Source organism: Mesorhizobium denitrificans (assembly GCF_003403035.1).
Classification (GTDB): domain Bacteria; phylum Pseudomonadota; class Alphaproteobacteria; order Rhizobiales; family Rhizobiaceae; genus Mesorhizobium_G; species Mesorhizobium_G denitrificans.
This window is the reverse complement of record NZ_QURN01000001.1, coordinates 56,630-113,082: the sequence shown is the minus strand read 5'-3', so window position 1 is coordinate 113,082 and position 56,453 is coordinate 56,630. Positions and strand designations below refer to the sequence as shown.

General features: G+C 59.4%; 55 protein-coding genes and 1 tRNA gene (2 of these 56 running past the window's edge). 35 read left to right on the top strand and 21 right to left on the bottom strand.

Features of this window, described 5'->3' with window-relative positions; all coding sequences use genetic code 11:
• The 4 genes from DY251_RS00560 to DY251_RS00545 all read right to left on the bottom strand — a co-directional run.
• Nucleotides 1-294, bottom strand: the beginning of a protein-coding gene (locus DY251_RS00560; protein WP_116621896.1) for a carbohydrate ABC transporter permease. The gene continues 546 nt to the left of window position 1, outside the view; only the first 294 of its 840 coding nucleotides appear in the window; its start codon is at nt 292-294; the stop codon falls past the left edge of the window.
• Nucleotides 295-304: 10 nt separating this feature from the next.
• Nucleotides 305-1,237, bottom strand: a complete 933-nt coding sequence (locus DY251_RS00555; protein ID WP_116621895.1) for a carbohydrate ABC transporter permease — start codon at nt 1,235-1,237, stop codon at nt 305-307.
• A gap of 304 nt (nt 1,238-1,541) precedes the next feature.
• A complete protein-coding gene (locus DY251_RS00550) occupies nt 1,542-2,801 on the bottom strand; it encodes an ABC transporter substrate-binding protein (protein WP_116622263.1) in 1,260 nt (419 codons plus the stop codon).
• Complete coding sequence (locus DY251_RS00545) at nt 2,798-3,748, bottom strand: N-acetylmuramic acid 6-phosphate etherase (RefSeq protein WP_116621894.1); 951 nt, start codon at nt 3,746-3,748, stop codon at nt 2,798-2,800. The genes DY251_RS00550 and DY251_RS00545 overlap by 4 nt, the downstream gene beginning before the upstream one ends.
• A 174-nt stretch (nt 3,749-3,922) precedes the next feature.
• Between DY251_RS00545 and DY251_RS00540 the strand changes: the two genes are divergently transcribed.
• Genes DY251_RS00540 through nagA form a run of 4 tightly spaced genes read left to right on the top strand, consistent with a single transcriptional unit; the run spans nt 3,923 to nt 7,802 of the window.
• A complete protein-coding gene (locus DY251_RS00540; RefSeq protein ID WP_116622262.1) occupies nt 3,923-4,795 on the top strand; it encodes a glucosamine kinase nucleotide-binding domain-containing protein in 873 nt (290 codons plus the stop codon).
• 54 nt (nt 4,796-4,849) lie between these two features.
• A complete protein-coding gene (locus tag DY251_RS00535) occupies nt 4,850-5,623 on the top strand; it encodes a GntR family transcriptional regulator (RefSeq protein WP_116622260.1) in 774 nt (257 codons plus the stop codon).
• On the top strand, nt 5,620-6,645 hold the full coding sequence (locus DY251_RS00530; RefSeq protein ID WP_245415801.1) for an SIS domain-containing protein: 1,026 nt from the start codon (nt 5,620-5,622) through the stop codon (nt 6,643-6,645). The genes DY251_RS00535 and DY251_RS00530 overlap by 4 nt, the downstream gene beginning before the upstream one ends.
• Complete coding sequence (gene nagA / locus DY251_RS00525; protein ID WP_116621893.1) at nt 6,642-7,802, top strand: N-acetylglucosamine-6-phosphate deacetylase; 1,161 nt, start codon at nt 6,642-6,644, stop codon at nt 7,800-7,802. The genes DY251_RS00530 and nagA overlap by 4 nt, the downstream gene beginning before the upstream one ends.
• A gap of 4 nt (nt 7,803-7,806) precedes the next feature.
• Here nagA and DY251_RS00520 read toward each other — a convergent pair whose 3' ends face one another.
• From DY251_RS00520 to infC, 9 genes are all read right to left on the bottom strand, one after another.
• Nucleotides 7,807-8,385: a YceI family protein gene (locus tag DY251_RS00520; protein ID WP_116621892.1), complete on the bottom strand. Its 579-nt coding sequence runs from the start codon at nt 8,383-8,385 to the stop codon at nt 7,807-7,809.
• Between the two features lie 29 nt (nt 8,386-8,414).
• On the bottom strand, nt 8,415-8,993 hold the full coding sequence (locus DY251_RS00515; protein WP_116621891.1) for a cytochrome b: 579 nt from the start codon (nt 8,991-8,993) through the stop codon (nt 8,415-8,417).
• Nucleotides 8,994-9,040: 47 nt separating this feature from the next.
• A complete protein-coding gene (gene pheT, locus DY251_RS00510) occupies nt 9,041-11,455 on the bottom strand; it encodes a phenylalanine--tRNA ligase subunit beta (protein WP_116621890.1) in 2,415 nt (804 codons plus the stop codon).
• A 29-nt stretch (nt 11,456-11,484) separates the two neighbouring features.
• Complete coding sequence (gene pheS / locus DY251_RS00505; protein ID WP_116621889.1) at nt 11,485-12,570, bottom strand: phenylalanine--tRNA ligase subunit alpha; 1,086 nt, start codon at nt 12,568-12,570, stop codon at nt 11,485-11,487.
• Complete coding sequence (locus tag DY251_RS00500; protein WP_199498749.1) at nt 12,567-13,457, bottom strand: BUD32 family EKC/KEOPS complex subunit; 891 nt, start codon at nt 13,455-13,457, stop codon at nt 12,567-12,569. Before DY251_RS00500 ends, pheS begins: the two co-directional genes overlap by 4 nt.
• Before the next feature lie 78 nt (nt 13,458-13,535).
• Complete coding sequence (gene rplT / locus DY251_RS00495) at nt 13,536-13,937, bottom strand: 50S ribosomal protein L20 (RefSeq protein ID WP_116621888.1); 402 nt, start codon at nt 13,935-13,937, stop codon at nt 13,536-13,538.
• Between the two features lie 42 nt (nt 13,938-13,979).
• The gene (gene rpmI / locus DY251_RS00490; RefSeq protein ID WP_116622259.1) at nt 13,980-14,189 is read right to left on the bottom strand and encodes a 50S ribosomal protein L35; all 210 of its coding nucleotides are present in this window, start codon (nt 14,187-14,189) and stop codon (nt 13,980-13,982) included.
• A gap of 415 nt (nt 14,190-14,604) precedes the next feature.
• A complete protein-coding gene (locus tag DY251_RS00485) occupies nt 14,605-15,225 on the bottom strand; it encodes a methyltransferase family protein (RefSeq protein ID WP_116621887.1) in 621 nt (206 codons plus the stop codon).
• Between the two features lie 47 nt (nt 15,226-15,272).
• Nucleotides 15,273-15,809 carry a translation initiation factor IF-3 gene (gene infC, locus DY251_RS00480; protein ID WP_116621886.1) on the bottom strand — a complete coding sequence of 179 codons (537 nt, stop codon included), beginning with the start codon at nt 15,807-15,809 and terminating at the stop codon, nt 15,273-15,275.
• A gap of 248 nt (nt 15,810-16,057) precedes the next feature.
• On the opposite strand from infC, the gene DY251_RS00475 reads away from it, so the two are divergent.
• The 12 genes from DY251_RS00475 to DY251_RS00420 all read left to right on the top strand — a co-directional run bounded on the left by DY251_RS00475 (nt 16,058) and on the right by DY251_RS00420 (nt 27,606).
• A complete protein-coding gene (locus DY251_RS00475) occupies nt 16,058-16,831 on the top strand; it encodes an alpha/beta hydrolase (protein WP_116621885.1) in 774 nt (257 codons plus the stop codon).
• Nucleotides 16,831-17,970 (top strand): benzoate/H(+) symporter BenE family transporter, encoded by a 1,140-nt coding sequence (locus DY251_RS00470; protein WP_116621884.1) that lies wholly within the window; start codon nt 16,831-16,833, stop codon nt 17,968-17,970. Before DY251_RS00475 ends, DY251_RS00470 begins: the two co-directional genes overlap by 1 nt.
• Before the next feature lie 120 nt (nt 17,971-18,090).
• Nucleotides 18,091-18,522: a DUF2852 domain-containing protein gene (locus DY251_RS00465; protein WP_116622258.1), complete on the top strand. Its 432-nt coding sequence runs from the start codon at nt 18,091-18,093 to the stop codon at nt 18,520-18,522.
• Nucleotides 18,523-18,790: 268 nt separating this feature from the next.
• Complete coding sequence (gene dnaK, locus DY251_RS00460; RefSeq protein ID WP_116621883.1) at nt 18,791-20,704, top strand: molecular chaperone DnaK; 1,914 nt, start codon at nt 18,791-18,793, stop codon at nt 20,702-20,704.
• A gap of 107 nt (nt 20,705-20,811) precedes the next feature.
• The gene (gene dnaJ, locus DY251_RS00455) at nt 20,812-21,948 is read left to right on the top strand and encodes a molecular chaperone DnaJ (RefSeq protein ID WP_116621882.1); all 1,137 of its coding nucleotides are present in this window, start codon (nt 20,812-20,814) and stop codon (nt 21,946-21,948) included.
• A gap of 116 nt (nt 21,949-22,064) precedes the next feature.
• Nucleotides 22,065-22,667 (top strand): phospholipid N-methyltransferase PmtA, encoded by a 603-nt coding sequence (gene pmtA / locus DY251_RS00450; protein WP_116621881.1) that lies wholly within the window; start codon nt 22,065-22,067, stop codon nt 22,665-22,667.
• Entirely contained in the window at nt 22,664-23,254 is a 591-nt protein-coding gene (locus DY251_RS00445; protein ID WP_116621880.1) for an NADPH-dependent FMN reductase, read from the top strand. The genes pmtA and DY251_RS00445 overlap by 4 nt, the downstream gene beginning before the upstream one ends.
• A gap of 3 nt (nt 23,255-23,257) precedes the next feature.
• Entirely contained in the window at nt 23,258-23,959 is a 702-nt protein-coding gene (gene pyrF / locus DY251_RS00440) for an orotidine-5'-phosphate decarboxylase (RefSeq protein ID WP_116621879.1), read from the top strand.
• A gap of 9 nt (nt 23,960-23,968) precedes the next feature.
• Nucleotides 23,969-24,262: a DUF1330 domain-containing protein gene (locus tag DY251_RS00435; protein WP_116621878.1), complete on the top strand. Its 294-nt coding sequence runs from the start codon at nt 23,969-23,971 to the stop codon at nt 24,260-24,262.
• A 166-nt stretch (nt 24,263-24,428) separates the two neighbouring features.
• On the top strand, nt 24,429-25,700 hold the full coding sequence (locus DY251_RS00430) for a polyhydroxyalkanoate depolymerase (protein WP_116621877.1): 1,272 nt from the start codon (nt 24,429-24,431) through the stop codon (nt 25,698-25,700).
• A gap of 267 nt (nt 25,701-25,967) precedes the next feature.
• Nucleotides 25,968-26,600 (top strand): transglutaminase-like cysteine peptidase, encoded by a 633-nt coding sequence (locus DY251_RS00425; protein WP_116621876.1) that lies wholly within the window; start codon nt 25,968-25,970, stop codon nt 26,598-26,600.
• A 160-nt stretch (nt 26,601-26,760) separates the two neighbouring features.
• Nucleotides 26,761-27,606 carry an EamA family transporter gene (locus DY251_RS00420; RefSeq protein ID WP_116621875.1) on the top strand — a complete coding sequence of 282 codons (846 nt, stop codon included), beginning with the start codon at nt 26,761-26,763 and terminating at the stop codon, nt 27,604-27,606.
• Between the two features lie 48 nt (nt 27,607-27,654).
• Here DY251_RS00420 and fba read toward each other — a convergent pair whose 3' ends face one another.
• Nucleotides 27,655-28,719, bottom strand: coding sequence for a class II fructose-bisphosphate aldolase (gene fba / locus DY251_RS00415; RefSeq protein WP_116621874.1), 1,065 nt, complete (start codon nt 28,717-28,719; stop codon nt 27,655-27,657).
• A gap of 126 nt (nt 28,720-28,845) precedes the next feature.
• Between fba and mgrA the strand changes: the two genes are divergently transcribed.
• The 3 genes from mgrA to DY251_RS00400 all read left to right on the top strand — a co-directional run bounded on the left by mgrA (nt 28,846) and on the right by DY251_RS00400 (nt 32,364).
• The gene (gene mgrA / locus DY251_RS00410) at nt 28,846-29,925 is read left to right on the top strand and encodes an L-glyceraldehyde 3-phosphate reductase (RefSeq protein WP_137113421.1); all 1,080 of its coding nucleotides are present in this window, start codon (nt 28,846-28,848) and stop codon (nt 29,923-29,925) included.
• A 171-nt stretch (nt 29,926-30,096) separates the two neighbouring features.
• Nucleotides 30,097-31,152, top strand: a complete 1,056-nt coding sequence (locus DY251_RS00405; RefSeq protein WP_116622256.1) for a sugar phosphate isomerase/epimerase family protein — start codon at nt 30,097-30,099, stop codon at nt 31,150-31,152.
• Between the two features lie 27 nt (nt 31,153-31,179).
• Nucleotides 31,180-32,364, top strand: coding sequence for a Gfo/Idh/MocA family protein (locus tag DY251_RS00400; RefSeq protein ID WP_116621873.1), 1,185 nt, complete (start codon nt 31,180-31,182; stop codon nt 32,362-32,364).
• Nucleotides 32,365-32,418: 54 nt separating this feature from the next.
• On the opposite strand, the gene polA is transcribed toward DY251_RS00400, so the two are convergent.
• Entirely contained in the window at nt 32,419-35,331 is a 2,913-nt protein-coding gene (gene polA / locus DY251_RS00395) for a DNA polymerase I (RefSeq protein WP_116621872.1), read from the bottom strand.
• Nucleotides 35,332-35,724: 393 nt separating this feature from the next.
• Between polA and DY251_RS00385 the strand changes: the two genes are divergently transcribed.
• The 6 genes from DY251_RS00385 to lepA all read left to right on the top strand — a co-directional run bounded on the left by DY251_RS00385 (nt 35,725) and on the right by lepA (nt 42,733).
• A complete protein-coding gene (locus DY251_RS00385) occupies nt 35,725-37,113 on the top strand; it encodes a M20/M25/M40 family metallo-hydrolase (protein ID WP_116621870.1) in 1,389 nt (462 codons plus the stop codon).
• Between the two features lie 7 nt (nt 37,114-37,120).
• Nucleotides 37,121-37,741, top strand: a complete 621-nt coding sequence (locus DY251_RS00380) for a ribonuclease D (protein WP_116621869.1) — start codon at nt 37,121-37,123, stop codon at nt 37,739-37,741.
• Nucleotides 37,742-37,860: 119 nt separating this feature from the next.
• Nucleotides 37,861-38,106: a hypothetical protein gene (locus tag DY251_RS00375; protein ID WP_116621868.1), complete on the top strand. Its 246-nt coding sequence runs from the start codon at nt 37,861-37,863 to the stop codon at nt 38,104-38,106.
• Nucleotides 38,107-38,126: 20 nt separating this feature from the next.
• Nucleotides 38,127-38,561 carry a hypothetical protein gene (locus tag DY251_RS00370; protein ID WP_116621867.1) on the top strand — a complete coding sequence of 145 codons (435 nt, stop codon included), beginning with the start codon at nt 38,127-38,129 and terminating at the stop codon, nt 38,559-38,561.
• 115 nt (nt 38,562-38,676) lie between these two features.
• Nucleotides 38,677-40,821: a transglycosylase domain-containing protein gene (locus DY251_RS00365; RefSeq protein ID WP_116621866.1), complete on the top strand. Its 2,145-nt coding sequence runs from the start codon at nt 38,677-38,679 to the stop codon at nt 40,819-40,821.
• Nucleotides 40,822-40,918: 97 nt separating this feature from the next.
• Nucleotides 40,919-42,733 (top strand): translation elongation factor 4, encoded by a 1,815-nt coding sequence (gene lepA / locus DY251_RS00360; protein ID WP_116622255.1) that lies wholly within the window; start codon nt 40,919-40,921, stop codon nt 42,731-42,733.
• A gap of 6 nt (nt 42,734-42,739) precedes the next feature.
• On the opposite strand, the gene DY251_RS00355 is transcribed toward lepA, so the two are convergent.
• Nucleotides 42,740-43,645, bottom strand: a complete 906-nt coding sequence (locus DY251_RS00355) for a class I SAM-dependent methyltransferase (protein WP_116621865.1) — start codon at nt 43,643-43,645, stop codon at nt 42,740-42,742.
• Nucleotides 43,646-43,720: 75 nt separating this feature from the next.
• Between DY251_RS00355 and DY251_RS00350 the strand changes: the two genes are divergently transcribed.
• Together DY251_RS00350 and DY251_RS00345 are read left to right on the top strand one after the other, a co-directional pair.
• Complete coding sequence (locus DY251_RS00350; protein ID WP_116621864.1) at nt 43,721-44,731, top strand: ligase-associated DNA damage response exonuclease; 1,011 nt, start codon at nt 43,721-43,723, stop codon at nt 44,729-44,731.
• Complete coding sequence (locus DY251_RS00345) at nt 44,731-46,329, top strand: cisplatin damage response ATP-dependent DNA ligase (protein ID WP_116621863.1); 1,599 nt, start codon at nt 44,731-44,733, stop codon at nt 46,327-46,329. The genes DY251_RS00350 and DY251_RS00345 overlap by 1 nt, the downstream gene beginning before the upstream one ends.
• Before the next feature lie 3 nt (nt 46,330-46,332).
• Here the strand turns inward: DY251_RS00345 and DY251_RS00340 are convergent, their stop codons facing one another.
• On the bottom strand, nt 46,333-47,610 hold the full coding sequence (locus tag DY251_RS00340) for a hypothetical protein (protein WP_116621862.1): 1,278 nt from the start codon (nt 47,608-47,610) through the stop codon (nt 46,333-46,335).
• 266 nt (nt 47,611-47,876) lie between these two features.
• Here DY251_RS00340 and DY251_RS00335 point away from each other — a divergent pair.
• Nucleotides 47,877-47,952: transfer RNA gene (locus tag DY251_RS00335), tRNA-Thr, on the top strand.
• 446 nt (nt 47,953-48,398) lie between these two features.
• Nucleotides 48,399-49,661 (top strand): site-2 protease family protein, encoded by a 1,263-nt coding sequence (locus DY251_RS00330; protein WP_116621861.1) that lies wholly within the window; start codon nt 48,399-48,401, stop codon nt 49,659-49,661.
• A gap of 6 nt (nt 49,662-49,667) precedes the next feature.
• Here the strand turns inward: DY251_RS00330 and DY251_RS00325 are convergent, their stop codons facing one another.
• From DY251_RS00325 to DY251_RS00315, 3 genes are read right to left on the bottom strand one after another with little or no spacing between them, the layout of a single operon-like run.
• Nucleotides 49,668-50,705, bottom strand: a complete 1,038-nt coding sequence (locus DY251_RS00325) for a histidine kinase dimerization/phosphoacceptor domain -containing protein (protein ID WP_116621860.1) — start codon at nt 50,703-50,705, stop codon at nt 49,668-49,670.
• Entirely contained in the window at nt 50,705-51,151 is a 447-nt protein-coding gene (locus DY251_RS00320) for a response regulator (protein WP_116621859.1), read from the bottom strand. Before DY251_RS00320 ends, DY251_RS00325 begins: the two co-directional genes overlap by 1 nt.
• Nucleotides 51,148-52,638: a sensor histidine kinase gene (locus DY251_RS00315; RefSeq protein WP_245415800.1), complete on the bottom strand. Its 1,491-nt coding sequence runs from the start codon at nt 52,636-52,638 to the stop codon at nt 51,148-51,150. The genes DY251_RS00320 and DY251_RS00315 overlap by 4 nt, the downstream gene beginning before the upstream one ends.
• Before the next feature lie 323 nt (nt 52,639-52,961).
• On the opposite strand from DY251_RS00315, the gene DY251_RS21390 reads away from it, so the two are divergent.
• The 6 genes from DY251_RS21390 (at nt 52,962) to DY251_RS00290 (ending at nt 56,218) form a co-directional block, all read left to right on the top strand.
• Nucleotides 52,962-53,114, top strand: coding sequence for a hypothetical protein (locus tag DY251_RS21390; RefSeq protein WP_158553199.1), 153 nt, complete (start codon nt 52,962-52,964; stop codon nt 53,112-53,114).
• A 127-nt stretch (nt 53,115-53,241) separates the two neighbouring features.
• Complete coding sequence (locus DY251_RS00310; RefSeq protein WP_116621858.1) at nt 53,242-54,450, top strand: MFS transporter; 1,209 nt, start codon at nt 53,242-53,244, stop codon at nt 54,448-54,450.
• A gap of 80 nt (nt 54,451-54,530) precedes the next feature.
• Entirely contained in the window at nt 54,531-54,893 is a 363-nt protein-coding gene (locus tag DY251_RS00305) for an ArsR/SmtB family transcription factor (protein WP_116621857.1), read from the top strand.
• Nucleotides 54,890-55,423, top strand: coding sequence for an SRPBCC family protein (locus DY251_RS00300; protein WP_116621856.1), 534 nt, complete (start codon nt 54,890-54,892; stop codon nt 55,421-55,423). The genes DY251_RS00305 and DY251_RS00300 overlap by 4 nt, the downstream gene beginning before the upstream one ends.
• Nucleotides 55,424-55,485: 62 nt before the next feature.
• Nucleotides 55,486-55,782, top strand: a complete 297-nt coding sequence (locus DY251_RS00295) for an alkylphosphonate utilization protein (RefSeq protein ID WP_116621855.1) — start codon at nt 55,486-55,488, stop codon at nt 55,780-55,782.
• Between the two features lie 169 nt (nt 55,783-55,951).
• Nucleotides 55,952-56,218 carry a hypothetical protein gene (locus DY251_RS00290; RefSeq protein ID WP_116621854.1) on the top strand — a complete coding sequence of 89 codons (267 nt, stop codon included), beginning with the start codon at nt 55,952-55,954 and terminating at the stop codon, nt 56,216-56,218.
• 52 nt (nt 56,219-56,270) lie between these two features.
• On the opposite strand, the gene DY251_RS00285 is transcribed toward DY251_RS00290, so the two are convergent.
• On the bottom strand, nt 56,271-56,453 hold the 3' portion of the coding sequence (locus tag DY251_RS00285) for a sunset domain-containing protein (protein WP_137113302.1). 129 nt of this gene lie beyond the right edge of the window; the window shows 183 of its 312 coding nt (coding positions 130-312); the start codon falls outside the window, past its right edge — the gene reads right to left on this strand; the stop codon is at nt 56,271-56,273.

The following is a 56,453-nucleotide window of genomic DNA, read 5'->3' as shown; positions in this document are numbered from 1 at the left end:
CGCAAACGCGGCCATCGCACCGAACAACAGCACAAGGAACAGGGAGACAACCGTGACGATCAGGCTGTTCTGGAAATAGAGGAAGAAATCGCCCTGCTTCAAAACAGTGGTGTAGCCGATGGGATCGAAAGTTTCCGGCCCCGGCAGCGAGAGCGGCGAACGGAAGATCGAGTTTCTCGACTTGAACGAGTTGATGACGATCAGGAACACCGGAAACAGCGCAATCACAGTGTAGGTGATCAGCACCGCATGTGCAGCGACGGAACGAACCGGGGAGGAGGTGGCTTTGCTCATGTCTCCGCCCTCAGAACTGGTAGCGCCGCAGGCGCGTCTGGATTGCAAACAGATAGACGCACACGCCCGCCAGAATGATGAAGAACATCATGGAGGCAATCGTCGCGCCCATATTCGGGTCGCCAAGCTGAAGCTGGAAACCGAAGAACGTCCGATAAAGGAACGTGCCCAGAATATCCGTCGAATAGTTTGGCCCGGCCATTGCGCCTTGCGCCGAATAGATCAGGTCGAAGGCGTTGAAATTGCCGACAAATGTGAGGATGGAAATGATGCCGATTGAAGGCAGGATCAGCGGCAGCTTGATTTTCCAGAACTGCGACGCGCCTGTGATGCCATCGATTTCAGCAGCTTCGATCACCTCATCAGGGATCGACAGGAGTGCTGCGTAAATCAGCATCATGGGAATGCCGACGAATTGCCAGACCGAAATCAGGCCGAGCGCCGTCAGCGCATATTCCTCCTTGCCGAGCCACGGCGTGAACCAGCTCTTGAGGCCGACAAGCCCCATCATCCACGGGGCAACACCCCAGAGCGGCGAAAGGATGAGCTTCCAGATGAAGCCGACAACGACGAACGACAGCACCGTGGGCACGAAAATCGCCGTCCGGTAAAAGGCGGCAAAGCGCAGCCTGGGGTGCGAGAGAATAGCAGCCAGCGCAATGCCGATCGGGTTCTGCACCAGCATGTGAATGACAAAGAACCACAGATTGTTGCCGAGTGCATTCCAGAAGCTGGCCGACCAGCGCGGATCGCCAAATAGTGTGCGGAAATTATCCAGCCCTACGAATTGGCGAACGCCGTCGATGGTCTTGTAGAGCGAAAGCTGAAGCGTGCCGAACAAAGGCAGGATCATCACAGCCGTGTAAATCAGCACCGCGGGCGCGAGGAACACGGCAATGTGCCAGCGTATCGGACGTTTGGATTGTGCGGTCTCTGTCACCATGCGGCGATGCTTTCGGTTGTTGAGTTGGCGCCGCGCTACCTTGACGGCATTACGCCAACGCCATTGTCGCCCTCTCCCCGTTTATGGAAAAGGGTAGAGATGAGGGGCAGCGTAAGCCTTGTAATGTCGGCGCTTTCACCCTGCCCGCCCCTTCGGGCCACCTACCCATTGAGGGGAGGGAGAGAGTTACACTTGTTCAACGCGGAGTATGTCGCACACGTTTGAGAGTTTGCACCCTCCCTCCCCTCTGTGGGGAGGGTGGCCCGAAGGGCCGGGTGGGGCGCATCTCCCTACATAAGCGACATTACTTCGCTGGCTTGTACCAGCTATCCAGGCCCTTCTGGAGTTCCTCGGCGGCCTGCTGCGACGTCTGCGTGCCGTTGATGACGTTGGCAGACTTCACCCAGGTTTCGTTTTCGAGGTTCGGCGTGCCGCGCGACAGGATCTGATAGGTCGAGCGAATGGTCGACTTGCACTTGTCGCGCCAGGAGACGAATTCCTGAGCCAGCGGGTCTTCCATCTTCACCGGGGTTGACGACAGGCTGAAGAAACCGGGCAGCGCGTTTGCATAGATCGTCGCGAATTCCGGCGAAGCCACCCATGACAGGAATTTCTTCGCTGCATCCGGGTTCTTGGTCTTGGCGTTCATGCCAATGCCGATGTCGTTATGGTCGGAGATGTAGCAGGTGTCGCCTGCCTTCTTCACCGGCGGAGGGAACGCGCCCATCTTGAACTGGGCCTGCGTGTTGAAGCCGGAGATTTCCCACGAACCAGCCGGGTAAATCGCCGCGCGACCGAGCGTGAACAGGTTCTGGCTGTCCGGGTAGGTCTGGGCTTCAAAGCCGTCGCCAAGATAAGGCTTCCACTTGGCCAGCGCCTCGAACGGCCCGACCCACTGTGGGTCGGTCAGCTTCTGCTCGCCCTTGATCAGCGCCAGACGGCCCTCTTCACCGTGCCAATAGTTCGGGCCGATGTTCTGGTAGCCCATGGTTGCGGCTTCCCAGAGATCCTTGGTGCCCATCGCCATCGGAATGTAGGTGCCGTCTGCCTTGATCTTCTCGAGCGCGGCGAAGAACTCGTCCTCAGTCGCAGGCGGCGTGATGCCCAGCTTTTCGAAGGCTTCCTTGTTGTAGATGAAGCCGTGAATGACGGATGCCATCGGCACGCAGAAGGTCGCCTTGCCATCGTCGGTCGTCCAGGCGGACTTCGCAACGTCGGTGAAGTTTTCCATGCCCGGCACGCCGGTCAGGTCGGCCAGATGGCCCTTGTTGTAAAGCTCCAGAGAAGCGTCGAACGGACGGCAGGTGATCAGGTCGCCAGCCGAGCCTGCATCAAGCTTGGCATTCAGCGCGGCGTTATATTCCGTCGGAGCGGATGGCGCGAACGTCACCTTGATACCCGGATTTGCAGCCTCGAAAGCCGGGATCAGCTTTTCCTGCCAGATCGACAGATCGTCATTGCGCCAGCTTTCGATGGTCAGCGCAGCGTCTTGCGCAAATGCGCCGCCTGCCGTGCCGAGTACACTCGTGCCCATCAAAAGGGCGACGAAAACTTTGGTTCTCATTTGCATTCTCCCTGTTTGGGCGGTTTCGCCCCGCCATGATTGGAGCTTTTGCTCCCCTCGATCATTGCCAAGGCCGGTCGCAACCGTTGACCGGCACTTTGCAGCAAGCGTTCGGCATCCGCAGCATCCTGAGCGCCCGAGGCCATCAGGATTGCAGCTTTCACCGAGCCGCCGCTTCTCGCAAGAAGCTCTGCCGCCGCATCAGGCGCGCAACCGGCAATCGCAGCGACGATGCGCGCGGCGCGGTCCTTGAGCTTCACATTGTCTGGACGAAGATTGATCATGTAGCCGTCATGCACATGACCGAGATGGATGGCCATGAGCGTGGACATCATGTTGAGCGCGATCTTCTGCGCCGTGGCCGCGCCCATGCGCGTTGAACCCGCAATCACTTCCGCTGGCGTTTCGATCAGCACCGGCACATCCGCAATATCCAGCAGCGGCGCGCCCGGATTGTTGGCGATGCCCACCGTGACCGCACCGCGCCTGGCAGCCTCACGCACCGCGCCAAGCGCGTATGGCGTCGTGCCGCTGGCCGAAAGCGCAATCAGGCAATCCCCCGCGCCGATCTGCGCGCCCGCCACATCGGCGCGGGCGAGGTCCGTATCATCTTCCGCGCCATTGGCGAGTTCGTGAAAATTAGCCGCGCCGCCGGCGATCAATATGACGATGCGCTCGGGCGGAATGCCGAAAGTGCCGGGCAGTTCGAGCCCATCGGCAAGCGCCATAAGACCCGAACTGCCCGCAGCCGCGTAAGCGATCCTGCCGCCGCCCGCCAGCGAGCGAGCAGCCGTTTCTGCAGCTTTTGCAATCGAAGGAATGGCCGCGACAACGGCGTTTGCGGCTTCCGCCTGCCCTTGCGCCAGAACGCGAAGCACAGCCTCCGGCGCACGAAGGTCAATGCCTTGCGCCTCTGTGTGCAGCGTCTCGGTACGACGTTCCGCCATTCGCATCCTCCTTTTTCGAGTAATACCAAAAAAATACCACTTGTCCAGTCCCTGTTAACGAATTGAAACAATCATGCGCATATTTGCTAGGTTTTTCTCAAATTGTACCGAGTTGAAAGTTAACGCTTGGCAATTGGTATTTTATTGGTATTATTGCCGCAGAGGGAGGCGCGCTTGGCATTTGTAATTGGCATAGATGGTGGCGGAACAAGCTGCCGTGCGGCATTGGCTGGCCTTGATGGCAAGGTCATTGGGCGCGGTGCCAGCGGTTCGGCGAATATCCGCACCGACCTTTCCGGCGCACGCGCCAGCATCGTGAAAGCTGCGGAACTCGCGCTTGCCGATGCGGGGCTTGGTCCCGAACTGCTGCCGCAAACATCGGGGGTGCTTGGGCTGGCGGGCGCGAATGTTGGCACCTATGCGCAGCAGGTCGAGGCGATATTGCCGTTCGCCGCGAGCCGCGTGGTTACGGACGCGCTGATCGCGCTGGAAGGTGCGGTTGGTTCGGGCGATGGCGCAATCGCCATTCTTGGAACCGGCACCGCCTATATGTCGCGCAAGGGGACTGAAGTGCGGTCCATTGGCGGCTGGGGCTTTATTATCGGCGATCAGGGCAGCGGGGCGCGCATCGGCCGCGACCTGCTTGAGGAAACACTGCTTGCGCATGATGGCGTTGTTGCCGCAACTCCGCTGACCGATGCCGTGCTAGCGATCTATCGCAACGATCCACGCGATGTCGTGGAGTTCACCACATCCGCCAAGCCGGGCGATTATGGCGGGTTCGCGCCGATGGTTTTCGACCACGTCGGCAAGGGGGACGAAACCGCGCTGCGCATCATCGAGCGCGCGCGGCAAGCGATAGAGGCCTCACTCGCCGCGCTGGACCCTGCTCCCGGCACGCCGCTGTGCCTGCTTGGCGGCATGGCGCAGCTTTTTGCGCCACGCCTGTCGAAAAGGTATCAGCCTTTGCTGCGCCCACCGCTGCACGATGCGCTCGGCGGGGCAGTGTCCATGGCCGCAAGGTTGTTTGGCGAGAGGCAGAGTTGATGAGAGCGCGGGGTATTCTCTCGTATCTCAATGCTGGTGCGGCGAGGCAGTCGCATGACTGACGCGGCGGCGATCTTTGCGCATGTGAAGCAATCCGGGGCCGGTGCGCCGCTCTATCTGCGCCTTCGCAAATCAATCGAAGATGCTGTCAGCCGTGGTGCGCTGCTGCCTGGTGATGCTCTGCCTTCCGAGCGGGACATTGCGGCCAGCGCAGATATTTCACGCGTCACCGTGCGCAAGGCGATTCAGGATCTCGTGCAGCACGGCGTTCTCGTGCAGCGGCATGGCTCCGGTACATTTGTCGCGCCGCGTATGGAACGCGTCGAGCAATCTCTTTCTCGTCTCACATCATTTACCGAAGACATGGCGCGGCGAGGGCTGGATGTACGCTCCGTCTGGCTTGACCGCGGCGTCTACGCGCCCTCCCCTGAGGAGATGATGGCGCTCGGTCTATCGGCTGAAGCGATGGTTTCGCGAGTCAGCCGGTTGCGCATCGCAAACGACACCCCGCTGGCCATCGAACGCGCCTCGATTTCCGCGGGCTTTCTGCCGGACCCGAACGCAATCGGTTCTTCGCTGTACGCCGCGTTGGAAGCGCGCGGATGCAAGCCGGTGCGCGCCGTGCAGCGTATTTCTGCGACGAATCTTGGCGAGGCAGATGCCGAATTGCTGGAGGTCACTCCCGGTTCGGCCGGCTTGAACATCGAGCGCATTTCCTACCTGCCCAGCGGCAAGGTGGTTGAGTTTACGCGCTCGGTCTATCGCGGCGATGCATATGATTTCGTGGCCGAGCTTCGGCTAGGCACAGGCGAAGGAATAGCCCCATGACGCAAACACATATGCGCCGCGAGGTGCTGGAAATTCCGCAGGCCGTTGCGCGGCTTCTCGACCATTCCGCAAAGGATATGCAACGCGCTGGCGAAGAGTTGCGGGCGGTCGATCCCCGCGTTCTGGTCAGCGTGGCGCGCGGTTCGTCGGACCATGCGGCTTCATTCCTGCAATATGCAATCGAACTTACAGCAGGCATTCCGGTAGCATCGCTTGGGCCGTCCATCGGCTCTATCTATGGCGCGAAGCTCAAGCTGAAAGACGCCGCCTGCCTTGCCATTTCACAATCCGGCAAAAGCCCGGATATTGTGGCAATGGCAAAGACAGCGCGTGAAGGCGGTGCGCTGACAATCGCGCTGACCAATACGCCCGGTTCGCCGCTGGCCGAGGTTTCGAACCACGCCATAGACATTGCCGCTGGGCCGGAACTAAGCGTGGCCGCAACCAAGACATTCGTGAATTCCGCCGTCGCAGGTCTGGCGATCCTTGCGCACTGGACGAAAAACGACGGGCTTCTGTCGGCCCTGCACGCCCTGCCGCAATATCTCGAAAATGCCATTGCCTGCGACTGGTCCCCCTTTGCCGAAGCAGTCGGCAACGAGAATTCCCTGTTCGTGCTTGGGCGCGGGCCATCACTGGCAATCGCCAACGAAGTCGCTCTCAAATTCAAGGAAACCTGCTCTATTCATGCCGAAGCCTATAGTGCTGCGGAGGTTATGCACGGGCCGCTGGCACTGGTTGGACCGGGCTTTCCCGTGCTGGTTCTGGCCAGCCGCGACAAGTCGGAAGACGCGGTTGCGCAATCGGCGGACGGGTTGGCCACGCGGCAGGCAGCGGTGTTCGCGACTTCCGCCAAGGTGAAAGCCGCGAACCGGCTGCCCTTCGCCGCGACGGGCCATTGGCTGACCGATCCGCTGGCGCTTGTCACTTCTTTCTATTCGTTCATTGAAGCCTTTGCCTTACGGCGCGGACTGAACCCCGATCAGCCCCGCAATCTTCGCAAGGTCACGGAGACGCTATGACCGAGCAAAAAGCCTATCTCGCGCCGCGCATATTTGACGGCGAAGGCTGGCAGGAAAACGCCGGGCTGATTGTCGAAAATGGCGTGGTTGCTGGCGTCGTGCGGGCCTCGGATATTCCAGTCGAAGCGCAGACGATCACCCTTGCCGATGGCTTCATCGCGCCGGGGTTTGTCGATCTTCAAGTGAATGGCGGCGGCGGTGTGATGCTGAACGACCACCGCAGCGTTGAAGGCATACGCACCATTTGCGCCGCGCATCAGCGCTTCGGCACGACGGCGCTTTTGCCGACGCTGATTACCGACACGCCGGAGATTACCGCCGAGGCAGTCGCTGCGGGCATCGAGGCCGCGCGCCTGGACGTGCCGGGGTTTCTGGGGCTGCATCTTGAAGGGCCGCATTTGTCCATAGCGCGCAAGGGTGCACATGACCCGGAACTGATCCGAGAAATGGAAGATGTGGACCTCGCCAATCTCATTGCGGCGCGCGTCGAATTGCCAGTGTTGCTGACCACGGTCGCGGTGGAATCCGTGACGCCGCAGCAAATCGCGGCGCTGGCTGGCGCGGACGTCAAGGTAAGCATCGGCCACACGGAGGCGACACTTGAAGCCGCACAAGCAGCGTTCGACGCAGGCGCGACGACAGCCACCCATCTGTTCAACGCCATGAGCCCTATCGGAAATCGCGAACCAGGGTTGGTCGGTGCCGTGCTTTCGATAGGCGGCTTGTCAGCCGGGCTGATCGCGGATGGCTATCACGTTCATCCCGAAAGCATCGGCATTGCCATGCGCTCCAAACGCGGACCGGGCCATATATTCCTTGTGACCGATGCGATGGCCACGATCGGCACCGACATGACGGAATTCACGCTGAATGGCCGCACCATCAAGCGCGCGGATGGCAGGCTGACATTGCTCGACGGAACGCTTGCAGGCGCAGATCTCGACATGATTTCTGCCGTGCGCTTCATGCACCAGACAATCGGCATCGAGCTTGATGAAGCGATGCGCATGGCCTCGCTCTATCCAGCCCGTGTTGCGGGCGTAGCGGAGACACACGGCCATCTCGGCAACGGTGCTCGCGCCGATTTTGTACACATCAGCGACGACCTCGCCATTCGTGGTGTCTGGATTGGCGGCGAAGCGGTTCATTTGGCCTGATGCGCTATTGGCGCGTTGCGGTTAGCCGCATTTCGAAATCGACCACGTTTGAATAGATCGGCGTGCCGACATCCATTCCGTAACGCGACCTGAGCACCTTGCCCGTGATGCGGAACGTGATCCGGTTTTTCGACTGCGAGTCGAGCTGGACGGTGAATGTTTCATTGCCCGTTTTGCCACGCGCCGTCATGTGGCCGATAACCGTTGCAGAGGTGTCGCTCAGCGCCTTCACAGAGGTGGAACGGAAAGAAATATCCTTCTCGTGGGCAACATCGAACACAGCGTTGGACCGGAGAAAATCGTCCACGCGCTGCTGGCCCGTGGAAACGCTGGCCGGGGCCACGTCGATATCCACCTCCGAGCGCCCGACCTGCTGACCATCAATGCGAATGGTGCCGGAAAAATTGGCGAATACGCCCGCAATGCCGCGGCCCGCAATCTGGTCAATCGCAAAGCCAATGCGCGATGCGCCGGGATCAATCCGATATTGACCCGCCGCGCCAGCAAGATCGACAGCGGCCGCAGCAGGACAGGTGAGCGCAAGGCAGAGCAGCGCGACGGCAGACAGGTTACGGACAGGCATGGAAGCCTCCAGCGCGTTGTGATGAGATGCTAACGAGTGCCGCCGGTGTGTTCTTCCCGACCCGGCACGAGCATTCGAACAAGCAGCCCATCGCGGCGCACAAACTGGTGCCACAACGCAGCGCCGACGTGGAGCGCGATGAGGCCAGCCGCGCCGAACGCCAGAATGGCGTGAACCCATGACCACAACAATTCTGCTGCATCGGACGGGGCGAGCGGCAGATTGGGGATTAGCACCTTGCCGAATGCGAGCGTGACAATGCCAAGCGTCGATATCGATACCAGCACCCAACCCGTAAGCGGAAGCGCGAGCATCAGCCCGTAAAGCGCGGCGTGCGAGAGATTTGCCGCCCCGCGCTCAGCTTTGGACATGCCCGCCGGCAGGTCCGGCGACAGCGCCGCCAGCCGCCACACAATGCGCGGAATGACCAGCGCGAGGATCACGAAGCCGATGGATTTGTGAAGCTGGATGAGTTCGAAAACACGGCGCTGATCGTCCAAACGCAGCATGATGATGCCGAGAACGATCTGACCGATGAACAGAACGGCAATGCACCAGTGGAACAGTATCGTGACCAGCCCATAGGCGCGGGGCGTATTGTAAAGCATCGGAGCCTCCACGCGATACAACGCGCATGGAGGCCCGCGTATTCCGACTAGGCTCGCAAGGTTCCGCCGGTCTGCTTGCCGACGTTTTCAATGATGCGCTTGGCGAGCGCCTCGAAATCTTCATCCGTCAGCGTTTTTTCCACCGGCTGGATAGCGACCTCGATGGCTATGGACTTCTTGTCCGGACCAAGCGACGCGCCTTCGAAAACGTCGAACACCGTGACGCTGGTGATGAGCTTCTTGTCGGCGGCGAGCGCCGCGCGGGTCAAGGTTCCAGCTTCGACGGTCTTGTCCACGACGAAAGCGAAGTCGCGCTTCACTGCCTGGAAAGCGGACAGTTCAAGCTTCGGCTTTGTGCGCGTGGCTTTCGCCTTCGATTCCGGGATGACGTCCAGGAAAACCTCAAACCCGGCGAGCGGACCGGAGACATCCAGACCTTCCAGCGTTTTCGGATGGAATTCGCCGAAATGGCCGAGCACGACCTTTGGCCCCAACTTGATGACGCCGGAGCGACCGGGATGATACCAGCCCGGCGCGCCTGCCTCGATCTGGAGACGATCAACCGGCGCGCCGCAGGCTTCCAGCACGGCGATGGCATCAGCCTTGGCATCGAACACGCCGACCGGACCCGCATTGCCGGACCATGAGCGGCCTGCGCCATCCAGCTTCGCGGTGCCGCGACGGACGCCGGACGCAACGCGGCGCTGCTTATCGGGCGTGTCGCCTTCATAGGCGGCCGCGACTTCGAACAGCGCCACGTCGGCGAAACCGCGATCCGCATTGCGCTGTGCAGCGACAATCAGGCCCGGCAGCAATGACGGGCGCATGTCCGACATTTCAGCGGCGATGGGGTTGGACAATTTCAGCGCGGGCGCGCCGCCGCCGAAGATTTCGGCGTGCTTGGCCGGGATGAACGACCACGTGACCGCCTCCATCATGCCGCGCACGGCGAGCGTGCGCTTGGCAAAACGCGTGCGCACCTGCAGGGTGGTAAGTATCTTGGTGTTGACCGCGCCATGGCTGGTGAGTGGTTGCGGCGCGATGGCGTCAACGCCGTGAATGCGCATCACCTCTTCAACCAGATCGGCCTTGCCTTCAACGTCCGGACGCCATGACGGAACGGATACGTCGATGACCTCGCCGCTGCCCTTCGGCGTGAAGCCGAGACGGGACAGGATGTCGATGCTTTCGGCCTTCGGCACGTCCAGCCCGGTGAGGCGCTTCACCTCCGACAGCGGGAAGGAAATGACCGGCGCGGTGTAGCCAGCATAGCCGACGAGTTCGATTTCGCTCGGCGTACCGCCGCAGAAATCGAGCACGAGTTGCGTTGCGAGGTCGATACCCGGCACCATGAATTCCGGATCGACGCCGCGCTCGAAACGATAACGCGCGTCGGTGATGATGCCGAGAGCGCGGCCAGTGCGCGCGATGTTCAACGGCTCCCAGAGCGCGGATTCGATCAGCACGTCAGTAGTGCCTTCGTCCGAGCCGGAATGCTCTCCGCCCATGATGCCCGCGATGGATTCAACGCCGTTCTCATCGGCGATTACGCACATTTCCGGCGTCAGCGTGTATTCGCGCTGGTCGAGCGCCAGCACCGTTTCACCGTCTTTCGCGCGGCGAACCGTGAGATTGCCCGCGACCTTTGCGGCGTCGAAAACGTGCAGGGGGCGACCACGGTCGAAGGTGAGATAATTGGTGATGTCCACCAGCGCGTTGATGGGGCGCAGGCCGATGGCCAGCAGGCGCTGCTGCAGCCATTTCGGCGACGGGCCGTTCTTGACGCCGCGCACGAGGCGCAGCGCGAAGCCGCGGCACAGCGACGGCGTATCGCCGAAATCCAGCGCGACCTTGACTGGGCAAGCACCCTCGCCCTTGATCGCAGCAATCGGCTTTTCCTTGAGCTTGCCGAGGCCGGAGGCAGCAAGATCACGCGCGATGCCGTGAATGCTGGTGGCATCGGGACGGTTCGGCGTCAGATTGATCTCGATGACCGGATCGTCCAGATGCGCATAAGTCGCGAAGCTGGTGCCGACCGGAGCATCAGCGGGAAGGTCAATGATGCCGGTATGCTCGTCGGACAATTGCAGCTCGCGCTCGGAGCACATCATGCCCCGGCTTTCCACGCCGCGAATCTTGCCAACGCCAAGCGTCACGTCGATGCCGGGGACATAAGTGCCGGGAGCCGCGAACGCGCCAATTAGGCCCGCGCGCGCATTCGGCGCGCCGCAGACGACCTGTATCGGCGCACCGCTGCCGGTATCGACGCTGAGCACTTGCAGCTTGTCGGCGTCCGGGTGGCGCTCGGCGGTGAGCACCTTCGCGATGACGAATGGCTTGAGCGCCGCCTTGTCATCGACATGCTCGACCTCAAGGCCGATGGAGGTCAACCGCTCGACAATTTCGCCAAGCGAGGCATCCGTTTCCAGATGGTCTTTCAGCCAGGAAAGGGTGAGTTTCATGTGTCGTTACCCGTGTTTCGGCTGTTGGATCAAGCGGTGAGGCCAGCGAAGAGCGTTGGCATGTCGAGCGGGCGGAAGCCGTAATGCGACAGCCAGCGCACATCCGCGTCGAAGAAGGCGCGGAGGTCCGGCATGCCGTATTTCAGCATGGCGATGCGGTCGATGCCCATGCCCCATGCGAAGCCCTGATACTCGTTCGGGTCCAGCCCGCCTGCGCGGAGCACATTCGGGTGAACCATGCCGCAGCCAAGAATCTCCAGCCAATCATTGCCTTCGCCAAACCGGATCTCGCCGGGGCGTGAACGGTCGCACTGAATATCGACCTCAAGGCTCGGCTCCGTGAACGGGAAGAAGCTCGGGCGGAAACGCATTTTCAGGCTCGGCACCTCGAAGAATGCCTTGCAGAATTCCTCAAGCACCCAGCGCATGTTCGCGACATTGGCGGTCTTGTCGATGACCAGGCCTTCAAGCTGGTGGAACATCGGCGTGTGGGTGGCGTCGGAATCCATGCGATAGGTCTTGCCGGGGATCACAATGCGGATCGGCGGCTTTTGCGACTCCATCGTATGAACCTGCACGGGCGAAGTGTGCGTGCGCAGCAGCTTGCGCTCGCCCTTCTCATCCGCATTGAAGAAGAAGGTGTCGTGCATTTCGCGCGCCGGATGGCCGTCCGGGAAGTTCAACGCGGTGAAGTTGTAATAGTCGGTTTCGATGTCCGGGCCTTCGGCAACCGAGAAGCCCATATCGCCGAAGATTGCGGTGATTTCGTCAATGACCTGACTGATGGGATGGATGCGCCCACGCTCGGACGGCGACTGGCGCACCGGCAGGGTGACATCCACGCGCTCGGCAGCGAGGCGCACAGCAATTGCGGCGTCCTTGAGTTCGCTTTTGCGCGAGGTGAGCGCCTCGGTGACGCGGTTTTTCAGGCCGTTGATGGCTGGCCCCTGCACCTGTCGCTCCTCGGCCGACATGGAGCCAAGCGTCTTGAGCATTTCGGAGACAGAGCCCTTTTTGCCAAGCGCGGCGACGCGAACCGCCTCGATGGACGGCTCATCGGAAGCCGCGGCGATGGCGTGCATCAATTCGTTTTCGATCCGGCTTATTTCGGTCATCGCGTGGCCTTCGGTTTTTGCCCGGAGAGCGTTTCGGGCAGAGTGGTTTTCATGGCAGCGCCAGCTTCCGGCGACAGCATGGAGTTGAGGAAAGCGCTCGCCTTGTAAAGGCGGCGCCCATCGCCGCCAAGCCCTATCGGCGCGACAAGGCCGAGCGCGGAATGCATGAGCGAAAAGACGCCGCGCAGCGACGCCAGATGCGGCATGACATCGGCAGGCGCGTCTGCGCGATAGGCTTCGAATGCGCGCGGGCCGGTGTCTTCGTCCAGCGCCTGCCCGCAGATTTGCAGGAACAGCAGGAACACATCGCGCGCCTGCGCATCCGCCAGCGGCATTGCCTGTTCGGGCGCTTCTTCGAAATCCAGAAAGCCGATGCGTTCGCCTTCCAGGATCATGTCGCGCGGATGCGGACGACCGTGGCACAGACCGGCCTGATGGGCGGCAGCCAGCGCCGTCGCGGTTTGTACCAACAGCGCGTCATGCGCCTGCAGGTCCGTTACGCGGAGGCTGTCAAGCTCTGCTTGCACGATAGTGTCGGCATTGCTGAGCACCAGAACGCTGCCCTGCGTGAAAAGCACATGCGCGGCGGGAAAGCCCGCAGCACGAAAAGCGGCAGTTTTCTCAATTTCCCGCGCGACCATTTCGGGTGACGTGATGATGCGCGACGAGCGCAGCGCAGCCCAGGGAATGAGCGGGGATACCCACGCATGAAGACGCTTGAAGAAGGGAACGCCTTCCGCATCCATGCGCTTGATCCAAACGGTGCGGCCATCGACGACCGCGGAGCTGACGCGCCGCGATTGCCCGGCAACGAGCAGACGCAGCAATTCCTCCAACCCCTTCGGGCTGAGGTGATTCTGCTCGCTTTTTTGTTGCGTTGCGATCATCTCATCAAAAAACCCGCGCCGGCGAAGCCAGCGCGGGTTTCCCAGATTCAGTTTTGCAGAAGCTTGGGAAGCGCTGGTCTAGGCTACAGCGCTTTCAAAAGCATTCGGTGTGGTGTTCTTGAGGTATTCGAGCGCCTTCTTCGCCTGAGCGACGAGAGCGGCGAATGCCTGCGGCTCGTGGATAGCCATATCGGACAGAACCTTGCGGTCTACTTCAATGCCAGCCTTGTTCAGACCGTCGATGAAGCGGCCATAGGTCAGGCCATGCTCGCGAACGGCAGCGTTGATGCGCTGTACCCACAGAGCGCGGAAATTACGCTTGCGATTCTTGCGGTCGCGATAAGCATATTGCAGCGACTTCTCGACTGCCTGCTTTGCGATGCGGATGGTGTTCTTACGACGGCCGTAGAAACCCTTTGCGGCTTTCAGGACCTTCTTGTGCTTGGCGTGCGAGGTAACGCCTCTCTTTACGCGTGCCATATCATGATCTCCTTAAATTCGCTCTGATCGTTCGGTCCGGTCTCAGATACCGCCGCCATTCGGCAGGAAGTTCTTGACGACCTTCTTTCCGTCCGGCTCGGCCAGCACCATGGTGCCGCGAGCATCGCGAATGAACTTGTTGGAGCGCTTGATCATGCCGTGGCGCTTGCCGGCCGCAGCCGCAAGAACCTTGCCAGTGCCAGTGATCTTGAACCGCTTTTTTGCAGCGGCCTTGGTCTTCATCTTGGGCATTTTGCTTCCTTTCATATGCGCAACTTAAGCTGCGTCTGGTTCTTGCTTCGGACTGACCAAAGTCCGAAAAGCATAAAGACCGCCACGGCATGCCCTGCCGGGCGGCTTTTCTTAAGACGCGGCTCCATATCAGCAAGGAATTAGCCGCGCAAGTGCTTAGGTGCAAACTTGGCGAGAAGACGAGGCGGGAATCAACCTTGTGTCGTCAGCACTGCCCCTCGCCTGCCTGCCGGCATCCTCTCCCCGTTCTGACGGGGAGAGGCAGGCGGTGGCCGCGCCGCGAGTAAATCACCAACGCCCGAAGTACGAGCGTGACATCGCAATTATCCTGCTTGGCCCCGTTTACGGGGAGAAGGTCGCGGTAGCGGGATGGGGGCAGCACCAACCTTGCAAGGTTCGGCAACGCCGCGCCAAATCACCAAAGGCGGAAGAAAACCGGAATTGTGCCGCTGTTCTGCAAAGTCTCGATAAGCTCAAAGAGCGGCACGGAAAGGAAAAAGGCGAGGCCGTCTTTCAGCGTTCGCAACAGAAGCTTCGGTCGAAACGTCACGAATTCCTCGTCCCGATAGAGCGAAGGATTGGGAATGAAGCGCGGCACGCGCGCGACATACTCCAGATAGGGCCGGCCGAGCTTGGCGGAGAGAAACCCCTCTTCCCGCCGGATGACAATGGAAAACGCCACCCAGCACAAAATACCGAAGGCAACAGCCAGCGCCACGCTGCCCATTTGTCCGCCCACGCCAGCTGCCGCTACAGCCGAGAAGAAATAGAGCGGATTGCGCGTGACCGAATAAGGCCCTGTCTGCACAACTTCGGACGATTTGCGCCCGCCGATATAAAGCGTAGACCACAAACGCCCGCCGATGCCGATAAGGATGAGCATCTGGCCCACCCACTCGATGCGTTCGTGAACGTTCTCCGAATGGATGGAGGCTCCGAAAACCAGGAACACGGCAATAATTGAAATGAGCGCTGCCAGCACCAGACGACGAAGGCGCTGGTACTCGGTCATCGCCTTGTCGGCTGATTGTGCCATTTTATTTGATCTGCTTCAGAATAGAAAAGTGAGAGCGGCGCCCGGTGTTACCTTGGCGCCAGCACCATCATCATCTGGCGGCCTTCGAGCTTCGGCTCGGCTTCCACCTTGGCAATGCTTGCAGTTTCTTCGCGCACACGGTTCAGCAACTCCATGCCGAGTTCCATGTGAGCCATTTCGCGGCCACGGAAGCGCAACGTCAATTTAACCTTGTCACCTTCTTCAAAGAAACGGCGCACAGCCTTCATCTTCACCTCATAATCATGGGTGTCGATGTTCGGGCGCATCTTGATTTCCTTGATCTCGATGACCTTCTGGTGCTTGCGCGCCTCGGCGGCCTTCTTCTGGGAGGCGTATTTCAGCTTGCCCAGATCGAGAATCTTGGTGACAGGCGGTGTCGAATTCGGCGAGATTTCAACGAGGTCCAGGCCAGCATCTTCTGCGGCTTGCAGCGCATCGTTGATTGAAACGACGCCCTGATTGTTGCCGTCTGCGTCGATGAGTTGAACCTGAGGAACGCGGATGTCGCGATTTGCACGAGGGCCGTCCTTTACGGGCGCGGCTGCTTTAAACGGTCTGCGAATGGCCTTTTTCTCCTTAAGCCGTTGATGAAAAGCCGCGCCAATGTGGTTGCCGCGCGGCGGCTGTCAATAGCACAGCCTGTGAAAAGATGCACCATTCATTGCTTTCTGGAACATTGTTGAATGCTGCTGTGTCTTATACGCCATGCGAGAGCACATTTATATGCTGGCAGGAGCGGTGCGCTCCCTTTTCGGGAGCAATCGCCTGTGGCATGAGGCGTAGCTTAATTTAGATAGGACTAAACGCAGGCATGGCAAGCGATCCAGTGACACGAATGGAGGTTGGTGGCGCGCAGATTGCCGTGCGGGCACGCAAGGGAACGATGCCCGGCGTGGTTTGGCTGGGCGGCTACAAGTCCGACATGCTGGGCACCAAGGCCGACGCGCTGAACCAATGGGCCGAGAAATCCGGCCACGCCTTTTTGCGCCACGACTATTCCGGGCACGGTGAGTCGGGCGGTGAATTCAAGGACGGCACGATCTCCCGCTGGCTCGCGGAAAGCCTTGCCGTGTTGCGCGCATTCAGCGAGGGACCGCAGATTTTTGTCGGCTCATCAATGGGCGCATGGATCGCGCTGCGCATGGCGCAGGAACTGCGCAAGGCGGGCGAAGGCGAGCGGATCGGCGCGCTGATTCTGCTGGCGCCTGCGCCGGATTTCACGCGCGAACTTGTGGAGCCGAAACTGACGGACGCGCAGCGCAAAGACCTCACGGAGAAGGGCTATTTCGCGGAACCGTCCGAATATTCCGACCAGCCCTACATGTATACGCGCGCGCTGATTGAAGACGGTGCGCAGAACCTGGTTATGGACCGGCCGATCGATACGCATTGCCCGGTGCAGATCATACAAGGCGTGGCCGACCCCGATGTGCCGTTCAGCCATGCGCTCAAGCTTGCCAGCCTGATGCCCTCCGACGACGTGACGCTTTCGCTGGTGCCGGAAGGCGATCATCGCCTTTCACGACCGCAAGACCTCGAATTGCTGATCGGCGCAGTCGAGTCCATGATCGAGCGGATCGGCTGATGCGCCTTTCCATACCAAGCGCGGCCTTTGTCGCCGCAATCGTCGGATTCGGCGGCACGCTCGCCATTATTATAGCGGCTGCCAACGCAGTGGGCGCAACACAGCTACAGACCGCAAGCTGGGTGACCGCGCTTTGCATCGCCATGGCGGTCGAAAGCCTGTGGCTTTCATGGTGGACGAAAATGCCGGTGATTTCGGCATGGTCCACGCCGGGAGCCGCGCTGATTGCAGCGTCGAGCGGGTTCAATATTTCAGAGGCCGTGGGCGCGTTCATCGTGGCAGCGTTGATGCTGATTGCGACCGGACTGTTTCGTCCACTGACGCGGCTGATTTCGCGCATTCCGCATTCGGTGGCGTCGGGGATGTTGGCTGGGATCGTCGTAACCTTCGCGATCAACGCAGTGAAAACGATCCCCCTCGATCCGTGGCTGATCCTGCCGCTGATGGCTGCGTTTTTAGTGTTCAGAATCATCAACCCGTCACTGTCCGTGCTGGCCGTGCTGATCGGCGGCGGCGCGCTGGCGTTCTTCATGGGGCGCGTGGGCGCGCTGCCCGCGCCGGAGCTTTCAACGCTGACACTGATAAGCCCGAGCTTTACGCCGGGCGCAATATTCGGCCTCGCGGTGCCGCTTTACCTCGTGACGATGGCCTCACAGAACCTCTCTGGTTTGGCGGTGCTGAAAGCCGCGGGCTATGAACCGCCTGCCGGCCCGCTGATCGGGATAACCGGGCTGGTGTCGCTACTGACCGCGCCGTTTGGCGCATCGACGTCCAACCTCGCGGCAATTTCCGCTGCGATCTGCACCGGACCGGATGTGCACCCTGACCCTGCCGAGCGCTGGAAGACAGGGCCGTTCTACGCGCTGTTCTATCTGATCTTTGCGGTGTTCGGCGCTTCGCTGGTGGCGGTGTTCGCGGTGCTGCCTGCCGCACTGATCGCACTCGTGGCGGGGCTGGCGCTGATGCCCTCGCTCGCCAACGCACTGGCGATTGCGCTGGCCGACGAGCGCCAGAGATTTGCCGCAACAACGGCGTTTGCGGTCACCGCATCGGGGTTGACGCTGTTCGGCATCGGCTCCGCCTTCTGGGGCTTGATTGGCGGGCTGCTGGTGCTGGCTCTGGACCGCTTCAAAAAATAGCAGCCGAATCAAGCACCTGTCCGGTTTAGGATGGAGCCATCTTGAATGGCCGCAATCACTTTACCATGTCGTTGAGAGCAGCGGAAAATGCTCGCTGCGCAACCGAAGGAACGGGAGAAGATGACGACGACTGCTTTGATCCGCCCGGCCTGGACGCCGGCGACCATTGCGCTCATGGTGATTGGATTTGTGGTGTTCTGGCCGCTTGGCCTTGCCATGCTTGCCTATATCATCTGGGGCGACCGGCTTGACGGTTTCAAGCGTGACGTGAACCGCGCGACCGATGGCGTTTTCGCCGGATGCCGCCGTGCTTCGTGGAAAACCAGCGCTGCAACCGGAAATATCGCCTTTGACGACTGGCGCGAGAAGGAACTCGAACGCCTGGCCGAAGAGCGCCGCAAGCTGGACGAAATGCGCGATGAGTTCGACGCCTATGCTCGCGAACTGCGCCGCGCGAAAGACCTTGAAGAGTTCGACCGCTTCATGGCCAACCGCAATAAGCCGACGGCGCCGGCCAAGCGCGGAAAAGGCGCTGGCTTGCTCGACGAGTAAGTACTTAGCCGGTTTTAGTCGACGGCGCCGCAACAACGGCGCCGTTTCTATTTGTTTGTTGCGGCAAAATGCGCCCTGAATTTCCATGTATCTATTGCACTGATATTGGGCTCAAGACGCTTGCGCGGGAAAACAGCTATTCCTATATACGCCGCAGCTTTGTATCGGCCTCTTGCAAAAGCTGGCCTGGTCAAGGAAATCCATACGAAAGGGGCTTTCGCCGGAATGCCTTCGGGGTCCTGAAAGCCTGCTAAACGGAGAGAAAAGAATGGCAAAAGTAATCGGCATCGATCTGGGAACGACAAATTCCTGCGTCGCCGTCATGGACGGAAAAGACGCGAAAGTTATCGAAAATGCTGAAGGCGCGCGCACTACACCATCCATCGTCGCATTCACCGGCGACGGCGAGCGCCTCGTAGGACAGCCGGCCAAGCGCCAGGCAGTCACCAATCCTGAAAACACTGTCTTCGCGGTCAAGCGCCTGATCGGCCGCCGCTTCGACGATCCTGTGACGGAGAAAGACAAGAAGCTTGTCCCCTACAAGATCGTAAAAGGCGACAATGGCGACGCATGGGTCGAGGCAGGCGGCAAGAAGCAGTCGCCAAGCCAGATTTCGGCGATGATCCTGCAGAAGATGAAGGAAACGGCGGAAGCCTATCTCGGCGAGAAGGTCGAAAAGGCCGTCATCACCGTTCCGGCTTATTTCAACGACGCACAGCGCCAGGCAACCAAGGACGCAGGCAAGATTGCCGGTCTTGAGGTTCTGCGCATCATCAACGAGCCGACCGCAGCGGCGCTGGCCTATGGCCTCGACAAGCGCGAAGGCAAGACCATCGCGGTTTATGACCTTGGTGGCGGTACGTTCGACATTTCCGTGCTGGAAATCGGCGACGGCGTGTTCGAGGTGAAGTCCACCAATGGCGACACCTTCCTCGGCGGCGAAGACTTCGACATGCGTCTGGTCGAGTATCTGGCTGACGAGTTCAAGAAAGAACAGGGCATCGACCTGAAGAACGACAAGCTCGCCCTGCAGCGCCTGAAGGAAGCTGCGGAAAAGGCGAAGATCGAGCTGTCGTCTTCGGCGCAGACCGAAATCAACCTGCCGTTCATCACGGCGGATGCGACGGGTCCGAAGCACCTGACCATGAAGCTGACGCGCGCCAAGTTCGAAAGCCTCGTGGACGATCTGGTGCAGCGCACGATCGAGCCTTGCAAGGCCGCACTCAAGGACGCCGGTCTTAAGGCAGGCGAAATCGACGAGGTCGTTCTGGTCGGCGGCATGACCCGTATGCCCAAGATTCAGGAAATCGTGAAGCAGTTCTTCGGCAAGGAACCGCATAAGGGCGTCAACCCCGATGAGGTTGTGGCGCTTGGTGCGGCCATTCAGGCCGGTGTTCTGCAGGGCGACGTGAAGGACGTTCTGCTGCTCGACGTGACCCCGCTTTCGCTGGGCATCGAGACGCTGGGCGGCGTGTTCACCCGCCTGATCGAGCGCAACACCACGATCCCCACCAAGAAGAGCCAGGTCTTCTCCACGGCTGAGGATTCACAATCGGCGGTCACGATCCGCGTGTTCCAGGGCGAGCGCGAAATGGCAGCGGACAACAAGATGCTCGGTCAGTTCGATCTGGTTGGCCTTCCGCCTGCACCGCGCGGCGTGCCGCAGATCGAGGTCACATTCGACATCGACGCCAACGGCATCGTGAATGTTTCGGCCAAGGACAAGGGCACGGGCAAGGAGCAGCAGATCCGCATCCAAGCATCGGGCGGTCTGTCTGACGCCGACATCGACAAGATGGTGAAGGACGCGGAAGCGAACGCCGAGACCGACAAGAAGCGCAGGGCGCTGGTTGAGGCACGCAATCAGTCTGAGGCACTTGTCCATTCCGCAGAGAAGTCTCTGAAGGAATATGGCGACAAGGTTTCGGAAGCTGATCGCACCGCGATTGCCGATGCGATTGCCGCGCTCAAGACCGCAACCGAAGGCGACGACGTCGAGGCTATCAATGCCAAGTCGCAGGCGCTGACGGAAGCTTCGATGAAGCTTGGTCAGGCGATGTATGAAGCCTCACAGGCACAGGCGGCCGAGGCTGACGCGCAGGCCGACGCGGCCAAGGACAGCGATGTCGTTGATGCCGACTTCGAAGAAATCGACGAAGACGACAAAAAGAAATCCGCTTAGCAAGAGCGGCTGTGATCGAAAAGCCCGGCATAATGCCGGGCTTTTTGTAACCCTATGAGGGACATTCATGGTGGTTTGGTATTGCAGGGCAAGCTGGGCGGGACAGAATGAAGGCTGACTTCTACGAGACATTGGGCGTTGCGCGCGGTGCGGATGAGAAACAACTCAAGGCCGCTTATCGCAAGCTTGCCATGCAGTTCCACCCCGACCGCAACCCCGGCGATCACGCCGCCGAGATAAAGTTCAAGGAAATCGGCGAAGCCTATGACTGCCTGAAAGACCCGCAGAAGCGCGCGGCGTATGATCGCTTCGGCCACGCCGCGTTTGAGCATGGCGGCGGTGGGGGCGGCTTCTCCAACGGCTTCGGCGGTGGTGGGTTCTCGGATATTTTCGAAGATATTTTCGGTGAGATGATGGGTGGCGGCGGACGCCGCCGCTCCACCGGCGGACGCGAGCGCGGGGCAGACCTGCGCTACAATATGGAAATCACCCTGGAGGAAGCCTATACGGGCAAGACCGCGCAGATCCGCGTGCCGTCCTCGATCGCCTGCACGGATTGCTCTGGCACTGGGGCAAAACCCGGCACGCAGCCGGTGAATTGCGCCATGTGCGGCGGCCACGGCAAAGTGCGCGCAAGCCAGGGCTTTTTCTCCATCGAGCGTGTCTGCCCGCAATGCGGCGGCCGCGGCCAGACGATCAAAGACCCCTGCCCCAAATGCAACGGCCAGGGCCGCACCATTCAGGAGCGCTCGCTTTCGGTGAACATTCCGGCCGGCATTGAAGATGGCACGCGCATTCGCCTATCAAACGAAGGCGAAGCGGGCCTGCGCGGCGGACCATCCGGCGACCTCTATATTTTCCTTGCCGTGAAGCCGCACGAGTTTTTCCAGCGCGACGGCGCAGACCTTTATTGCCGCGTGCCGATTTCAATGACAGCGGCGGCACTTGGCGGCCAGTTTGAAGTGACCACACTGGACGGCACCCAGACACGCGTGAAAGTGCCGGACGGTACCCAGAACGGAAAGCAGTTCCGGCTGAAGGGCAAGGGTATGCCCGTGTTGCGGCAGGCGCAGATGGGCGATCTCTACATTCAGACCGCCGTGGAAACGCCGCAGAACCTGACCAAACGGCAAAAAGAGCTTCTGGAGGAATTCGACGCTATTTCTTCGAAAGAAAATTCGCCGCAATCTGCGGGTTTCTTTTCGCGCATGAAGGATTTCTTTGAATCTTTCGGGGAGAGGTAGGGTCAGGACCTAGACCCACGGATTAGCAGTGGGTGATTTACGTTTCTCCTTGCGTTTGAGACTCAGGGTGCTAGAGCGCTTTTCAGGTCGAGCGAAGCAGTTGGAGGGATTTTTCGATGGCTGGTCTGGCGCTTCGCAAGCTTGCGGCGAAATTTGACGATGAGTTGAAATTCTTCAAAGGCTGGATCGACAAGCCAAAGGCAGTCGGGGCCATAATGCCGACAAGCTCGGTAACTGCCCGTAAAATGGCATCGGTGATCGACACAAATTCAGGTCTTCCTGTGCTGGAAGTCGGGCCAGGCACCGGCATCATCACCAAGTACATTCTCAAGCACGGCGTGAAGCCTTCCAATCTTTATACGCTTGAATATTCCCATGATTTTGTCGTGCATCTGCGGCGGCTTTTCCCGCAGGTGAATGTCATCGAAGGCGATGCTTTCGACCTCGACAAATCGCTCAGCGACGACACGCCGAAGCTGTTCGACTCGGTGGTTTCAGGCGTTCCGCTGCTCAATTTCCCCGTACAGAAGCGCGTGCAATATCTGGAAGGGCTGTTGAAGCGCATGCCCGCCGGGCGGCCAGTGGTGCAGCTCACATACGGGCCAAAATCGCCAATTCCGCCGGGATTGGGCGACTACACGGTTGAGCATCTCGATTTCATCCTGCGCAACATTCCGCCCACCCGGCTGTGGGTCTATCGGCGGAGGCTGCACCATTGAGCCGCGCGCCGCGCATTCTGCTGTTCGCCGGGTCCACACGAACCGGCGCTTACAGCGGCAAGGTTGCTGATCTGGCGCAAAAAGAACTGGCGCTACAAGGCGCTGAAGTGACCCGTATTTCGCTCGCTGATTTTCCGCTGCCTATCATGAATCAGGACCTCGAAGCCGAGGAAGGCGTTCCTGAAAATGCAATCAAGCTGGCGCGGCTGTTCGTTGCGCATGATGCGGTGATGATTTGTACGCCGGAATATAATGGCTCGATGCCGCCGCTTCTGAAAAACACCATCGACTGGATCAGCCGCGCGAAAGAAAACGGCAAGAGCATTCGCGCTTTTGGCGGTAAGATTGGCTGCATTTGCTCCTCGTCGGAAGGAAATTTTGCTGGTATTCGCAGTGCCTCGCATCTGCGGCAGGTGCTTGTGCATATCCAGATGGAAGTAATCGCGCCGCAGGTTTCCGTGCCGAACGCAAATGAAGCGTTCGAAGAAAACGGTGAGTTCAAGTCTGAGCGCCTGCGCAGCGGCATGAACCGCACATGCAAGACGCTGGTCGAGGAAGCCGCGCTTCACATGCGAGCGGACGGGTAGGCTATGGCCGGCGAGACAATGCGCGAACGCCTGATCGTCGGGCTGGACGTGCCGAGCGTGAAGGCTGCCGAAGCGGTCGTGTACGAACTTGGCGACACTGCGCGGTTCTACAAGATCGGCTATCAGCTTGCTTACGCGCCCGGCGGCCTGGATTTTGCGCGCGAGCTGGCGAAAAGTGGCGCGAAGGTGTTTCTGGATCTCAAGCTGCTGGACATCGACAACACGGTGGCCAAGGGCGTGGAGGCGATTGCCCGCATGGGCATGTCGATGCTTACGCTGCACGCCTACCCCAAAGCGATGAAAGCCGCCGTGGAAGCCGCCAAGGGCTCGGATTTGTGCCTGCTCGGCGTGACGGTGCTGACTTCGATGGACGAGCAGGACCTTATCGCGGCGGGCTATGAATATGACCCGCATACGCTGGTGATGCGCCGCGCCGAACAGGCGTTGCAGGCGGGAATGGGCGGCGTGGTGTGTTCTGCCGACGAGGCCTCTGCCGTGCGCCGCATCGTTGGCCCGAAACTGGCGGTCGTGACACCCGGCATTCGCCCGGCTGGCGCAGAGCGCGGCGACCAGAAGCGCGTGGTTACACCAGCGGAGGCCGTGCGCAGGGGCGCGAGCCATCTCGTCGTGGCGCGACCCATCGTTGAGACCGTTGACAGGAAAGCGGCAGCGCGCGCTATCATTGCCGAAATGGAAAGCGCCTGAGAGGACCAGATGCCGAAAGCCTATTGGATTGCCCGCGTCGATGTTCGCGACCCCGAAGGATATAAGGGCTATGTTGCAGCTGCGAAGCCGGCATTCGAGCGCTTTGGTGCGCGTTTTCTAGCGCGCGGCGGAGCGAATGAGGCCGTGGAAGGGCCAGGTCGCGCACGCAACGTGATCATCGAGTTTGCCTCGATGGATGATGCGCAAAATTGCTATAATTCACCGGAATATCAGCATGCCAAGTCCATCCGGCAGCAATTTGCCGATGGCGAAATCGTGCTGGTTGAGGCTGTTGAAAGCTGATTTCATGCAACATTACGTAAGGGAATTTCGTCTAAATCTTGGACGAAAGTAGAAATTTCTTGCGCCCATTGCCTCTATTGCATCGCAATATATCTTTGTTAACGTGCGCGATTGAAACTGCGTTCGCTGGCGGGCGTTGATGTAAACAAGTCGAGGCGAACTTCGAATGTTCTATCAGCTCTACGAGATGAACTACGCCGCTCTGCAGCCTTTCAGGGCTTTGAGCGACGCGACGAAAATTCTTTATACCAATCCGCTCAATCCGTGGTCGCACACGCCGGTTGGCCGCATGATTGCCGCTTCGGCCGAGCTGTTTGAGCGCACGACGCGCCGATATGGAAAGCCGGAATTCGGTATCCACAGCATAAAGACGGATTCCAGGAACGTGCCGGTGGCGGAAAAGATCGTCTGGTCGAAGCCGTTCTGCAATTTGATCCATTTCGAGCGCGACCTGCCAAAGAACCGGCGTCCTGATCCGAAGCTGCTGATCGTTGCGCCGATGTCCGGCCACTACGCGACACTGCTGCGTGGCACGGTGGAAGCAATGCTGCCTCACGCGGATGTCTACATTACCGACTGGGTGGACGCGCGCATGGTGCCCACAGCGGCGGGCCGCTTCGACCTCGATGATTACATCGACTACATCATCGAAATGCTGCAGGAGCTTGGCCAGGACACGCATATTATCGGCGTTTGCCAACCTTCGGTTCCGGTGCTGGCCGCAGCCGCGGTGATGGAAGCGCGCGGCGACCGTTGCTCGCCCGCGACCATGACGCTGATGGGTGGCCCAATCGACACGCGACGCAATCCGACCGCGGTCAACCTGCTGGCCGAGAAGAAAGGCACCGCTTGGTTCCGCGACAATGTTGTCATGCAGGTGCCGTGGCCGCTGCCGGGCTTCGGGCGCGATGTGTATCCCGGCTTCCTCCAGCTTTCCGGCTTTATGAGCATGAATCTGGATCGCCACATCATCGCGCACAAGGATTTCTATATGCACCTTGTGAAGAATGACGGCGACGGCGCGGAAAAGCACCGCGAATTTTATGATGAATATCTGGCCGTGATGGATCTTTCGGCAGAGTTCTATCTGCAAACCGTGGACACGGTTTTCGTGCGGCATTCGCTACCGAAGGGCCAGATGACGCATCGCGGCCAGCCGGTCGATTGTTCCGCAATCCGAAACACGGCGCTGTTTACGGTTGAAGGCGAAAACGACGATATCTCGGGCCTTGGGCAGACCGAGGCCGCGCACGACCTTTGCGTGAACATCCCCGCTGAGCGCAAGGCACATTATATGCAGCCGAAAGTCGGCCACTATGGCGTGTTCAACGGATCGCGCTTCCGCTCAGAAATCGTGCCGCGCATCGTGGATTTCATGCACAGCCACGGCGAACGGAAACTGTCGGCGCCGAAGCTCGTGCGCTCAAGCGGTTCATAAAACGCGTCACCCTCGGGCTTGTCCCGAGGGTTTGCAAGTTCTCAGCTAGATGCGCTGTAGATCCTCGGCACAAGGCCGAGGATGACGGAATTTCCGCTGTTCAGGTTCATTATGAAGCAGAGGCGGGAGGCGACTCCCGCCTTGTTTATGTTGCAATTTCGCCGCGTTAACGCCGCCCGGTAACCATATTCATATTTCGGTAACCACACCGAATTGACTCCACGCCCTTCTGGCCTTTAACTTTTTGTTAACGAAGAAGAGGGGCAGATGGGACGGGCGGCCACCAATTCGATTTCCTGGATCGGAGCGGCACTGAGCGCAGGGACAGCGCTTCTGGCGCTGAGCTTCGGCACGCTGGCGGCTTCTGCCGGAACGACAATGGTTGTCGGAGGGCTGACTTCACAGCCAATCGGCCACTACGAATATTGCAAGGCAAACCCGCAGGAATGCGCGATCCGCACGCGGGACACAGCGCCTGAGCACATGAGCGAGACGCTGTGGGCAAAGATCAGCCGCGTCAATCTCGCGGTGAATGCCAACATCAAGCCGATGAGCGACAGCGATATCTACGGCAAGGACGAGGTTTGGACCCTGCCGACGCACGGCGTGGGCGATTGCGAAGACTATGTGCTGGAAAAGCAGATGGAACTGCATAAGGCGGGTTTGTCGCTGACCAATCTGCTGATTACGGTGGTTCGCAAGCCGGATGGCGAAGGCCATGCGGTGCTGACCGTGCGTACCGATGAGGGTGATTTCGTTCTGGACAATCTCAGCGACGATGTGCGCGAATGGGCGGATACCGGCTATCTGTACCTGAAGCGTCAGTCTGAAGAGAATACGGGCCGCTGGGTTGCGATCCGCAAGGGCCAGACCTCGACCGTGGCTTCGGTTCGCGAATAGACCGATACCCTGATCCATCTTGATTGTGCCATGCCGGAGGCTACGCATGGCCCAAATGGTTTTGCGCCGGCAAAATAATCTGACTTGCCTTGACGCGCTCCCGGCAAGCTGGGAGGGAGTAACCCCTTTTCGCAACCGTTAGTTTTCCGGCCCGCCATCAATGTCCAGCTTTGCGCTAACGCTTGTTCTGTCTGCGGCGGTTTTGCACGCAAGCTGGAATGCCTTGGTGAAAGCAGCGCCCGACAGGGCGTTGACCATCGCCGCAATTGCGCTGGTGAATGCGGTTGCGGGCTTGGCGCTGATATTATTTTCAGGTGTGCCCGCATCCGCGAGTTGGCCAATGATCGCCGCTTCGACGTTGCTGCACTATCTGTATTACACCTTCATGTATCAGGCGTACCGGCTCGGCGATTTGAGCCACGTCTATCCAATTTCGCGCGGCATGGCGCCTGCGCTCGTCGCACTCGGCACTTTCCTCCTGATCGGCGAGGTGCTGCCTCCGCTCGGCCTTGCGGGGTTGGCGGCGGTGACGCTTGGCATCGGCGTTTTGGCTTTTCAGCGAGGGGCGGCATTTGCAGATCGCCAGACTTTGGTGGCGGCCGGATTGCTCGGGTTGACCATTGCCGCCTATTCCGTGGCGGATGGCATCGGCGTGCGCTGGTCGGAAAATCCGATGGCCTATATGGGCTGGCTGTTTCTGCTCGAGTCGCCGGTGGTCATTGCCGTGCTCTGGATGCGGCGGCGCAACGGCACGCAATTCGACCCCCGCACATTCGGCATTGGCCTGATTGGCGGGTTGGTATCCGTAACGGCTTACGGGGTCGTGCTCTACGCCAAGACGATTGCGCCGATTGGCGCTGTTTCGGCGGTACGCGAATCGAGCGTGATTATCGCCGCGCTGATCGGCGTCATCATATTCGGTGAAAGACCCTGGAAGGGACGAATACTGGCCGCACTGATTGTGGCGGTCGGGGTTATCATGCTGGCATTTTCGGGAAGCCACTAGCGCAAACAAAAAAAGCCGGCCCGAAGGCCGGCTTTGGCAGGAAGCGGATCAACCGATCTTGGGATCGAGGCTGCCGCTCTTGTAGCGCTTCGCCATTTCAAACAGCGGCAGCGGCGTGATCTTGCCAGCCTGGCCGGCGGTGCCGAACTCTTCAAGACGCTGCTTGCAGAGCTTGGTCATCGCAGCCATCGCGGGCTTCAAATATTTGCGTGGATCGAATTCGCTCGGATCTTCCGCCATGACCTTGCGAATAGCGCCGGTGAGCGCCATGCGGTTGTCGGTGTCGATGTTGATCTTGCGCACACCATGCTTGATGCCGCGCTGGATTTCCTCAACCGGCACGCCCCAGGTCGGCTTCATTTTGCCGCCGAACTTGTTGATGATTTCCTGCAGGTCTTCCGGCACCGACGACGAGCCATGCATGACAAGATGCGTGTTCGGCAGCTTGCGATGAATTTCCTCGATCACGTTCATGGCCAAAACGCTGCCATCCGGCTTGCGGCTGAACTTGTATGCGCCATGCGACGTGCCCATTGCGATGGCGAGCGCATCGACCTTGGTTTCCTTGACGAACTTCACCGCTTCGTCCGGGTTGGTCAAAAGCTGATCATGGCTGAGCTTGCCTTCCGCGCCGTGACCATCTTCCTTGTCGCCCATGCCGGTTTCGAGACTGCCGAGAACGCCAAGCTCGCCCTCAACCGAAATGCCGCCCAGATGGGCCATTTCGCTGACCTTCTTGGTGACGCCGACATTGTAATCCCAATCACCCGGCGTCTTGCCGTCTTCCTTGAGCGAACCGTCCATCATGACCGAGGTGAAACCGGACTGGATAGCGGTCATGCAGGTGCCGGGCTCATTGCCGTGGTCCAGATGCACGCACACAGGAATGTGCGGATAGATTTCGGTGAGCGCGTCCATCATGTGCTTGAGCATGATGTCGTTGGCATAGGCACGCGCGCCGCGCGACGCCTGAATGATGACGGGAGCGTCTACCGCATTCGCCGCCTCCATGATGGCGAGCGCCTGTTCCATATTGTTGATGTTGAAGGCGGGAACGCCATAGCCGTGTTCGGCAGCATGGTCGAGCAATTGCCTAAGCGTGATACGGGCCACTTGTTATCCTCCGGGAATAGCGTTTCTTTCCATGGCGGATAAGCAATAATCCCGCCCCCGGCAACCGCAAATCGAAATAGACAAATAATTAAAACGGTTTAGCTGTTATCGTGATTAATCGTTATGATGCGAAACGGATTAATTGGAGGCACGAAGGTGAGTTGGACCCCTGCCGAGGCGCGTTACGACTTGATGATTTACAATCGATGCGGGCGCTCGGGGCTGAAACTGCCGGCTATCTCGCTGGGCCTTTGGCAAAATTTCGGAGAGGAAACACCGCACCGGCTCAAGCGCGACATGCTGCGCCGCGCTTTCGATCTGGGCATCACGCATTTCGACCTCGCAAATAATTACGGGCCACCCGGCGGCGCGGCGGAAGAAGCTTTCGGCCAGGTTCTGCGCACGGATTTTGCGGGCTACCGGGATGAAATCGTGGTTTCGACAAAGGCCGGTTATCGCATGTGGCCGGGACCATATGGCGAGTGGGGCAGCCGCAAATATATGCTGCAAAGCCTTGACCAAAGCCTGAAAAGACTTGGGCTCGACCATGTCGATATTTTCTATTCGCACCGCTATGACCCCGACACGCCGCTGGACGAAACGATGGGCGCGCTGGACCACGCCGTGCGGTCCGGCAAGGCGCTTTATGCCGGAATTTCCTCGTATAATTCAAAGCGCACGCGCGAGGCAGCCGCCATTCTCAAGCAATTGGGCACGCCCTGCCTGATCCATCAGCCCAGCTATTCCATGATCAACAGATGGGTGGACGAAGATGGGCTGCTTGATACGCTCGACGAACTCGGCATCGGCTCGATTGTGTTTTCGCCTCTGGCACAGGGTATTTTGACCGGCAAATATCTGGGCGAAATTCCAAAAGACAGCAGGCTGGCGAAGGGCGGGCCGCTGCGCTCCGAATTTCTGACCGAGCAGGTGACGGCCAGTATTCGTGGCCTTGCCGCGATTGCGGAACGACGCGGGCAGAGCCTTTCGCAAATGGCGCTCGCATGGGTTTTGCGTGACGGCCGCGTGACCAGCGCACTGGTAGGCGCGAGCCGCGTGACGCAAATCGAAGAAGCGGTGGGCGCTTTGGCGCGGCTGGACTTCGATGCAGACGAACTTGCGGAAATCGAGCGCTTCGCAAAGGACGCCAACATCAACCTTTGGGCTGCTTCGGCTGAACGCAAAGGGCCATCCCGCAACAAATAGTTCTTGTACGAATCTGGTAGGACCAGATCTTGACGGCGATACAATTCGCGTTCAAGCTGAGCGCCATTCGACGCTGCGAGGAGAAGGTTCCGCCGGCAGAAATTGCCTGCGGCGCAATGCAGCGCGGCTTCTGGCGATGCTGCCGCAAACGGTTTGGGAGGACTCTGCGCAATGGCAACCACAATCAAGGGACCGGCGATTTTTCTGGCCCAGTTCGCGGGCGATGCCGCACCGTTCAATTCACTCAAGAACATTACGAAATGGGCCGCTGGCCTTGGATACAAGGGCGTGCAGATCCCCACATGGGATGGTCGCCTGTTCGATCTCGAAAAGGCGGCAAGCTCGAAAGCCTATTGCGACGAGGTGAAGGGCATTTGCGCGGATGCTGGTGTCGAGATCACCGAGCTTTCCACGCATTTGCAGGGCCAACTCGTGGCCGTGAACCCGGCCTATGACGTGCAGTTCGATGCGTTTGCGCCCGCCAAGGTGCACAACAACCCCAAGGCCCGCCAGAAATGGGCAGTCAGCCAGATGCTCGCGGGCGCGAAGGCTTCCAAAAACCTCGGCCTCAAAACAGCAGTGACGTTCAGCGGCGCGCTGGCGTTTCCATATCTCTATCCGTGGCCGCAGCGCCCACAGGGGCTGATCGAGGAAGCTTTTGCCGAGCTTGGCAAGCGCTGGACGCCTATCCTGAACGCCTATGACGAGGCTGGGGTCGACGTCGGCTATGAAATCCACCCGGGCGAAGATGTGTTTGACGGAACTACGTTCGAGATGTTCCTCGACGCAGTGAAGGGACATTCGCGCTGCAACATCAACTACGATCCGTCGCACTTCCTGCTACAGCAGCTCGACTATCTGGAGTTCATCGACATTTATCACGAGCGCATCAAGGCGTTCCATGTGAAGGATGCAGAGTTCAACCCAACCGGGCGGCAAGGCGTTTATTCCGGCTATCAGGGCTGGGTGGATCGCGCCGGGCGGTTCCGTTCGCTTGGCGACGGACAGGTGGATTTCGGCGGCATCTTTTCCAAGCTGACACAGTATAATTATGATTCATGGGCGGTGCTGGAGTGGGAGTGCTGCCTCAAGCATCCAGAGGACGGTGCGGCGGAAGGTGCGCCCTTCATTCAACACCACATCATTCGGGTGACGGAAAGGGCGTTTGACGATTTCGCGGGCGGCGAAACAGATAAAAAGCTGCTGCGCGCCATGATGGGCATTTGAGCGCGAGCCGAAAAACGGGAGGTTCACATGGTTAGCGGCAGGTCGATCGAGTCCGGCAGCGGGCCGATCAGATATGGAATGGTGGGCGGTGGCCAAGGTGCATTCATCGGTGCAGTGCATCGCATCGCCGCGCGTATCGATGGCGAGTTCGAACTGGTGGCGGGCGCGTTTTCATCCGAACCGGCGCGGGCAAAGGCGTCCGGCAGGGAACTCGGCATTGCCGACGACCGCAACTACGGCACCTTTGCCGAAATGGCGAAGGCCGAAGCCAAGCGCCCCGATGGCATCGAAGCAGTGGCAATCGTTACGCCCAACCATATGCATTACCCCGCCGCCAAGGCGTTTCTGGAAGCGGGCATTCATGTGATTTGCGACAAGCCACTGACCTCGACGCTTGCCGATGCAAAGAAGCTCGCGGCGGTGGCGAAAAAGTCCGGCTGCGTGTTCGTGCTGACGCATAATTACACCGGTTATCCGATGATCCGGCAGGCGCGCGAGATGGTTGCCAAAGGCCAGCTTGGCGCAATCCGGCTCGTGCAGGCGGAATATCCGCAGGACTGGCTGACCGAGGCCGCCGAGAAAGCAGGCTCCAAGCAGGCCGAATGGCGCGTGGACCCGAAGCGCTCCGGCGCGGGCGGTTCGACGGGTGATATCGGCACCCACGCCTATAATCTTGCGCGGTTTGTTTCCGGGCTGGAACTGGACAGCCTCGCCGCCGACCTTTCAGCATTCGGCGCTGGCCGCGTGCTGGACGACAATGCGAATATCATGCTGCGATTCAAAGAGGCGAACGGGGTTGCCGCGCGCGGCATGATCTGGGCAAGCCAGGTTGCGCCGGGCAATGAGAACGGACTGAAGCTGCGTATATATGGCACCAAGGGCGGGCTGGAATGGGTGCAGGCTGATCCGAACTATCTTTGGTACACGCCGTTCGGCCAGCCGAAGCAGTTGCTGACGCGTGGCGGTGCGGGATCGATGCCGGTTGCAGCGCGGGTCACGCGCGTGCCGCCGGGGCACCCCGAAGGCTATCTCGAAGGCTTCGCGAATATCTACACCGAGGCAGCACGTGCTATCCGCGCCGCCCGCAAGAAAGGCGGAAAACCGCCGAAGGATGTGGTTTATCCGACAATCGATGACGGTGTCGAAGGCGTTGCGTTTGTCGAAGCCTGCGTGAAGTCGTCGAAGAAAAACGCGGCCTGGACGAAGTTGTAGGATTCGTGAGGGGTCGGCGCGGCCCCTCACCCCTACCCGACCGGGTGAATAGCCTTAATGCGCCTCGTCCCAATTGTGAGCGGCGCGCGCGTCGACCTGTAGCGGCACGGACAGCGACACAGCGGGCATAGCCGCGTTTTCCATCACATGCCGCACGACCGGAATCGTGGCCTCGACCTCAGCGTCGGGCGCCTCGAAAATGAGTTCGTCGTGAACTTGCAGAAGCATTCGCGTGGACACGCCGGCCTGCGCCAGCGCATCGTCCATGCGGATCATGGCGCGGCGGATGATGTCGGCCGCAGTGCCCTGCAAACGCGCATTGGTTGCCGCACGTTCGTTAAACGCACGCACCGACGGGTTGGGCGAGCGGATTTCAGGGTAATGCACGCGGCGACCGAAGATGGTTTCGACATAACCCTTGTCGCGCGCATAGGCCTTCGTTTCCTCGATGTAATCGCGAATGCCGGGGAAGCGCTCGAAATAACGCTTGATATAATCGCCGGCTTCCTCGCGCGGGATGGAAAGCTGGTTGGCAAGCCCGAACGCGGAAATGCCGTAGATGATGCCGAAATTGATCGCCTTGGCACGGCGGCGAATTTCAGACGGCATGCCTTCAATCGGCACGTTGAACATTTCCGACGCGGTGGCGGCGTGAATGTCGCGCCCATCCGCGAATGCCTGCCGCAATTGCGCGATTTCCGCGACATGAGCCAGCACGCGCAACTCGATCTGGCTGTAATCCGCCGAAATGAGCTTGTGGCCGGGATCCGCGATGAAAGCCGTGCGGATCTTGCGGCCTTCCGCCGTGCGGATCGGAATGTTCTGCAAGTTCGGGTCGGATGAGGAAAGCCGCCCTGTAGTGGTGGCCGCGAGCGCGTATGAAGTATGCACGCGCTTGGTTTCAGGATTGATGAAGCCCGGCAGCGCATCCGTGTAGGTCGATTTCAGCTTGGTGAGCTGACGCCAGTCAACGATCTTGCGCGGCAATTCGTGGCCCTCGGCGGCGAGGTCTTCCAGCACCTGCGCGGATGTGGACCACTGGCCGGTCTTGGTTTTGGAGCCGCCCGCAAAGCCCATTCTGCCGAACAGAATATCGCCAAGCTGCTTGGGCGAGCCGATGGTGAAGCGCTCGCCCGCAAGCTGGAAAATTTCTTCCTCAAGACGCGCCGCGCCTTGTGCCAATTCGCCCGACAGACGCGACAGGATTTGGCGGTCAACCGAAATGCCGCGTTCTTCCATACGCATCAGCACTGGCACAAGCGGACGCTCCAACCGCTCATAGACGGAGACGACCTGCTTGACCGGCAGGCGCGGTTTCAAGACATGCCACAGCCGCAAGGTGACGTCGGCATCTTCCGCCGCGTAGCAGGTGGCGCGGTCCAGCGCGACATGATCGAAAGTCACGAATGACTTTCCGGAGCCGGTCACGTCCTTGAACGCAATGGGCGTGTGGCCTAACCATTTTTCGGACAGCGCGTCCATGCCGTGGCCACCATTGGTGCCGCCATCCAGAGCATAGGACATGAGCATGGTGTCGTCGGCGGGCGTGACGTCGATGCCGTGACGGCTCATGACCAGCATGTCGAATTTGAGGTTGTGGGCAACCTTCAAGACATTCGGGTCTTCGAGCAGCAGCTTGAGCAGCGCCAGTGCGTCGCGGGTCGGAATCTGCCCCTCGACCACACCGCCGCCGAGCAGATCGCCCGCGCCTTCCTTATGCGTGAGCGGGACATAGGCCGCGCGGCCCGGCGCGGTGGCCAGCGAAAAGCCGACAAGTTCGGCCTGCATGGGATCGAGCGAATTGGTTTCCGTATCGAAGGCGACAACCTCCGCTCCGCGCGCTTCGGCGATCCAGTCCGCAAGGGTCTGGATATCGCGAATGCAAACATAGGCGTTGACGTCGATCTTGCTGTTAACCGCGGCTTGCGCGACCGAATCCGCGAGTGCGGCTGGCGTCAACTCTCCGGTCTTGGCCTCCGCGGCAGCTTGCGCGGTTTCACCCGCGCCAACGTCCGGGCCATGAGCGGCTTCGCCAAGTTCCACGACGACGGTGGCGGCATCGACGGCAGACGCATCCGTACCGCTCGCCTCCGCCACGCGGCGCGTGAGCGATGTGAACTCCATGCCCTTGAGGAAGGAAATGAGCTTGGGGCCGTTTGGCGGTTGCAGCACCAGGCTTTCCAGACCGTCAGCTACGGCAACATCGTTCTTCAGCTTCACGAGTTCGCGCGAAATGCGGGCAGCGTCCGCATTGTCGATGATGGTTTGACGGCGCTTGTCCTGCTTGATTTCGCCGGCGCGAGCCAGCAGCGTGTCGAGGTCGCCGAATTGCTCCAGAAGCTGTGCAGCGGTTTTGGGGCCAATGCCCGGCACGCCCGGAACATTGTCGATGGAATCGCCTGTCAGCGCTTGCAGGTCGATCATCTTTTCCGGCGGCACGCCCCATTTCTCGATGACTTCCGGAATGCCGATCTGACGGTCTTTCATCGGGTCGTACATGCTGACCGTGGGGCCGACCAACTGCATCAAATCCTTGTCAGATGAAATGATGGTCGTGTCGCCGCCGGCATCGCAGGCAAGGCGCGCATAGGTGGCTATCAGATCGTCCGCCTCGAAGCCCTCCATTTCGATGCAGGGCAGATCAAAGGCACGGGTGGCCTCGCGGATCAGGCCGAACTGCGGCACGAGGTCTTCCGGCGGCGCGGAACGGTTGGCCTTGTATTCTGCATAGAGTTCATTGCGAAACGTCTTGGATGAATAATCAAAAATGACGGCAAAGTGAGTGGGGGTTATACCCACATCTGTATTGCGCGCGTCCTGCATGAGCTTCCAAAGCATATTGCAGAAACCGGACACGGCACCGACGGGCAGGCCGTCCGATTTGCGCGTAAGCGGCGGCAGGGCATGGTAGGCCCGGAAAATGTATCCGGAGCCGTCAACGAGGAAGAGGTGATCGCCTTTTTTCATGGCTCGAATGGGTAACGCCCCGGCCTTCCACTGTCCATGCCCAAGCAAAGGTTACTGACATCTGCGACATGGACAAAGGCAGGAAAAATCGCTCACGCATTGGTTACAAACTTGTAATCGAAACTGCCCTTGAATCGCCACGTTCGACTCGCCATTTACAGGTCATCGGCTTCGGCCGAATCCGGAGTAAGGCCCGTCCCCCGCCTATACCGGATGTTTGCGGCAGCCTCATCCCCCTCTCCGGGCTGCCGCATTATTTTAAAAGCGCCGCCGTGGTACCCCCTCCGCCACGGCGGCATTTTTTTGTCTGCTTCAGCGCGCTGGCTCAATACGCCGCCTTTGCCTTTCCGCCGCATATGGATAGGTTACGCCGCAGATTCGAGAGGCCCCATCATGACACAGCTTGCCCCCGTACTCGATGAGATCGACAGTTCGCTCGACGCCAGTGTGCAGCGTCTGTTCGAGTTGCTGCGCATCAAGACCATTTCGACCGATCCCGCATTTGCCGGCGAATGCCGCAAGGGCGCGGAATGGCTGGTGAAGGAACTCAAAAGCATCGGGTTCGACGCGAGCGTGCGCGATACGCCAGGCCACCCAATGGTGGTTGCGCACCATGCGGGCGCAACGTCGGATGCGCCGCATGTGCTGTTCTACGGTCACTATGATGTGCAGCCGGTCGATCCGATTGAGTTGTGGCACGACGATCCGTTCGCGCCTGCGATCAAGGAAAGCGACAAGGGCGCGAAAATAATCACCGGGCGCGGATCTTCCGACGACAAAGGCCAGCTGATGACCTTCGTGGAAGCCTGCCGCGCTTACAAAAAGGTGCATGGCTCCCTGCCCTGCCGGGTGACGATTTTCTTTGAGGGCGAGGAAGAATCCGGCTCGCCCTCGCTCAAGCCGTTTCTTGATGCAAACAAGGACGAGTTGAAGACCGACATTGCACTGGTTTGCGACACCTCCATGTATGACCCGCAAACGCCATCGATCTGCGTGAGCCTGCGCGGACTGGTGGGCGAGGAAGTGGTGGTGAAAGCCGCCAGCCGCGATCTGCATTCCGGCTATTATGGTGGCGCGGCGGCGAACCCGATCCGCATTCTGGCGAAGGCGCTGGCCGACATTCACGACGAGAATGGCCGCGTGACCATTCCCGGCTTTTATGACGGTGTTGAAGAGACGCCGACGCAGATGCTGGAAGCTTGGGAAAAGCTCGGCAAGACGCCGGAGAAATTTCTCGGCGCTATTGGATTAGGGATTCCCTCGGGTGAGAAAGGTCGCTCGATCCTTGAACTGACATGGGCGCGGCCTACGGCGGAATTCAATGGCATTACAGGCGGTTACACAGGCGCCGGCTTCAAGACCGTCATCCCCGCAGAGGCAAGCGCGAAGGTTTCTTTCCGCCTTGTTCATAAACAGAACCCCGACAAAATCAGGGATGCGTTCCGCGCCTTTATCCGCGCGCGCATTCCAGCGGATTGCACAGTGGAGTTTCATCCGCACGGTGGTTCGCCGGCTATCCAGCTTCCTTTCGATTCGCCGGAATTGACCAAAACGCGCAATGCGCTCGCGGAAGAATGGAACAAGCCAACGTTGCTGCTGGGCGGCGGCGGGTCTATCCCGGTGGTCGGAGATTTCCAGACCTATCTCGGCATTACATCACTGATGGTAGGGTTTGCGCTGGACGATGACCGTATCCATTCGCCCAACGAGAAGTACAATCTAAATTCGTTTCACAAAGGCCAGCGCTCGTGGGCCAGAATTCTCGACGCGCTCGCCAAATAGGACATTCATGAGCAAGATTCGTTTTCATAAAGGTGATTTGCCAGACCTCGCCCACTATCAGGGCGACGCGGTGGCTATCGATACCGAAACGCTGGGGCTGAACCCGCATCGCGACCGACTTTGCGTGGTGCAGCTTTCGCCGGGCGATGGCACCGCCGATGTGGTGCAGATCGCTGCTGGCCAAAAACGCGCGCCAAACCTTGCAGCACTTTTGCGCGACGGAAAAAAGACGAAGATCTTTCATTATGGACGCTTTGATATTGCAGTGCTTTTCAATGCGTTCGGCGTGATGGCGACGCCAGTTTTCTGCACCAAGATCGCCTCACGGCTGGTGCGGACCTATACGGACCGCCACGGGCTGAAAGACATTTGCAACGAGTTGCTTGGCATCAGCCTTTCCAAAGTGCAGCAATCCTCAGACTGGGGAGCCGAAACCCTGACGCCGGAGCAACTTGAATATGCGGCGTCTGACGTTTTGTACCTGCACGCGCTGCGTGAGGCGTTGATTTCACGACTCAATCGCGATGGCCGCGCAAAAGAAGCCGAAGCCTGCTTCAAATTTCTGCCCACCCGCGCGAAGCTGGACCTGATGGGCTGGGACGAACAGGACATTTTTTCGCATAGCTAGGTCAGGACCTAGGGAACTTCGGCGATCTGCGCGAATTCTACTGCCCTGATTTCGGCGCTTTCAGGCGTTCAGCCTGCATTCAGCGAATATCGTAGATAAGGCGGACAGGAGAAAGCGACATGAGCGGCAGGCAACCCATTTCCACGGCCCCGAAAAATGGCACCAAGGTTACAGTGTACTGGACCGACGAGGACGGGCAGGAAAACGAATCAATCGCCCAATACCGGTCGCTGGACCGGCTGAAAGCAACGGGCGGAGATTGGGATGAAACCGATGCGGGCTGGTGGACGTTTATCGACGGAAACACCCAAAAGCGCATCGAGCCGACTGCCTGGTCGGCTCATCCGGATGAAGATTCCGAGTGAACACTCGGTGTGCGGAGTAAATGAAAGGACTTGAAATGCTGAAATCCATCAAGATGGCGGCTCTGGCGGCGGCTGTGTCGTTGACCTCGATGTCATACGCGCCAGCTTCGTTTGCAAAGGATGTGGAATTTCTGATTGGCCCGAACGGCGTTCGGATCCGGACGGCAGATTTCTGCGAGCGCAACCCCTATGACCGGCGCTGCCGCACCTATTTCGACCGGCACGGTCGCGATTATCCGGGCCGCCCGCAGGGAAATTACAGAAAGCCGCGGGAAGGCCGCTACGGTATGCGTTGCGACGAAAGCGACGCTATCTCCAAGGCCCGCTCGATGGGTGTACGTCGCGCCGACGTTATTCGCGCTGACCGCCGCGCAATCGTGGTTCAGGGCTTTTCACGCGGCGACCGCGTGCGCCTGATGTTTGGCCGCGACGGCAACTGCACTCTTTATCGCTGATTTTCCAAAGCTTTGCGCGGCGGCATGTTCGCCGCGCACCTTCCTTTAACCCCCCCTTAAATCGCCGCAATTAACCTTCACCGACGCGCCAAAGCGTGATGGGCAAAGGGTTGGCATGGCCAAACGGGGCGGCAACAAGCGGGTAGATCCCAGTTTCGATGAGCCGCATCGGGCATCGCCCAGCCGCTTCGCCGTAAGCGAGGACGATCGGGTCGTGCCTTCAGGTCGCCGGAAAAAACGTAGCAAAAAGGCGGCTCGCGCATCGCGAAAGACGCGGCGCAGGAGCAGCGTGGGCCTTTTGGGCAGGCTCGTTTACTGGTGCTTCGTACTGTGCATCTGGCTGGGAATCGGCGGCATCGGGCTGGTGGCCTATTATGGCGCGCAGATGCCGAGCGCCACCACATGGGCGGTGCCGGAGCGACCGCCAAACGTCAAAATCATTACCGTAGACAATAAACTTTTAGCGAATCGCGGCGTGACCGGCGGCGAAGCCATCGGCCTGCACGAGATGTCGCCTTACATTCCGCAGGCCGTTATTGCCATCGAAGATCGGCGGTTCTACTCACATTTCGGCATTGATCCGCTGGGCGTTGGGCGCGCATTTGCCTCGAACGTTCTGGGCGGTCGGCTTTCGCAAGGAGGCTCGACGCTGACGCAGCAGCTTGCCAAAAACCTGTTCCTGAAACCGGATCGCACGGTTGAGCGCAAGGTGCAGGAATTGCTACTCGCGGTGTGGCTGGAGCAGACCTACACCAAGGACCAGATACTCGAAATGTATCTGAACCGGGTTTATTTCGGGTCGGGTGCATATGGCGTGGAAGCCGCTTCGCGCCGCTATTTCGGCAAGTCCGCGCGCAATGTGACGCTGGCGGAAGCTGCATTGCTGGCGGGGCTGCTGAAAGCTCCATCCAAGCTTTCGCCCGCGCGCGACCCGGATGCTGCGAACGACCGCGCCGAAGTGGTGCTGGCGGCCATGCGCGATCAAGGCATGATTGGCGCCAAGGAACTTTCGCTGGCGATGAAGGCGACGCCAACGCGCGCTGCTTCTTATTGGAGCGGTTCCGAAAATTACGTAGCCGACTATATTATGGATCAGCTTCCCGACCTGATTGGCGAAGTGCGCACCGATATTGTCGTGCAATCGACCATCGATCTGAATTTGCAGAAGCTGGCGGAAAATTCGATCCGCGAGTTGATTGCGGAGAATGGCAAGAAGCTGAATGTGAGTCAGGGCGCGCTGGTTTCGCTCGACAATACGGGCGCGGTGCGCGCGATGGTGGGCGGATATGACTATGCCGCCAGCCAGTTTGACCGCGCATCGGAAGCGAAGCGCCAGCCGGGATCGGCGTTCAAGCCATTTGTTTATCTGGCGGCAGTGGAGCACGGCTCGACGCCGGATTCGGTGCGCAATGATGCGCCAATCCGAATCGGGAACTGGACGCCCCAGAACTACAAAGGCAAGTACTACGGACAGGTGACGCTAACGACCGCGCTGGCGAAATCGCTCAATTCGGTGGCGGCGCAGCTTGCGGTTCAGGTTGGCCCCGGCGCAGTGGTCGAGGCCGCGCATCGGCTCGGCATTCAATCCGATCTGCAGGCGAATACGTCTATCGCGCTCGGCACGTCCGAAGTGACGCCGCTCGAACTGACTGCCGCTTACGTGCCGTTTGCCAATGGCGGATACCGCCCCAAGGTGCATTTCATCACCAACATCACCACGACTGATGGAAAGCAGCTTTACCAAGCCTCGGCAGGCAACGCGCCACGCGTTCTCAAGCCCGAAGTGGTGGGCATGATGAACGCCATGATGCAGGAAACGATCAAGGATGGCACGGCAGGCAAGGCGGATTTCGGATGGCCGGCGGCGGGCAAGACAGGCACCAGCCAGAAATCCAAGGACGCATGGTTCATCGGCTATACGGCGAACCTGACCACGGGAGTGTGGTTCGGCAATGATGATGGTACGCCGACGAAGAACATTACGGGCGGATCGCTGCCGACACTTGCGTGGAACCACTTTATGGCCGCCGCGCATGAAGGCGTGCCCGTGCGGAAACTGCCGGGTGAGTGGTATCCGACACCTGTGCCATCCGTCGATGTGGGCGAGCCTGTGGCCGACGCGGGCGGCGGCAATGGCGTGATGCGCTCTCAACGCGCCAGCGATGTGCCGACCGGTTCGATCCGGCGACCCTCCGCTGATGTCGGCGGCCCCAAGGTAAGGCGCGAGAAGTCGCTGCTGGATATTATTCTGGGAAACTGAAGCGGAGCGAAGCGCAACAATTTCGACCTCTGCGGAATTTTAGCCAAAATACCACTTGCCCTTGCGTTTTGGCGCTTCCCTGCTAAAGCCCGGCACCATGACGACGCCGATCTCTCATATCCGCAACTTCTCCATCGTCGCGCATATCGACCACGGGAAGTCCACCCTCGCCGACCGGCTCATTCAGATGACCGGCGCTCTTGATGCACGCGAAATGGCGGGCAAGGAGCAGGTGCTCGACAATATGGATATTGAGCGCGAGCGCGGTATCACCATCAAGGCGCAGACCGTGCGGCTGAACTACACCGCGAAAAACGGTGAAGACTATATTCTGAACCTGATCGACACGCCCGGCCACGTGGACTTTGCCTACGAGGTTTCGCGCTCGCTCGCTGCCTGCGAAGGCTCGCTGCTGGTGGTGGACGCCAGCCAGGGCGTGGAAGCGCAGACGCTGGCGAATGTCTATCAGGCAATCGACAACAATCACGAAATCGTCGTGGTGCTGAACAAGATCGACCTGCCCGCAGCCGAACCGGAGCGCGTGAAGGAACAGATCGAGGAAGTGATCGGGCTGGACGCCAGCGATGCGGTGATGATTTCCGCCAAGACGGGTATCGGCATCGAGGACGTGCTCGAGGCCATCGTCGCCCGCCTGCCCGCGCCGCGCGTGGGCGATGCAACAAAGCCGCTGAAAGCCATGCTGGTCGATAGCTGGTACGACGCCTATCTGGGCGTGATCGTGCTGGTGCGCGTTATCGACGGCGTGCTGAAAAAGGGCCAGACCATCCGCATGATGGGAACCGGCGCGAGATACCCGGTTGAGCGCACAGGCTTCTTCACGCCCAAGATGATTCAGGCCGACGAGATTGGCCCCGGCGAATTTGGTTTCATTACCGCCTCGATCAAGGAAGTGGCGGACACGCGCGTTGGCGACACGATTACGGAAGATCGCAAGCCAACCGCCGAAGCGCTGCCCGGCTTCAAGCCGGCACAGCCGGTGGTGTTCTGCGGTCTGTTCCCGGTCGATGCGGCAGATTTCGAGGATTTGCGAGCGGCGGTGGGCAAGCTGCGCCTCAACGACGCGTCGTTCAGCTATGAAATGGAAACGTCTGCGGCGCTTGGCTTCGGCTTCCGCTGCGGCTTCCTCGGCCTGCTGCATCTGGAAATCATTCAGGAGCGGCTGGAGCGTGAATTCGATCTCGACCTGATCGCGACTGCGCCAAGCGTTGTCTATCGCATGAACCTGCTCGACGGCACGCAGAAGGAACTGCACAACCCGGCAGACATGCCCGACGTGATGAAGATCACGTCCATTGAAGAGCCGTGGATTCGCGCGACGATCCTGACGCCAGACGAATATCTGGGCTCGATCTTGAAGTTGTGCCAGGACCGGCGCGGCGTTCAGGTCGATCTGTCTTACGTCGGCAAGCGCGCGATGCTGGTCTATGATCTGCCGCTGAACGAAGTCGTGTTCGATTTCTATGACCGGCTGAAATCGATATCAAAGGGCTATGCATCGTTCGACTACCACCTGACCGACTACAAGGAAGGCGATCTGGTGAAGATGTCTATCCTCGTGAATGACGAGCCGGTGGATGCGCTTTCGATGCTGGTGCACCGGATGGCAGCGGAAAAGCGCGGGCGCACCATGTGCGAAAAGCTGAAAGAGCTGATCCCGCAGCATATGTTCAAGATTCCGATCCAGGCGGCGATTGGCGGGCGCATTATCGCGCGCGAAACGATCTCCGCGCTGCGCAAGGACGTGACCGCCAAATGCTATGGCGGCGACGTGACCCGCAAACGCAAACTTCTGGAAAAGCAGAAGGAAGGCAAGAAGCGGATGCGCCAGTTCGGCAAGGTCGATATTCCGCAGGAAGCGTTTATTCAGGCGCTCAAGATGGGCGACAACTGACCGACGCTATTGCTTGCGGGCGACCGTGAGGATGCCTTGAATGGGCGCGTTGCGGTCCGTGCGGATTGTTTCATTCGATATGGATGCTATGGCGTAGCCGTGGGTCGCGAGCAGGCGCTCGATATAGGCTTGGCTGTGCGAATAGCGGCGCGAGGCCAGCAGCACGAAATCTTCCGGCCCCTCGTGACGCTCTACAGAAAGGCCGAACAGACCGCCAGGTGACTGCATGGCGGCGACGCTTGCGACGATACCATCAAGCGCGCCGAGATACATGAAGACATCGGCGGCAGTGACAAGGCCTGCCGGAGCCGCGAATTGCGGCAGGTTTTGCAGGTCTGCTTTTTCCAGAAGATCGTAGACGGATTTGCCACGCGCCTTGCGCAGCATTTCGCCGGAGATGTCGAAGCCTTCGAGACGCGCCACATGCGGGCGCAAGCGCTCGCCCATCAGGCCGGTGCCGCAACCAAGGTCGCGCGCCAGGGCGAAGCTTTCGGGGTGGACTGCGGTGACTGCGCGCAGCATGAGATCGGGGACGCAATAGGCCAACTTTTCGACCAGCGATGAATCAAAGCGGTCGGCATATTGATCGAACAAAGCTTCGACAAAAGCACTTGGCGGTCTGTCGGTCTGAGGAGCCGCACCTACCAGCGACAGCTTGAGCGCTGCGCCTGCGCGATCTGCCGGATCGAGCCGCACAGCCATGCGCCATGCTTCGACGGCTTTATCTTGCTCTGCTGCGGCTTCGTGAAATTCTCCGAGGCGGAACCAGCCGAATGACCAGTCGGGCGCGCGTTCCAGCGCGTCCATCATCAGGGACGCTGCGGAGGCGAAATCGCCGTCGGCAAACAGCATTTCTGCATAATCGGCGCGACGGTCGGCCAGAATATCGTGGGAGGATGTGTCGATTGGCATGGCCGCTCTATGCGCTTGTCAGCAGGGTTTGCGCAATGGGCTTCAAACGTAGCGTGGAACACTTATCTTCAGAGGATGCGTCCTCGCGATCTTCTCCGTCCGCGCCCCGAAGGGCTCTATTGTCCGCCCGGCGATTTTTTCATCGATCCGGTGCGGCCTGTCGAGCGCGCGCTGATTACGCACGGCCACTCGGACCATGCGCGAGCGGGCCACACCAAGGTGCTGGCAACGCAGCAAACGCTGGACATTATGGGCTTGCGCTATGGAGAGGGTTTTGCCCGACAGACGCAGGCGATTGGACCGGGCGAGACGGTCGATGTCAACGGAGTGCGTGTGAGCTTTCACAATGCCGGGCATGTGCTGGGGTCAGCGCAGATATTGGTGGAGCATGGCGGCATGCGGATCGTTGCATCGGGCGATTACAAGCGCCAGCCAGACCCGACGTGCGCGCCGTTCGAAGTGGTGGCGTGCGATGTTTTCATCACCGAGGCGACATTTGGTCTGCCGGTGTTTCGCCACCCGCCAGCGAGCGAAGAAATCGCGCGGCTGCTGCGATCTGCAACGCAGTTTCCGGAGCGCGCGCATCTGGTTGGCGCCTATGCGCTGGGCAAGGCGCAGCGGGTTATCAAACTGATCCGCGAGGGTGGCTATGAAGCGCCGATCTATCTGCATGGCGCGCTGCAACGGCTTTGCGAATATTATGCCTCGCAAGGCATCGATCTTGGAGATTTGCAGCCGGCGACGGTCGAAAACAGCCGCAAAGGCGAGTTTGCAGGCGCGATTGTGATTGGCACGCCCTCGGCATTCGCGGACCGCTGGGCGCGGCGTTTTCCAGACCCGGTTTCAGCCTTCGCTTCCGGCTGGATGCGGATTCGCCAGCGCGCCAAGCAGCGCGGCGTCGAGTTGCCGCTGATTATCTCGGACCATTCGGACTGGGACGAACTGACTGCGACGATCATCGAAACGGGCGCGAGCGAAGTGTGGGTGACGCATGGGCGCGAGGAAGCGCTGGTGCGCTGGTGCGAACTGAACGGCATAGCCGCGCGTCCGCTGCACCTGGTCGGCTACGAGGACGAGGGCGACTGATGAAGCGCTTCGCCGAACTGCTCGACCGGCTGGTGCTGACGCCTTCCCGTAACGGGAAGCTGAAACTGCTGACCGACTATTTTCGAGTGGTCGAGGATCCTGACCGCGGGCTGGCGCTGGCTGCAATAACCGGCGATTTGAGTTTTGCTTCCGTAAAGCCTGCGATACTGCGCGCGCTGATAGCGGAGCGCATGGACCAGATATTGTTCGGCTATTCCTACGACTATGTGGGTGATCTGGCGGAGACTGTTTCGCTGGTTTGGCCACAAAACAAGGCGGAAGGCTCGCATGAACTGACGCTGACCGAGACGGTGGCGATGCTTCAGCGGGCGAGCCGGTCTGACGCGCCAAAGGTGCTCGCGACGCTGCTGGACCAAGCTGATGTTTCCTCTCGTTTCGCGATTATCAAGCTGGTGACGAGTGGCTTGCGGATAGGCGTTTCGGCGCGGCTGGCCAAGCAGTCACTGGCCGATCTGGGCGGCGTCGATGTTTCGGAAATCGAAGAAGTCTGGCACGGGCTGACGCCGCCCTATCTGGCGCTGTTTGCCTGGCTGGAGGGGCGAGTTCCACGGCCCGAGCGCGTGGCGGCGGCGCTGTTCCGCCCGGTGATGCTGGCACATCCCGTGGGCGACAATGATCTCGACAAGCTCGACCCGGCGGATTTTGCCGCCGAATGGAAATGGGACGGTATCCGCGTGCAGGTGGTGGCCGAGGGCGGTGTGCAGCGCCTCTATTCGCGCACGGGCGACGATATTTCCGGCGCTTTTCCTGACCTCCTTGAGGCGATGAACTTTGAAGGCGTGATCGACGGCGAATTGCTGGTGGGGAATCCGTTCGGCAAAACGGGTACGTTCTCCGATCTTCAGCAGCGACTGAACAGGAAGACCGTTTCGCCCAAAATGCAGAGCCAGTTCCCTGTCTTTGTGCGCGCCTACGATCTGTTGCAGCTTGGCAGCGATGATCTGCGCGCACTGACATATGTGGAGCGGCGCGACGTGCTTGGTGGATTTGTGACGACGCTCGACCCCGCGCGTTTCGACGTTTCACGCAATGTCGCCTTCGACGACTGGAATGAGCTGGAAGCGCTGAGACGCATGCCGCCACACCCTATCATCGAAGGCATAATGCTCAAGCGACTGGACTCGCCCTATCTTGCGGGAAGGCCGAAGGGGCCCTGGTTCAAATGGAAGCGCGATCCGCACACAATCGATGCTGTGTTGATGTATGCGCAACGCGGCCACGGCAAGCGCTCAAGCTATTATTCCGATTATACATTTGGCGTTTGGACGGGGGCGGAAGGCGCGGAGGAGCTCGTTCCGGTGGGCAAAGCCTATTTCGGCTTTACCGACGAGGAGCTTCGCCAGATCGACAAATATGTGCGCGATAACACGATTGAACGGTTCGGGCCAGTGCGCTCCGTGCGCGCCAATCGCACGCAAGGGCTGGTTCTGGAGGTGGCGTTTGAGGGGCTCAACCGCTCGACGCGGCACAAGTCCGGCATTGCCATGCGTTTTCCGCGCATCTCGCGGCTGCGGTGGGACAAGCCAGCCGGAGAGGCCGACCGGCTGGAAACGCTGGCCGACCTGCTCGACAAATAGCGTTTACGGTTGCACCGAGACTTTTACTTCATAAATGTCGACCGATTTGCCCTTGTTCTCAAAGTCGGAATTGATGGCAATGGTTCCCGCTGCGCCGGGTTTTTTGGCCGGCATGTCGATCTCAAACAGATAGTCGGCGCGCGCATTCCCGACCGCGTAGCGCTTGCGCCCGCAATCGCCAAGCTCACCGAAATTGCAGGTGACGGACATTTGCGTGTCCTGCCCTTCCTGCGCCTTGGCAACGATGTCGAACGTCGCGCGCTTGCCGGCGATCTGCTCAAGCACGCCGGGATTGACGTCAATCAATACCGCCGCGCCCGATTCACCAGATTTTATGCGCACGAAATTCTGGCCCTCATCATGCATCGCCTCGGCCGATGCATCCGAAGGTGCGCTCAGCGAATTCGCGTCGTTGCCGTTGAAGACTTCAATCCAGTCGCGAGAGGCATCTGCCTGACCCGGCTCAACCGGCGGCTCATCGGCACCCGGCTCGAAATCATCCGTTGGCGGCAATACGGTTCTGACCGGCTCCGACTGTGTGGTGTTGCCAAGCAGGCCAGTTTGCATGGCCCACCAGACGCCAATCGCCAGAATGGAAAAGAGCGTGACAGCCACGAACATAGCCGCCATCGGGCGACGACGGCGTTCCCGACCGGCAACGACGCGCTCAGTGGGGCGCACATCATCGGACACCACTTCCGGCTCCACGCGGCGCTCGGAAACCGGGATCACCGGCTCGAACTGTTCGGCCTGCGGCTCGGGTGCCGCATCTTCTACGGTAACTTCCGGCACAAAGGGCTCATAGGCCGGCGCTGGCGCCTCGACGACAGGCTCCGGTTCGACGCGCGGCTCCGGTGCTGGAGGTTCTGGCGCCTGGGGCGCAGGCACAGGAGGTGCCGCGGTTCTGGGTGCAGGCCCTACCGATACGATAGAAACTTCAGGCACCGGCGTTGCGCGCGGAGACAATACAGGCGCTTCTACAGGCGGATGAACAACACGCGGCGACTCGCTCGCGGCTTCAGTTGGCAGCGGCGGAACGGTGACCAGCAACGGGTCGGGCTGCGGTTCGCGAGGGTTTGTGAACTCTTGCTCGATATCGACGATTTTCGCCTGCAGGGATTTGCGGCGCTTGATAGCCGATTCAACCGTTACGCCGGGATTGGCTTGCAGAACACGATCCAACGCCGCAAAAGCCTGCCGATAGACCCGTTCCCTGAAGGCCTGATCGGAGGCGTCGCCCTTCTCGAATGCGTTACGGATCGCCTTTTCGATGACGTCCAAGAGCCGTCCCTCACATGCTTTGCGGCCAAGTCGAGCCTGTATACCCGAATCCTACTATACGAAAAATCAGCGAAAGGAAGCCGTCGCACCGTATGGAGCATGTGGATGGGGATAAGCTGCGGCAGAGATGCATCGCAAAATGCGCGCCGGAAGCGCCAGAAACGCGACAAATGCAGGATGTTTGCAAAGCGCGTTGTGGACGGCTTGATCTTGACGCGCAATGGGGCTATCAGGCGCGCATTCCGTTGCCACTTCGCTGGCACAGGGCCGCTTTAGCTCAGTTGGTAGAGCACATCATTCGTAATGATGGGGTCAGGTGTTCGAGTCACCTAAGCGGCACCAGTTTTATCAAGCAAAACGAGCCTCTACTCTTTCTTGCCGGCCAATCTCAATCGAGCGACTTCATTTTTGGAGTTGCTCACCTCGGGTATCCACGCCGTGCCGGCCAAATAAGAAGCCCGCCGCGTGCTACCCCGGCGGGCTTGCTCTCAGCACCGGGCGGGCATGGGGAACGGGCATCCGAGCAAACAAAATTTGCAGCCGGCCAACCAATTCCGCAATCTGTTCGTTGGGCCAAATATTGCCGGATATGCTTTGGGTGGTCGATTGTTTTCGGCTGTTCGACGCGTTCAACCGTCAGGAAAATACTCGCTCGGCAGACTCCGACGTGGATTGCTCCAGCCAACAACCCGCTGGATCCAGCAGCTTGCTTTGAGGGCGTCCTCGCGATGCTTTAATGCTTCGTCCATTCGCTGCCGTTAGGTTCGTGGCGGTTTGCGGATTGAAAAATGAAATTTGCAGTGATCCTTGGCGCGGCGGCGCTCGGCAATATTGTCCTGCTCTACGCACTGTTGGCGTGGCGTATCGGCGAAGTGACGCTGCGCATTCGCCGAACGATTGCGGCGCCGCGCGAGCGGCTTTGGAACGCTTTGTGGCCACTAGGCGAGACTGCCGGGTGGTCTGGACAGATCGTCGATGCGCGACCTCTCGGAGAGGACGGTGCCGAGATCGTTCTGTCATGGGAGGGGCGTGATGGTCTGCCGATTCGGCACACGCTTGCGTTTGAAGATGTCGCAGTCGGGGAGCGCTACACCAGCCGTGTGGTTGAGGATACCTCGCTTGATCCTGAATTCTGGCGGTCGTATCGACAGACAACGCGATTGACCGAGCGCCCCGAAGGCACAGAAGCTGAATTTATTCGGACTGATAGTTATCGCGGCCTGGCGTTTCTTATCTTTCGCTATTTCGCGATGCGCCGAGAAATTACCAAGCTGAAAGTTTGGGCCGAGACAGGGCGCTATGTGGCTGGCGGTCTCATCGAAAGGCCGATTATGCAGGTCGGTTTTGCGCTGTTGTCCGTGCTTATTTTCTGGCCGGGATTCGGGCTAAATGCAAAGGGCCTTGCGCTCGCGGTTATCCTGACGTTGGTCGTCGCGGTGCACGAACTCGGGCATATGGCTGCGTTTCGTGTCGTTGGGCACCGTAACACAAGGATGATCTTTGTCCCCGGCCTAGGCGGCATCGCAATCGGAGGACGTCCTTACGATACCCGCTTCGAAGTTGGATTTGTGGCCTTGATGGGAGCGGGGCTGTCTGCCTTTGTGGTAATCGTGGCGATGGGTGTTAGCCACATCGCGCACGATGCCGGACTAGCGCGCGTTTCGATTCTGGCCGTTGTATTCGTTGGCTGTGGAGCGTTGTTCAATCTCGCCAATTTGATACCGGTTTGGAAATTTGATGGTGGTCAGGTACTGAGGCAGGCCGTCGAGACGCCCCTGATGCGTGCGCTCAGTTCGTTTCTGCTGCTCGCCGCATTCATCGGATTAGGTGCGCGCGTCGGGTTTCCCCTCACAGCGCTGTTGGTCTGTGCAGCCGTTTTTGCCTTGTTGGGAATCATGACCTCGGGAAGCGGGGTTAAACCGCGCCACGAATTGAAGCCGATGCAAGGTATGGAGCAGACGGCGATCGGGCTCGGGCTGGTCGCGACATTTGCAGTACATGCCTTTGCGATCTTGTGGGCCGTCGATCAGATTACCGGCCGACTTCTGTAAACCTACTTATATCTCGAATTCGAAAGACGCGTCCGTGCCGACAGGTCGAGGCGCGTAAACCAGTTTCGTTTTAAGCGAGGTCATCATGGCCTTGACGATGCGCGTTCCGAGCCCAGTGCCTTGTACGGCGCCGGTGCCATCCCAACCGCTGCCCTCGTCAATGACCGATATTCTGGCGTGGTTGTCGGGCAGCAGGGACAGGGTGACATGTACACGGCCTGCCGATTGATCCGCATAAGCGTATTTGACCGCATTGGTGACGAGTTCGGTGACGGCCACTCCAATCGAGACCGCCTTGTCCGGCGACACATAGATCGAATCGCCTTCAAACTCGATGATGTTTTTGCGGCCATCAGCGGCGATGCTGCCCGCCAGATCCGAAACGAGGTCGCTCATGTATTCGTCGAGCGCGATCTTGCCGATGTCGGTCGAGCGGTAGAGACGCCGATGCACGCCGGAAATGGCCTTGATGCGAACTTCGGTTTCGCTAAGCGCATGTGCAGCGGCGGTGTCCTTTACCAACGACCCCTGCATGCGCACCAGCGATGCGACAAGGGCGAGGCTATTGGCAACGCGATGATTGACCTCGGAAAGCAACAATTCCGCACGCTCTCGCGCCTCGCGCATTTCCTGCTCTGCCAGTAATCGCGCGCGATTGAGCCGCGAGCGCTCCAATGCGGACTCGATTGCGTTGAACAGCAATTCCAGAAAATTGCCATCCGCTGTCTTCGACACATAGTCATATGCGCCAGCCTTAAGCGCGTTGACCGCAACTGCCGTTTCCGTGGAGCCGGTGACGTAAATGACTGGCGGAGCGGCGTCTATCTTTTCAAGCTCCTTGAGGAAAAGCAGTCCCGTGCCATCACCGAGATTATGATCCAGAACGATGAGGCTCGGCTCAAGCTGCGCGAGTTGTTCCATGCCCTCCGAAACGCTTTGAGCGTGCGTCAAACCATAACCCCGCCGCTGCGCAGCCTTTTCGATCAGGCGAACCAAAGTGGCGTCGTCATCGATGTAGAGAAGGTGGACAGGTATGTCTGGCATCAAACCGTCTGCGGAACTTGCATTACAGAAAAGAACAGTCCGAGCTGACGGATCGCATTCGCGAAACCCTCATAATTGACCGGCTTGGTAATGTAGACATTCGCGCCGAGATCATAGCAACGCTGAATTTCGCGGGCGTCATCCGTGGTCGTCAGCACCACAACCGGGGAAGGCCTGGTGTGCTTGTTCGCCTTGACGCGTTCGAGGATGTCAACGCCGGTCATGTCCGGCAGATTCAGGTCCAGCAGGATAAGCAGGTGGCGACCGGCGCTGACGTCGCCCGACCCATCTGGCCCGAGCAGATAGTTGAGCGCATCCGTACCGTTGGAAAAGGGAATGATGTCATTACTGACGCCGGCACGCCTGATATTCTTTTCGATGAGGCGCGCATGACCTTCGTCATCCTCGATCATAACAATGGTGACGGATTTGCCTTTATCGCTCATTGCTGTGTCCTTGCCGCGGTTCTTAATATTTCAGGCAGAGTGATCGTGAATGTTGTGCCTTCACCCAAGCGTGACGCAAGGGTGATCTCGCCACCGAGATTGCGGATTGCTGACCTGACATAGGCCAGCCCAATGCCCTCGCCCGCAACATTTTGCGTGCCGGACCTGCGAAACAGGTCGAAGACACGCTCGCTGTCATGGTCGGCAATTCCGCGTCCATTGTCTTCAATCTCGATGGCGATCCTGTGACCCGGTACGGGTTTCGTGCGGATATTGATGCGCAGCGGCCGATCCGGTTGGGCATATTTGACGGCGTTGTCGATCAGATTTCCGAGTACCTGCTCCAGCGAAAGCCGGTCTGAAACGATCTGCGATGCTCGCACATCAAGTACCGCTTCACCGCCAGACGCGTTGATCTGGTGCTGGACGGAATCGAGACATTGTTCGATGAGCGGCCGAAGCGTGATCGGCTCGGGAACCAATTCCCGGCGGCCCTCTCTCGACAGTTTCAAAATAGCGTTGATCAGGCCATCCATCTTCTTTGTCGAGGACCGGATAAAGCTGATGGCCTCCGGCAGATCCTCCGACGCGCTAATGCGCGCTTCCTCGTTTTCCAAGCCCCGAGCCTGTGCATCTTTCACCAATGTCTGGATCGGTGCGATGCTGGCCTCCAACTCGCTGGTGAAACCCATAATGTTGACCAGCGGGGCGCGCAGATCATGCGTCACGATATATGCGAAGCGCTGGATTTCTTCGTTGGCGCGTCCCAGTTCGACCGTGCGCTCCTTGATGCGCTCCTCCAGCCCTTCATTAAGCTCTTCGATTTCGACTTGTGCAGCGTTCAACTCGCGGGTGTAGCGCGCGAAAATCCAGATCGCGCCCGCAACGACAGAAACAATGATCAGCGCGCCGATGAGGGAAACGAATTGCAGCGCATTGAAGCTGCTTCTTTGTTCCGCGATGCTTTGCGCGAACCGCTTGTCGGCTGCGGCGATCATGATGTCGAACTGCGCGCTCGCATCGTCCATCAGCTTCTTGCCGACATCACTATCGACGATGGCCAGCGCTTCAACATGCTTGTTGTCGTTGACGAGGTTCACGGTTTGCGACAACTCCGCAAGCTTCGCGTCTATCGTTGATGAAAGATCATCGATCAGGGCGGCAGCAACCGCGTTGCTGCTCGCATGGTTGCGCAAAATTTCCAGCCGCTTCGGTATTTCGTTGCGCGCCGTCTCGAACGGCACAAGGTAACTCTTTTTGCTGGTGAGAAGGTAGCCTCGCTGCCCACTCTCCGCATCCTGAACCAGAGATCTGAGATCGACAATTGCGACGCGGGTTTCGCGAGCGCTGACGGCGGCATCGGCATACTCCGCCGTCTGATTCATCAGCCACGCCGTTGCACCAACGATGACAAATAGTGCAGCAAGCCCAATCGCGAAGAGGGCCGACGTCCACCCCACCATCGAACGGCGGCTTGTCACCGCCATCGAGCACCTGTCATCTGAATTGTTCCCTCAAAAGTGCAGCAACTGCATTTCGTGCAACCTACACAGAGCAGGACGTATGTTGCACTGTCATTTGATGACATACGCGATAATACTCACCCAGCACGCGCAATCTGGTGGTAGAGGCTATACCGCTATTTGCCGAATGGTAAGAACCGGCACACCGCGCGAAATAGAATGGATGTTATCTCGCGCTGACTTTCCGCATTATGTGACCATTGTGGCACTCATTGTGGTGGTGCTCTGGAAGTTCGCATAATCTTTCCCGCCATAAAAGCGCCGCCAGCCGCGCGCATTTGAGGCAAATGTCGCGAGCCAAAATCATTGGTCTGACCGTATTCGCCTTGCTGATTGCAGGGCTTGCTGCGCCGAGCCTTTCCATTATCGGTGACAACGCCGTCAGCATTATTGGCGATCAGGATGCAAACGCCTTTTCGGCCATTCACGCAGACGACTAGACGTCGATTTCGCCCATCGGGATTTGTTGGACATCGCATGTCGGCATAAGCTGCAGCCGAACGTCCTTGGTGCACCACGCGCCCAAAATCTGCTTTTTGGGCGCAACGGATCGGCCGGGAGAGAGACATGAGCAGTTCCTATCGATGGGTTATCGTCGCTGCTGGCGGCCTGCTGGGCTGCGTTGCAATTGGCGCAATGTTTTCACTGCCTGTTTTCCTGCGGCCAATGTCTGAGGAAACCGGCTGGTCCGTGACCGGCATTTCCACCGCCATGACGATTGGCTTTCTCGCCATGGCGGCGGCAAGCATGGTGTGGGGAAATCTCTCAGACCGGTTCGGTCCGCGCCCTGTGGTGCTGGCGGGTTCGATCGGACTTGCGGCAAGCCTGGCTCTCGCGAGCCGGTCGGGTTCGCTGATGCAGTTTCAGTTGCTGTTCGGCCTGTTGGTGGGGATATCCACCGCCGCCGTCTTTGCACCGATGATGGCGTGCGTGACCGGCTGGTTCGACACGCAGCGCGGGCTTGCTGTTTCACTCGTATCTGCAGGAATGGGCATGGCGCCAATGACGATGGCGCCGCTTGCGGCATGGCTGGTGACAACGAATGGCTGGCGGGAATCCATGCTGATTATTGCCGGGATCGCAGCCGTGCTGATGATACCCGCCGCGCTGCTGGTGCGCCGCCCGCCTGCGCTTGCAACCGTGGAAAACGAAGTTTCCGTGGTTGAGCCGCAGGGAGATATGACAGTCAGGGAGGCGGTGCGCTCGCCGCAATTCATAACCTTGATGCTGGCCAATTTCTTTTGCTGTGCGACACATTCCGGGCCGATATTCCACACGGTGAGCTATGCCGTGACCTGCGGCATTCCAATGATTGCAGCCGTGACAATCTACAGCGTGGAAGGTCTGGCCGGGATGGGAGGACGCATCGCGTTTGGCATTCTGGGCGACCGGTTTGGCGCACAGCGCGTGCTGGTGATCGGGCTGCTGGCGCAGGCGTTCGGTGTGCTGACCTATGTTTTCGTCTCGACGCTTGGGCCGTTTTATGCCGTGGCGGCGCTTGTCGGATTTATCTATGCGGGCACGATGCCGCTCTATGCCGTAATCATACGCGAGAATTTTCCGCTCAAGATGATGGGCACGATCATTGGCGGCACCGCAATGGCCGGTAGCCTTGGCATGTCTACGGGACCGATACTCGGCGGGCTGATCTATGACCGCTTCGACAGCTACGCGCTGATGTATATCGGTTCGTGGGGCATGGGGCTGGCGGCTGTGCTTATCCTCATGACGTTTCGCCCATTCCCTCAAAGACAGGCTACAATGGTTCCAGCCTGACTGGGCTCGCAGCGCAGCCTCCGTAAAAATATTCAACCACATGGTTGACTATTAATTGGGTTTCTTCTACATTCAACCACATGGTTGAATTAAATGAACATCGACTCGACACGCTGTTTCACGCTCTGGGCGATGCGACGAGACGTCAAATGCTCCACGAACTTGCCGAAGGCGAGCGAACGGTGAGCCAGCTTGCCGAGCCTTTCGCAATTTCGCTGGCGGCCGCTTCCAAGCATATCAAGGTGCTTGAAAATGCGGGCTTGATGAAGCGGGAGGTGCAAGGTCGCGTGCATATCTGCCGCCTTGAAGCAGGACCTTTAGCCAGCGCGCATGAGTGGCTGGCATTTTACGAGCAATTCTGGACCTCGCGGCTCAGCGCGCTCGACAAATTGTTGCGCGAAGATGCGCGCAAATCCTCGGAAAACAAGGGAGAAGACAAATGAACGCGATTGCCGCTATGGACGCCTATGGCGCCCTTTCCGAAGATTCGACGCTTACAATTCGCCGCGTGCTGCCCGGACCTATCGACCGCGTGTGGGCCTATGTGACCGAAAGCGACTTGCGCGCCAAATGGCTCGCGTCGGGCGCAATGACAATGAAAATTGGCGCGCCCTTCACACTGACGTGGCGCAATGATGAACTGACCACGCCGCCCGGAAAGCGCCCTGAAGGCTTCGGCGAAGAACACAGCATGGAATGCGAGATCACCGAACTCGACCCGCCGCACAAGATCGGCTTCACATGGGGAAGCACTGGCGGCGTGCTGATCGAGTTGGTGGAGCGCGAGAATTCCGTGCTGCTGACGCTCACGCATCGCCGCATACGTGACCGCAACGCTCTCGCGAACATCGCGCCGGGGTGGCACGCCCATCTGGATGTGCTTTTTGCAAAAATCGCGGGCAAGCCGACGGAGCCGTTCTGGGATCATTGGGGCAAGCTCAAGCACGATTATGCTGAGCGTATCGGCGGCTGACATTGCGCTTTGTCGATACTCGCCCTAGCTAGTCGGATTGATTCTGACAGGCAGAGACGAGCATGGGCGACGACGACTACGTATATGATGAAGTAACCGGAGAATGGCGTCCGGCCTCGGAAATGATTGCCGAAGCCGGGCGCAGCGCAGAGGTTCGTGACGCATCAGGCAATGTGCTTGCCGATGGCGATTCGGTCGTTCTGGTCAAAGACCTGAAAGTGAAAGGCGCTGGCCAGACGCTGAAGCAGGGGACCGTGATCCGCTCGATCCGTCTGACCGACAACCCGGAAGAGATCGATTGCCGTCACGACACCATCAAGGGCTTGGTGCTGCGAACGGAATTCGTGCGAAAGCGATAGCGCCTTCCTGAAATCAGGCTGCACGTCGGCTGGCGATCCACCGCTCTGCAACTACGCAATGAGGGGCGGTTGGCGGGTAGTGTGCGAAAACGATGTGCCCGTCGTCTAACTTGGCTTCGCGACAGGGCGGGCAATAGAAATACGGCTTCAGGTCTTCAGAGGAGGCGCCGTGCTCGGCACCAAGATAGCGCGCCACCACAACGAGATTGATCTGAACGTTGTGATTGCATCCCGTGTGGGTGCAGTGCGCCCGGATCTGGTAGCCAACATTGATATGCTCGCCAATCGTTTTCACGTCGCTGGCGTCTTCAATTTCGGGCAATGGAAAGAGAGTTTTCGACATGCCTTAGACTATGCGCTCGGCGCGGCGAACCGTCATGCGCGACGATTGGCGCAGCTACGCGACCGTGCGGATTGCGCACTGCGCCGATTGTAGCGGAAGTTAAGGCTTGATTCGCCTATTGGTTGCCAAGACGATATTATATGTTTCAGACCTTGGACCGCCGCCAGCCGGCTCGCCGGGCTTCCACTTCCGAACAGAAATAACGTTCGCCGTAAATGCTGCTTACGATTGTCTTGTTGTAATAGCGCTGGCCCGGCATGTGATAGATGCGCTCACCCGTGACGCTGATGTTGCCTTTGATGTTGCACGCCACACCGATCTTGCGGGC

What these genes read in the sequence shown, in the direction of transcription:
- DY251_RS00555 (WP_116621895.1), bottom strand. Translation starts at nt 1,237, where the DNA reads ATGGTGACAGAGACCGCACAATCCAAACGTCCGATACGCTGGCACATT.
- DY251_RS00550 (WP_116622263.1), bottom strand. Translation starts at nt 2,801, where the DNA reads ATGAGAACCAAAGTTTTCGTCGCCCTTTTGATGGGCACGAGTGTACTC.
- DY251_RS00545 (WP_116621894.1), bottom strand. Translation starts at nt 3,748, where the DNA reads ATGGCGGAACGTCGTACCGAGACGCTGCACACAGAGGCGCAAGGCATT.
- DY251_RS00535 (WP_116622260.1), top strand. Translation starts at nt 4,850, where the DNA reads ATGACTGACGCGGCGGCGATCTTTGCGCATGTGAAGCAATCCGGGGCC.
- DY251_RS00530 (WP_245415801.1), top strand. Translation starts at nt 5,620, where the DNA reads ATGACGCAAACACATATGCGCCGCGAGGTGCTGGAAATTCCGCAGGCC.
- nagA (WP_116621893.1), top strand. Translation starts at nt 6,642, where the DNA reads ATGACCGAGCAAAAAGCCTATCTCGCGCCGCGCATATTTGACGGCGAA.
- DY251_RS00520 (WP_116621892.1), bottom strand. Translation starts at nt 8,385, where the DNA reads ATGCCTGTCCGTAACCTGTCTGCCGTCGCGCTGCTCTGCCTTGCGCTC.
- DY251_RS00515 (WP_116621891.1), bottom strand. Translation starts at nt 8,993, where the DNA reads ATGCTTTACAATACGCCCCGCGCCTATGGGCTGGTCACGATACTGTTC.
- pheT (WP_116621890.1), bottom strand. Translation starts at nt 11,455, where the DNA reads ATGAAACTCACCCTTTCCTGGCTGAAAGACCATCTGGAAACGGATGCC.
- pheS (WP_116621889.1), bottom strand. Translation starts at nt 12,570, where the DNA reads ATGACCGAAATAAGCCGGATCGAAAACGAATTGATGCACGCCATCGCC.
- DY251_RS00500 (WP_199498749.1), bottom strand. Translation starts at nt 13,457, where the DNA reads ATGATCGCAACGCAACAAAAAAGCGAGCAGAATCACCTCAGCCCGAAG.
- rplT (WP_116621888.1), bottom strand. Translation starts at nt 13,937, where the DNA reads ATGGCACGCGTAAAGAGAGGCGTTACCTCGCACGCCAAGCACAAGAAG.
- rpmI (WP_116622259.1), bottom strand. Translation starts at nt 14,189, where the DNA reads ATGCCCAAGATGAAGACCAAGGCCGCTGCAAAAAAGCGGTTCAAGATC.
- DY251_RS00485 (WP_116621887.1), bottom strand. Translation starts at nt 15,225, where the DNA reads ATGGCACAATCAGCCGACAAGGCGATGACCGAGTACCAGCGCCTTCGT.
- DY251_RS00475 (WP_116621885.1), top strand. Translation starts at nt 16,058, where the DNA reads ATGGCAAGCGATCCAGTGACACGAATGGAGGTTGGTGGCGCGCAGATT.
- DY251_RS00470 (WP_116621884.1), top strand. Translation starts at nt 16,831, where the DNA reads ATGCGCCTTTCCATACCAAGCGCGGCCTTTGTCGCCGCAATCGTCGGA.
- DY251_RS00465 (WP_116622258.1), top strand. Translation starts at nt 18,091, where the DNA reads ATGACGACGACTGCTTTGATCCGCCCGGCCTGGACGCCGGCGACCATT.
- dnaK (WP_116621883.1), top strand. Translation starts at nt 18,791, where the DNA reads ATGGCAAAAGTAATCGGCATCGATCTGGGAACGACAAATTCCTGCGTC.
- dnaJ (WP_116621882.1), top strand. Translation starts at nt 20,812, where the DNA reads ATGAAGGCTGACTTCTACGAGACATTGGGCGTTGCGCGCGGTGCGGAT.
- pmtA (WP_116621881.1), top strand. Translation starts at nt 22,065, where the DNA reads ATGGCTGGTCTGGCGCTTCGCAAGCTTGCGGCGAAATTTGACGATGAG.
- pyrF (WP_116621879.1), top strand. Translation starts at nt 23,258, where the DNA reads ATGGCCGGCGAGACAATGCGCGAACGCCTGATCGTCGGGCTGGACGTG.
- DY251_RS00435 (WP_116621878.1), top strand. Translation starts at nt 23,969, where the DNA reads ATGCCGAAAGCCTATTGGATTGCCCGCGTCGATGTTCGCGACCCCGAA.
- DY251_RS00430 (WP_116621877.1), top strand. Translation starts at nt 24,429, where the DNA reads ATGTTCTATCAGCTCTACGAGATGAACTACGCCGCTCTGCAGCCTTTC.
- DY251_RS00425 (WP_116621876.1), top strand. Translation starts at nt 25,968, where the DNA reads ATGGGACGGGCGGCCACCAATTCGATTTCCTGGATCGGAGCGGCACTG.
- DY251_RS00420 (WP_116621875.1), top strand. Translation starts at nt 26,761, where the DNA reads ATGTCCAGCTTTGCGCTAACGCTTGTTCTGTCTGCGGCGGTTTTGCAC.
- mgrA (WP_137113421.1), top strand. Translation starts at nt 28,846, where the DNA reads ATGCGAAACGGATTAATTGGAGGCACGAAGGTGAGTTGGACCCCTGCC.
- DY251_RS00405 (WP_116622256.1), top strand. Translation starts at nt 30,097, where the DNA reads ATGGCAACCACAATCAAGGGACCGGCGATTTTTCTGGCCCAGTTCGCG.
- DY251_RS00400 (WP_116621873.1), top strand. Translation starts at nt 31,180, where the DNA reads ATGGTTAGCGGCAGGTCGATCGAGTCCGGCAGCGGGCCGATCAGATAT.
- polA (WP_116621872.1), bottom strand. Translation starts at nt 35,331, where the DNA reads ATGAAAAAAGGCGATCACCTCTTCCTCGTTGACGGCTCCGGATACATT.
- DY251_RS00385 (WP_116621870.1), top strand. Translation starts at nt 35,725, where the DNA reads ATGACACAGCTTGCCCCCGTACTCGATGAGATCGACAGTTCGCTCGAC.
- DY251_RS00380 (WP_116621869.1), top strand. Translation starts at nt 37,121, where the DNA reads ATGAGCAAGATTCGTTTTCATAAAGGTGATTTGCCAGACCTCGCCCAC.
- DY251_RS00375 (WP_116621868.1), top strand. Translation starts at nt 37,861, where the DNA reads ATGAGCGGCAGGCAACCCATTTCCACGGCCCCGAAAAATGGCACCAAG.
- DY251_RS00370 (WP_116621867.1), top strand. Translation starts at nt 38,127, where the DNA reads ATGAAAGGACTTGAAATGCTGAAATCCATCAAGATGGCGGCTCTGGCG.
- DY251_RS00365 (WP_116621866.1), top strand. Translation starts at nt 38,677, where the DNA reads ATGGCCAAACGGGGCGGCAACAAGCGGGTAGATCCCAGTTTCGATGAG.
- lepA (WP_116622255.1), top strand. Translation starts at nt 40,919, where the DNA reads ATGACGACGCCGATCTCTCATATCCGCAACTTCTCCATCGTCGCGCAT.
- DY251_RS00355 (WP_116621865.1), bottom strand. Translation starts at nt 43,645, where the DNA reads ATGCCAATCGACACATCCTCCCACGATATTCTGGCCGACCGTCGCGCC.
- DY251_RS00350 (WP_116621864.1), top strand. Translation starts at nt 43,721, where the DNA reads ATGCGTCCTCGCGATCTTCTCCGTCCGCGCCCCGAAGGGCTCTATTGT.
- DY251_RS00345 (WP_116621863.1), top strand. Translation starts at nt 44,731, where the DNA reads ATGAAGCGCTTCGCCGAACTGCTCGACCGGCTGGTGCTGACGCCTTCC.
- DY251_RS00330 (WP_116621861.1), top strand. Translation starts at nt 48,399, where the DNA reads ATGAAATTTGCAGTGATCCTTGGCGCGGCGGCGCTCGGCAATATTGTC.
- DY251_RS00325 (WP_116621860.1), bottom strand. Translation starts at nt 50,705, where the DNA reads ATGCCAGACATACCTGTCCACCTTCTCTACATCGATGACGACGCCACT.
- DY251_RS00320 (WP_116621859.1), bottom strand. Translation starts at nt 51,151, where the DNA reads ATGAGCGATAAAGGCAAATCCGTCACCATTGTTATGATCGAGGATGAC.
- DY251_RS00315 (WP_245415800.1), bottom strand. Translation starts at nt 52,638, where the DNA reads ATGGCGGTGACAAGCCGCCGTTCGATGGTGGGGTGGACGTCGGCCCTC.
- DY251_RS21390 (WP_158553199.1), top strand. Translation starts at nt 52,962, where the DNA reads ATGTCGCGAGCCAAAATCATTGGTCTGACCGTATTCGCCTTGCTGATT.
- DY251_RS00310 (WP_116621858.1), top strand. Translation starts at nt 53,242, where the DNA reads ATGAGCAGTTCCTATCGATGGGTTATCGTCGCTGCTGGCGGCCTGCTG.
- DY251_RS00305 (WP_116621857.1), top strand. Translation starts at nt 54,531, where the DNA reads ATGGTTGAATTAAATGAACATCGACTCGACACGCTGTTTCACGCTCTG.
- DY251_RS00300 (WP_116621856.1), top strand. Translation starts at nt 54,890, where the DNA reads ATGAACGCGATTGCCGCTATGGACGCCTATGGCGCCCTTTCCGAAGAT.
- DY251_RS00295 (WP_116621855.1), top strand. Translation starts at nt 55,486, where the DNA reads ATGGGCGACGACGACTACGTATATGATGAAGTAACCGGAGAATGGCGT.